The sequence below is a fragment of the Novosphingobium sp. BL-52-GroH genome, assembly GCF_044813085.1.
Classification (GTDB): Bacteria; Pseudomonadota; Alphaproteobacteria; order Sphingomonadales; family Sphingomonadaceae; genus Novosphingobium.
This window is the reverse complement of record NZ_CP171150.1, coordinates 399517-457187: the sequence shown is the minus strand read 5'-3', so window position 1 is coordinate 457187 and position 57671 is coordinate 399517. Positions and strand designations below refer to the sequence as shown.

Sequence of the window (57671 nt, the reverse complement as noted above, 5' to 3'; positions counted from 1 at the left end):
GGCGATCCGGTATCTGCCGATGCGGTCGTTGTCGATCGCATAGAGGTAGGTGCCGTCCGATGCCGCCCCCTGATGCGCTTCGGCGGCGTTCAGGCGCAGCGAAACCGGGGAGGGCGGCGGCGAGGGGGCGTCGCTGGCACCAGCGACCGGCGCGGCGGCGAGCAGCAGCAGGGCGGCGATCATCACAGCTTCATCGACGCGCCGAGGTAGAACGTGCGGCCATAGCGCTCGATCTGCGAGACCCAGTCGCGCACTCCGCCCTGGTACTGGCGGGTCGGCTCGTCGGTCAGATTCTGGGCCTCCACGAAAACGCGGAAGTTGCGTGTCAGGTCCACGCCGATCTTGGCATCGAGGCGGCGCAGGTCGTCGTTGAAGTTGTCGGTGAGGCGCGTGTCGCCCGCCGCGATCAGCGCGCGGCCGGTGTGGTGGTAGGCGACCGACGCCTCGACCGGGCCCTTTTGATAGAACAGCTGCGCGCCCCACAGCAGCTTCGACTGCTCGGGGAAGCCGATGCTGCCGCCGTTCGGCAGGCGCAGGCTGGCGTCGATCAGCGTGAGGTTGAGGTTGACGCCGAGGCCCGAGAGCAGGCCGGGCAGGAAGGTGAGCTGCTGCTGGTAGCTCGCCTCGAGCCCGGTGATGTCGCCCTTCTCGGCGTTCTGGGTCTGGCTGAAGTTGATGCGGTCGTAGTCCACCCCGCCGAAGCTGCCGCCGTTGATGGTATAGCTCTGCGTGAAGATCGGGTTGCGGATGAACTTGGCGAAGGCGCCCACGCTGAGAACGCCGCCGGGGGCGAAATACCACTCCGCCGTCATGTCCAGCGCATCGGCGACGTAGGGCTTGAGCGCAGGGTTGCCGGTGCTGACGTTCAGCTCACCGTCGCCCTCGGACGAGACCTCGCCGCCTGGCGAGAGGTCGGAATACTGCGGGCGTCCGACGCTGCGCGAATAGGCGACGCGGAACACGGTGTCGTCGCTCGGCGTGACGCGCACGATGAGGCTAGGGAGCCAGTCGGTGTAGCTGCGGTCCGCGCTGGCGGGGGTGACGGTGTCGCCTTCCAGGAGATAGCCGGTGATGCCCAGTTCGGTGCGCTCGACGCGCAGGCCGCCGGTGACCGCGATGGAACCGAAGTCGAGGTTTACCATGCCGTATCCGGCGAAGACGTTCTCATCGAGCGAGAAGTCTCCCAGCGTGTCGTTGGCCAGCGAGGTCGCGGTGTCGAGCACGAACTGCGGCCCGCCCAGCTTGCCCTCGGTATAGGCGCGGATCAGGTCTTCGTCGATCGCGGGGCTGAGGAAATACTCGTGTCCGTTCCCGAGATCGACGTTCACGCTATCGCCGGAAAGGCCGGCGAGGGTGAACCTGTTGGCGGCGGTGCCCCGGCCGTAGACCATGTTCGAGCTGTCGAAACGCTTGTCGGTCCAGCGCGCGTTGGCGCCCAGCTTCACGAAGCTGTTCTCGCCGATCGAGGGCAGCTTGCCGGTGAGGTCGGCGCGGGCTTGCCAGGTCTTCTCGAGGCCGTATTCGGCCTGCGCGGAATATTGGCGGAAGCCCATGCCGGAGGGGGCGAGGTAGCCGCCGGGCGGCACCGCGCTGAACAGCTTGTCGGTGAAGTCGACCTCCACCGCTCCGGGATTGCCGCGGAACTGCCACAGCTCGTTCGGCTCGATCACCTCGTTGCGAGTATGCGCGGCGCCGAAGTCGAGCTTCCAGTTGTCGGCGAACTCGGTGCTCCCACCCGCCATGAACGAGAGGACCGACTTCTCCTTGTACTCGGTGCGCAGGTCCGAGCGCTGCTCGCTGGTGGAGGCGAGGCCGGTCTGGCCGTTCGCGTCCCACGCGATGTTCGAAAAGTCGAGGCGCAGGCGTTGGCGGTATTCGTCCTCGGTGAACTTCGAATAGACGCCGCGCACGTAAAGCTCGGTGCCGCCGCTGCGCCAGTCGAGCGAGCCGGCCGCGCCGATGCGCTCGCGCTTCAGGCGGTAGTCGGTATACTTGATGTTAATCGGCACGGCCCCGCGCACGGCACTCTCATCGGGCGCCCAGTCGTCTGGGTAGATGCCGTAGCTGGTGTAGGTGCGGTCGGAATAGCTGGCGCCAAGCAGGATGCCGAACTGCTCGTCGGCCCCGAAGCGTCCGCCCACCGTGATGTCGCCCTTGACCGGCTGGCTGCCCTTGCGCAGTTCCTGGTAGCCGACCTGCGCATTGGCCTGGACCACGAACGGCCGGTCGAAGTCGAACGCGGTCTGGGTGACGAGGTTGACGGTGGCGCCGATGCCCTGGCCGGTGAGGTCGGCGGTCTTGACCTTGGCGACCTCGACCCGGTTGAGCAGCTGGCCCGAAAGGATGTCGAGCGGCAGGGCGCGGGTGTTGCCGTCGGGGTTGCCGATCTCGAAGCCGTTCAGCGTATAGCCGTTGAGCGAGGAGGGCACGCCGCGCACCGCGACGTAGCGGCCTTCGCCCTGGTCGTACTGGACGCCGACACCGGGCAGGCGTTCGACCGCCTCGGCCACGTTCTTGTCGGGCAGCTGGCCGATGTCGTCCGATGCCGTCACGTCGACGAGGCCGAGCGAGGCTCGCTTCGCATCGATCGAGCGCTGCTGCTGCGCACGCTGGCCGGAGACGACGATCTCGCCGTTGTCCTCGACCGGCGCATCTGCGGTGGACTGGGCCTGGGCGGAGCCCGCGATGGCGAGCGCGACAAGGCTAATCGAACAGTAGAGCACGCGTGTCATGAAAAAGCCCCCTCATTTCCTGGAGGGGCGATTAGGTCGGCTGTGCTACGCTAATGTGTCATTCCGGCGGCTATTTTCAGGGAGACCGCCGCCGCAATCTCCCGGCAAGGTTCGCTCATCGAGCCACTCAGCACCACTATACGGGCGAAGGTCGGCCTCTGCCGGAAAAACAGTCCTTCTGGACTGTGCGAACGCATCGGCGAATGGCATCTGTGGACACCCCTTCGGATGCAAGCAGTAAATGGGGTACCGGCACGTAGTCGATGCTGCCATCTGTCCGGCCTCGATGTTCAGCGTTTTCGCTGCGGGCCAGTATGGGAGTTCGCGGACTGGATCCATTTCAGCTAAGCGCGCTTGGTTAGCGCTCTGCCATTCACTGGTTCTTCCAGCCCCGTCTCGCCGACCGTTGTGCCATACCCTCCTTCGACCGCCTACGTCCCCGACGCCTCTGTCCCCGGCGCGTTTGGGTATCAGTGAAGGTGCGATCACCGTGCTTGGATAGCCCATCGATGTAATCTGCCTGTATAGCCCGTAGCCAGTCGGTCCCGCCTCTTAGCAGAAATGCAATTGCTGATGCCGGCTTGCGAGGCGCTGCACCATTCGCCGCATCGCTTCGGGGGTAGCAGCCAGCTCACCCAGATAGCGCACCTCGCCTCCGCGCTCCCCATCCACCACAGCGACGGCATTCCGTGCTTTTGCGACATCGATACCGACGAAGACTTCTGTAGAATGTTCCACGGCTCGTCCTCCTGTGATGAGGATCAACTCGGCCCGTCCGAGGAACCCTCGGATGCGCAGTGTAGGGCGAGCCGCTCAAGGCGCGCAGACGGACATACGGTCTTACCCGGCTGGTCCAGCGCCGCCTCGACTGCACGCCGCTCGATGTGATCAACTGGCGCATGGCACTCGAAGCGCGCCGATTGCTGCGATACACCCATGCCAGCGTAACGCAGGTTTCGGAGCAGCTCGGCTTCTCCGATCCGTCGCATTTCACGCGCTTTTACTTCCGGATTACCGGCAATAGACCGGCCAGCGAACGGCTGTAGCTTGCCGTCCCGCCGGCCAAAGTCAGACGATCCCGGCGCCCAGCCCTACGACCTTGCGTTCTTGCGCTTTGCGCACGCGCCACTGGCTCGTGCGGTAGACGTCCAGCACGTCGATCGCCCCGCCCGCTTCCAGGCGTGCTTGTGCAAGGATCGGCGTCACATCGACCGTGTAAGCCCGGCGTAGCGCCTGGAATGCCATCATCGTATCGTTGCAATCCTGCGCGGCGTGCAGCGCGTCGCGGTCCACCAACGTCGCCTTGGCATAGCACTGGGCAATGGCTTCCGCCGAAGACAGCATCGATTCGATCGGGTCGGTCACATTGTGCGACTGGTCGATCATGTAGCTGGGGTTGAAACCGTCTCGCGGATGCAGTTCGGCCTCGACCAGTTCGTTGAACACCAGGAACAGCTGATGCGGGTTGACGGATCCGGAATCCAAGTCGTCGTCGCCGTACTTGCTGTCGTTGAAGTGGAAACCACCAAGCTTGCCGAAGCGGTGGAGCCGGGCGACGATCTGCTCGATATTCACGTTGGGCGCGTGGTGGCCGAGATCGACGAGGCACTTAGCCTTGGGCCCCAGCTCGCGCGCGGCGAGGATAGACGAGCCCCAGTCCGAGATGACGGTGGAATAGAACGCGGGCTCGAACATCTTGTGCTCAAGCAGCATCCGCCAATCATCCGGAAGGGCGGCGTAGACCTGCGCGGCCGCTTCCAGATAGCGGTCGAGGCTGCGGGCCAAGTCTTGCTGGCCCGGAAAGTTGGTGCCATCGCCGACCCACACGGTGAGGTCGGTCGAACCGAGCATACGGCCGATCTCGATGCACTCGATGTTGTGTTCGACCGCCTGTTGGCGCGTGGCTTCAAGCGTCGAGGACAGCGAGCCGGTGTTGTAGCTGTGCGCTTGCCCATGCTGATCCTGAAACGTGTTGGAGTTTACCGCATCGAAGCCGAGTCCCAGTTCGGCTGCCTGCTCGCGAAGCGCGGGATAATCGCTGACCTTGTCCCATGGAAAATGCGGCGAAACGCGCGGGGTCAGCCGCGAGAGCTGGTTGATGACGGCACAATCCTCCAGCTTTTCGTGAATGTTCGTAGGCTCGCCGGGAATCGGGAATTTGGCGAAGCGGGTGCCGCCTCGGCCCGCACCCCATGTCGGAACAGCGACCGAGAACCCGGCAACCTTGTCCTTGATCGCATCGATGTCGATCCCGGTGCGTGACAGCTTGCGGCCGAGCGCCTCGAAGTCTTCCGCCAAAGCAGCCTCGCGGGCGGCATTATGCTCGGCGATCAGGTCGGCGGAAATCGGCAGTTTGTTCATCGTCATCCACTCCTCGCTCGCCCTATCGGGTGAATGCCTGCGCGTTGCCCGCATCGACATTGATCATGTTGCCGGTCGATTTTGCCGACATGTCCGAGCCCAACCAATAAACGGCCTCGGCGATGTCCTCTGGCAGCACATCGCGCTTGAGCATCGATCGGTTGCGATAGTGCTCCTCGAGCTCCGCACCGGCATCAATGCCGTGCGTTCCAGCGCGTTCTTTGCGCCAGTCCCCGTCCCAGATCTTGCTTCCTTTGATGACTGCATCGGGGTTGACGGTGTTGACGCGGATCCCGGTGGGGGCGCCTTCGAGCGCGAGGCACCGGGCAAGGTGGTTCGCAGCCGCCTTGGCGCTGGCATAGGCCGACGCGCCCGCCGCCGCCGCGACCGCATTCTTCGAGCCGATGAAGACCACTGAAGAACCGCCTTGCTCCTTCATCCGGCTGAGCAGAGGCCAGGCGTGCTTGGCGGTGAGGAAATATCCCTGTGCCAGCACGTCGTAGTTGCGGTTCCACAGCTCGAGCGTGGTGTCCTCGATCACGGCCGAGCTGGCGATCCCGGCATTGGCCACCAGAATGTCGAGACCGCCGAATTCCCGAGCGCATTCGGCAAAGGCGGTTGCGACTTGTGCCTCGTCGGTAACATCGCAGACGGTGCAGCGCACCACATCCTTCCCGAACTGCGCGCCGAACCCGGCGCGGACTTCCTCGAGCGCAGCGGCGTCGCGGTCCGCCAGCATGACGCAGGCGCCTTCGCGCAGCAAACGCGCGGCGCTCGCCGCGCCGATACCGCCTGCGCCGCCCGTCACAAGCGCGATCTTTCCGACCAGCTGCTTGGGCGCCGGCATCCCCTGGAGCTTGGCTTCCTCGAGCAGCCAGTACTCGATGTCGAAGGCTTCCTGTTCGTCGAGCGCAATGTAATCGCCAATCGCTTCGGCGCCGCGCATCACGTTGATCGCGTTGCCGTAAAATTCTCCGGCAAGCCGCGCGGTGGTCTTGTCGGTGGCGAAGGTTATCCGACCCACTCCGGGCACCAGCACGACGACCGGGTTGGAATCGCGCATGGCCGGCGAATTGCCTCGCTTGCAGCGTTGGTAGTAGGCGCCGTACATCGCACGGTATTCAGCGATCTTTTCCGCGAGGTAGTCGTCGTCGCGCAGTCGTGCCGGATCAAGCGTCAAAGGTGCGATCTTGGTTCGCAGAAAATGATCGGGACACGAAGTGCCGAGCCTGGCGAGCCGCTCGAAATCGGCAGAGCCGATAAACTCCAGCGCCTCGGCGTCGTCTGAATAATGGCCCAGCTTGGTCCGCGCGCCGGTCATGAAGCCACGCAGGCGGGGCATCAGGTCGGCGGCAATGGTCGCGCGGTCCGGATTGGGCGCCATAACCTGCCCGCCGAACGCAGGTTTGCCGGCCAGCCTGGCATTGAGGTATTTGGCCGCGGCGGCAATCAGTTCGATTGTATGTTCGTAGCAAGTCTTGGAGCTATCCGCCCAGCAGATGATTCCATGGCCGGCCAGCATGACGCCCTCGACGCCGGGATTGGCCGCGACGTAATCGCGCAGCAGCACGCCCAGCGTGTAGCCCGGACGCTTCCATCCCAGCCAGCCAATCTTGCCACCCCAGATTTCCTGCGTCGCCGCTTCGCCACCCGAGGAAGCGGCGAGCGCGATGATCGCGTCGGGGTGGACATGGTCAACATGGGCGTAGGGCAGCAAGGAGTGCAGCGGCGTGTCTATCGAGGCAGCGCGGCCGTTGAGGTTAAAGGTGCAATGCGGCAGGTAGCCGACCATCTTGTCGTCATCGTCGGGGCCGGCGTAGTACTGCTGCAGCCCGAGCAGCTTGTCCTGATATAGCGTGGCGAAGCCGTCGAGCTTCATCGATCCGATATCGCCTCCCGAACCCTTGACCCACATCACTTCGACGCTTTCCCCGGTCAGCGGATCGGTCTCGGTGAGCTTGGCGGAGGTGTTGCCGCCCCCGAAATTGGTCACGGTCAAGTCGCTGCCGAGCAGGTTGGACCGGTAAAGCAGCAGCTCGGCTGGCGAAAGCGTTGCAGCGACCGAGTCGTCCCACCGGCTCGACGGCACGGCAAAAGGCAGGGCCGCGGCAGAAAATGGCGATCGCGCGTACATGGTATCCCTCTTGGCCGAACATGCGGTTTGAACCGCTCGCGCAGGCTAATAACAATTTTAGTGGAAACGATCAATATTGATTGATAGTGATCGTTTGAGAGGGCGCGGAGACGGGAGAGTCACGCTTGAAAACGGGCGCAGCCATAGTGATCGATCTGGGCAAGACCCTGAGCAAGGTAACGCTCTGGGACAAGGCCGGCCGTCTGCTAAACCGACAGGTTCGGCGTAATGCGCCCGTCGTGATCGGCGCGGCACGACATCTCGACGCCGAAGGAATTGCCGCCTGGCTCGTCCGTGCGCTGGCGGCCTATGCCGGCCACCCTGTTCGTACCATCGTCCCGGTCGGACACGGTGCTGGCGTAGCGATCCTGCGGGGCGGCAAGCTGGCAGCGATGCCGCTCGATTACGAATTGCCGATCCCCACAGCCGTCATGGCGCGCTACCGGGCGCAGCGCGATCCGTTCGCGGTGACGGGTTCGCCCGCATTGCCGGGCGGACTCAACATCGGCAGCCAGATGTGGTGGCTTGAGCAAGGTAACCCGGCCGCATTTGACAGTGCAACCCTGTTGCCTTGGGCGCAGTACTGGGCGTGGTTCCTGACCGGCAATGCGGTCAGCGAAGTGACTAGCATGGGCTGTCATTCGGACCTGTGGGTGCCTGCCACCGGCTCTTTTTCGCCGATGGCTGAACGGCTGGGCTGGGCCGACCGCTTTGCGCCCATCGCCCGCTCCGGTGATGTCGTGGGCACCCTGCGGCCGGCAATCGCCAGGCAGACCGGCCTGCCTGCCAGCGTCGAGGTGCTCGCCGGGCTGCATGATTCCAACGCCGCGCTCCACGCCGCGCGCGGGTTCGCCGAAATTGCCGACAACGAGGCGACTGTGCTGTCCACCGGCACATGGTTCATCGCGATGCGCCGGCCGGCTTCGGATGCCTGCGCGCTCGTCCTGCCGGAGGACCGCGACTGCCTAGTCAACGTCGACCTCGAAGGCCGCGCGGTGCCGTCGGCCCGATTCATGGGCGGGCGCGAAATCGAGAGCGTGATCGAACTCGACACCCGCCGGATCGACATCAAGCCCGACCAGCCCGCGCTCGTCGCCGCCGTCCCGAGGCTGCTGGCAGGGGGCACGATGATGCTGCCGACCCTCGCCCCCGGGTGCGGACCATTTCCACATGGCGCCAACGTGTGGCGCGCCGAGCCGGCTGATTGGTATGCCCGCCGCGCCGCGATGTGTCTTTATGCCGCGCTGGTCGCCGACACCTCGCTTGACCTCATCGGCGCGTGCGAGACGCTGCTGGTCGAGGGGCGCTTTGGCGAGGCCGAAGTATTCGTCCGCGCACTCGCCGCGCTGCGACCCGGCACACGCGTCATGACCGCCGATGCGCACAATGATGTTTCGTTCGGCGCGCTGCGACTGATCGATCCCACGCTCAGGCCCGCCGGTGATCTGCGAACGATCGAACCACTGGACGGCGACCTGCAGGCATACCGCGACCGCTGGCGCACCGAGATAGCGTCGCAGGAGACTGCCTCATGATCATCGCCAACATCGCGGATTTCCGCGAGGCCGCGCGCCGCCGCCTGCCGCGTTTCCTATTCGAATACATGGACGGCGGCTCCTATGCCGAGGTCACCTTGCGGCGTAATGTCGAGGACCTGGCCAATATTGCCCTGCGTCAGCGGGTATTGCGCGATGTGTCGGGCATCGACCTGTCGGTGGAACTGTTCGGCCAGCGCCAGAGCCTGCCGGTCGCGCTCGCTCCGATCGGGCTGGCCGGGCTTAATGCCCGCCGCGGCGAAGTGCAGGCGGTACGCGCGGCAAACAAGGCCCGTATCCCATTCACCCTGTCGACCGTTTCGGCCTGTCCGCTAGGCGAAGTCGCGGCGGCGGTAAGCAGTCCGTTCTGGTTCCAGCTGTACATGATCCGTGACCGCGGGTTCATGAAGGACCTGCTGGCTCAGGCGACCGCCGCTGGCTGCTCGGCTTTGGTTTTTACAGTCGACATGCCAGTGCCGGGCACCCGCTACCGCGACTATCGGACCGGCCTTGCCGGGGCGCCCGGGCTCAAGGGCGCGGCGTGGCGCGCGACGCAAGCCTTGTCCAGACCGGTCTGGGCATGGGACGTCGGGCTGATGGGCCGCCCCCACCATCTCGGCAATGTCGCGCCGGTGCTGCAGGGCAAAACCGGGATCGAGGACTTCTTCGCGTGGATGCGAAGCAATTTTGATCCGGCGATCTCGTGGCACGACCTTGAATTCATCCGCGCGGAGTGGAGCGGGCCGCTGATAATCAAGGGCATCCTCGACCCTGAGGACGCAAAGGAAGCCGCGGCGTCAGGAGCGAACGGGATAGTAGTCTCGAACCACGGCGGCCGCCAACTCGACGGGGTTCTGTCAACCGCGCGCGCCCTTTCCCCGATTGCCGATGCGGTCGGCGACCGGCTGACCGTGCTGGCCGACGGTGGCGTGCGTTCAGGGCTCGACGTAGTGCGCCTGCTCGCGCTGGGCGCGAAGGGCGTGCTGCTGGGACGGGCATGGTCTTATGCACTGGCCGCCGGCGGCGAGGCCGGAATAACGAAAATGCTGGGGCTGATCGAGGCCGAAATGCGCGTCGCGATGGCGCTGACCGGCACGACACGGATCGATCAGATCGACAGGACGATTTTGGTGGGAGAGTACTGAAATGACCACAGCTACCGGTGAAGAGGACCATTGGCGGGACACGATCCTCGCCGGTCTCGCCAACTACATCGATTCAGGCTCGATCGTCGCTGGGTCGGTGGCGCTGGCGCTGTGGAAGAATATCTACGGTCTTTCCGACAGCTTCATCGGCCTGATTGCTGCCTTCAGTGCCAATGCCATTTCCGCCGGAATCGGAGCGTTCATCGGCGGCTGGCTGTGTGACCGTCTGGGCCGGAAGAAGATCTACCAGTACGACATGCTGTTCTACGCGTTCGGCATGCTGTTCCTGATCTTCGCCAGCGCGGCGTGGATGATCATCGCTGGGTTCCTGCTGGTCGGCCTGGCGGTCGGCGCCGACATTCCGGCGAGTTGGTCGCTGATCGCCGAACAGGCCCCCGATACCAGGCGCGGCGCCCATTCCGGCGTAGCGCAGGTGCTGTGGTACCTCGGTCCGGTCATCGTGCTGGGCGCGGCCTATTTCCTCAAGCCATTTGGCATCGACGGCATTCGCTGGCTGTTCATCCACCTTGCCATCCTCGCCCTCGGCCTCACATTCCTGCGCAGCCGGATGAGGGAATCGCAGCGCTGGGAGGAAAGCCAGGCTGCGCGCGCCGACCGGCCCGCCGGGATCGACTGGCACGAACTGTTCAGCGCCAACTACCTCAAGTCAATGCTCTATCTGATCTGCATGTACGGCCTGTGGAACCTGTGGGCCGGTTATAACGGCTTTTTTACGCCGTACCTGATCCAGCAGAACCACCTGCCGGTCTGGGCCGAGACCGTGGTCCCCGCCAGTTACTTTGCCATCGGCATCGTTTCGATCCTGACCATCTTCATGACCCTGTCCGACCGAGTCAACCAGCGCACCATGTTCGGCATTTCGGCGATCCTCCACATCGGCGGGATGATGATGCTGGCGGTGCTCCCGTTCACCCTGCCGGTCGTCATTGTCCACATCCTGATCATGGGGATCGCCGGCGGTTTCGGCGCTCAAAGCTTTTTCCAGCTGTGGAGCGCGGAGTTGTTCCCCACCTCGATCCGCTCCACCGCGCAAGGCGTCACCTTTGCCGTCGTGCGGATCGGTCTGGGCGTCTGGAGCCTGGCCGTGCCCACATTGGCCTCGGCTGACTTCAAGACGCTGGCTTGGATTCTGACCGGGTTCCTGGTCGCTTCAGGGCTGATCGGGTACGTCTGGGCGCCGCGCAATGAGGGCAAATCGCTTGAACAACTGCAGGTGGAGCGGCAAGCAGCGGCATGATCCGATTGTCGAAAGGGGTTTGCCACGATGCATGCAGCTGAACGCGAACGGCTGATCATCAATGCGATGCGGCCTTCCGGGTTCGTATCCTACCGCGAACTCGAGGCGCTGCTGGAAGCTTCCCCCGCAACGATCCGGCGCGATCTTTCCCGCCTTGAGGAGGAAGGGCAGATCGTCCGCGTCCACGGCGGCGCAAAGCTGGTCGGCGACGAGAACGACGCCAAGGGATCACCACTACGCTTGGCGGGCACTCCGTTCGAACAATCGATCACGCAGAACCTGGCGGCCAAGCAGGCCATCGGCAAGGCCGCGGCGGCGCTATGCCAGCCCGGCGAAGGCATCATGATCGACGGGGGCACAACCACACTGCAGATGTGCGCGCATCTGGCCGAACTCAACCTGCAGGTGCTCACGAATTCGCTGCACATCGTCAATGCGCTGCTCCCGCAACCCGGTACGCGCATCCTGGTTCCCTCCGGCGCGGTATTTCGTGAACAGAACATCATCCTGGCCGCCGCCGGCGAGGAATCGATGCCACGCTTTCACGCGCCTAAATTGTTCATGGGCGCGGCCGCGGTCGGGCCGCTGGGCGTAATGCAGCAGGACGTTGTCCTCGTCGCCGCGGAACGCCGCCTGATGGACCGCGCTGAACAGGTCATCCTGCTGGCGGATTCCACCAAGTTCCAGTCATCATCGGGCACGATCGTCTGCGGCCTTGGTGAGGTGGATATCGTGATCACGGATCAAGCCATCACCGCCGATGCTGCTGCGGTGGTCAAATCTGCGGGCGTTCACCTTATCATTGCAAAATAAACAGGCGCCATCACGCAGAGTCATTTCACCCACTTCCGAACCGCCAGTGCCCTTGTCGGCAAAGTCGATCCCGCCCGAAGCGTGAATGCCCGACATGTTCGGCGCCACGGTCGAGATGTTGATCACGCCCGCCGATGCGCCTTGGCCGAACAGCGTGCCCTGCGTGCCGCGGAGCACTTCAACCTGACCCAGATCGAACAGGACCGGGAAGGTGAGGTTGCCCTGCGGCACCTGATCGATGACGAAGGCCAGCGACGGCGAAACCGTTGCGTTACCAATGCCGGTGCCAAAGCCGCGCAGGCGGGCGCCGCCGTTGACTTCCCCGCCGTTGGTCTGGCTGATTTCAAGCTCAGGCGTCACGCGCTGCAGATCGGTGATCGTGCGGACCTGATCCCGGTTGAGCTGGGCGGAAGTAGCCACCGCAACGGCAGAGGCACTTCGATCAGGCTTTCTTCACGCTTGCGCGCGGTCATGATGATTTCGTTCGAACGGTCGTTGGCAGCACCAGACTCGTCGGCCTGCTGATGTAAATATGCAGTCCGTCCGCCTAAGCACTTAAAATATAAGTGCTTTCAGAAAGGCTCATTCAACCGGCCCAGCGCGCCTTCCAGCAGTTCGGCAAACCGTTGGGGCGAGCCGTGGTTAAGCTGCAACTGCCCCAGTGACACGCTGGTTTCGATAACGTCGCGGCATCGCTCGAAGCGCCGTTCTTCGTAAGCGGCCAGTCCGGCGGCCACGCTATCGGCCCGGGCCAGCTCCTCGGCCAGCACGATGCCGCTTTCCACCGCCATGCCAGCGCCTGAAGCCAGATGCGGGGTCGTCGCGTGGACGGCATCGCCCACAAGGACGATGCGCCCGTTCGACCACGGTCGCGGCTGCAACGCGGCTGCCAGCGGCCGGTAATTGATCCAGTCTTCCGGCGTCATGTTGTCGCGGATCCAGCCAGCGTGTCCGCCGAAATCAGCGAGCTGCGCCTTGAGCGTCACGAATAGTTCTTCGTCCGTGAAATGCTGTTCCCGCGACTGGTGCGGCGTCAGCATCCACATGTAGATCGCGTCCGGCCCGCAAATGGTGATGCCGCACGGATTGTCGTGGCCGAGGTAGAACTCGCCCATTTCCAGCGTCGGCGGCCTGCGGATCGAAATCCGCCAGCAACCCTGCCCAGTGGGCACCGCCGGCGCCATGTGCGGGAACGCCAGTTCCCGCAAGCCGGAAAACACGCTGTCCGCGCCAACGACCAGATCATACGATCCGGTCGAGCCATCCGAATACGTCACGTTGACCTTCGGACCAGCCTGCTCCAACGCAGTCACCGTCAGGCCCAGCCGCACCGGAATGCCCAGCTCCCGGACCCGGCTCTGCATAATGCGGTGGAGCACCGGGCGCATGATCCCGCCGGTCGCCGGCAAGCCTTCCTCGATCACCGGCTCGTCCAGATCACGAATGTGAGTTCCGTCGAACCGCAGCAACCGCGCCTTATTGGTAATCGCCCCGCTAGATTTGATTGCGTCCAGCATGCCCAGTCGCCGATAGGCGCGCAGTGTCGGCCCCGTAATCGTGATCCCCGCGCCGTAGACGCGCCAGTCCGGATCAATGTCGACCAGTTGGACGACCAGACCCCGTTCGCACAGGCTGATGGCCGTTGCCATCCCGCCGATCCCGCCCCCGACGACAAGCGCCGTTTCCATGCTCGTTATGTTTTCCGCAGTCATGGCGCTGCATCTAAGCAGGGCGAAGCGAGAGGCAAATTCGAAAGACGGATAAGCAGCCATCCACGGAATGGGTGCGACCTGCGCCGGCGCCGCCGTTATTGGATCGACCACAACCAAGCCGGACAAAGCAGGGGAACCAATCGATGCGCGTTGTCATAACCGGTGCGGGCGGGTTCGTCGGGCGCCTGATCTTGGCCCGCTTGCTGGCCCGCGGCGATAGCGTCGCGGCGCTCGATACCGCGCCCGGCAGCATCCCCCGCCGGGGCTGACGTGTTCGCCGGAGACTTTGCAGATCCGGCGATCCGCGCGGCTGCGCTGGCCGGCGCGCGCAACCCGTGCCTGCGGTCGTCTATGCCAGTTCGATCGCGGTGTTCGGCGATCCGCTACCGGCCATGGTTGACGATGCCTCCCCACTCTCGCCCAAGCTCATCTACGGCGGTCACAAGGCGATGATGGAAGATGCGGTCGCGCTGAATTCCAACCGCGGCCTGATCCACGGGGTAACGCTGCGCCTGCCCGGCATCCTCGCCCGGCCCAAAGGGCCCTCGGGCATGAAGTCGGCGTTCATGTCGAACCTGTTTCATGCGCTGAAAGCCGGTGATCCGTTCACCTGCCCGGTTTCGGCCCACGGCACGACCTGGGCGGAATCGGTGTCGCGCTGCGCTGACAACTTCTTGCTGGACTTGGCCATCGACAGTGCCCTGCTGCCGCCAACCCGTGCAGTCACCCTGCCCGCCCAGCTGATCACGATGGGGGATCTGGCGGCCGAAGTGGCCCGCCAGTGCGGCGTCGATCCCGCGTTGGCAACCTACCGTCCGGATGCGGAATTGGAAGCTGCGTTCGCAGCTCAACCACCCGTGTTAACCCTCGCGGCGGAGCATGCGGGATTTGCACATGATGGCAATCTTGCTACACTCGTCGCCAAGGCCTTCGCAACTCTCGACGAAGGCTGACGGGAGATGTCGATGCGGTTCCAGAAACTGGACATGAATCTGCTGGTCGCACTGGATGCGCTGCTGACCGAACGCAGCGTGTCCCTGGCGGCAGACCGGCTATGCCTGTCCCAATCCGCCACTTCCAGCGCGCTGGGCCGGTTGCGCGATTACTTCGGTGACGAGCTGATGATGGTCCGCGGGCGCCAGATGGTGCTGACCGCGCGGGCCGAGGGCCTGATCGAACCTGTCCGTTCCGTGCTGGAGCAAGTCCGCACGACGATCGCGGTTGAGCCGCAATTCAACCCGGCATCGAGCGAGCGGCAGATCCGGCTGATGGCCTCGGATTATTCGACCGAAGTGCTGATGTCCAAGGTCCTGCACGAGTTCGAGACCGACGCCCCCGGCATCCGATTCGAAATCCAGCCGATGAACGACATGCCGATGGATTCGCTTGAGCGAAACCAGATCGACTTGCTGCTCACCATCAACTTCGCTGTATCGCCAGATCATCCCAGCCAGATCCTGTTCGAGGACGATCACGTGGTGGTCGGTTGGGACGGCAATCCGGCAATGCAGCAGGAGATGACCCGCAATCTTTACTTCGAACTTGGCCACGTCACGTCGCGCTTCGGCAAGCAGCGCATTCCTGCCTTCGAAGACGCGTTCATGCGCCTCCAGAAGCAGTCGCGCCGGGTAGAGGTGGTTGCCCCTTCCTTCATGTCGGTACCGGGCCTGATTATCGGCACCCGGCGGATCGCCACGATGCACCGGCGGCTAGCAACCCGGCTGGCACGCATCCTGCCGATCGCCATTCGCGAACTGCCGTTCGACGTCCCGCCAATTCGCGAAGTGCTGCAATGGCACATCGCGAACAACAACGACGCCGGTCTGCGCTGGGTGATCGAACGTATTGCGGCCCTAGCGCACGAAAAGGAACCGGCGGACACCAGCAAGGTCGTCGCGCTCGACCCGATGATCCGGCAAGCCGTACAAAGTGAACTGTCCGGCAATTACCGCAACCGCTCGCGCGATCTGGGCTAGCTTCGCGGCCGCAAATCCATGCGGCCCGGCCATGAAATTCCCCGGATCAATAGCTGGCATGCGATAACATGCGTTTTCGCAAAGCTCCCGTTGCTGCGATAGATCACGCAGTATCTGGGGAGAATTCATGAGCATTCTTGGCGTCGAAAGCGTGATCTTCGGGGTCACCGACCTGGCTGAGCACACGCGGTTCTGGACCGATTTCGGCCTGCCGCTTGAACAGGCCGGGGCTGACGAAGCCGTGTTCCGGCTGGCGTCTGGCAGCCGCGTGGTGCTGCTCCGGCATGGCGATGCGCGCCTTCCCTCCCCTGATCCGTTCCCCGGTGATGGGCTGAAGGAAACCGTCTGGGGGGTCGACACCGCGTCCAATCTTGAGCGGATGGCCGCCAGCCTGGGCGGCGAGGTTGCCGTTACCCGCGATGCCGACGGCACCGTGCGCTGCACCTGCCCCGACGGCCAGCCAATCGCCCTGCGCGTCTGGGCCAAGCAACCGTTCGTCAGCGAGGCCAGCCCGGTGAACACGCCCGGCGCCCATCCGCGCTTCAATCAACACCGGATCTGGCGCAGCAAGGCTATCGCCAAGACCATCAACCACGTCGTATTTTTCTCACCCGACTATGTCGGCAGCTTCGAATTCTACGAACGGCACCTTGGCTTTCGTTACACCGATCACTCGAAGGGCACCGGGATTTTCGCCCGCGCGGGAGGTGCTTACGAGCATCACTCGATCTTCTGGGTTAACTGCGATTTGCCGATCGCGCCCGATCACTTCAAGTTCATGCACATTGCGTTCGGCATGGACGATATCGACGAGGTCATGCTCGGCGCGAACATCATGGAAGCCAAGGGCTGGAAGAACGCGAGCATGAACAGCTCCGGCGGCATTTCCCGCCACCGGATCTCCAGCGCGATCTACTACTACTGCGACATGCCGGGGAAAGCGGGTGAGGCTGAATATCACGCCGATACCGACTATGTGGACGATAACTGGATCCCGCGCGCGTGGGATTTCCGCTTCGGTTCGCTGCTGTGGTCGAACAACGCCCCGTCAATCTTCCGCGGCAACGATATTCCGTGGGAGATGACCTTCGATGCGGATCGCGCCAGCTTTGCGCCTTTCCGCAAGCGCCAGCCGGGCAAGCTGGCCGTCGGTGGCAAGCTGGCGGAAATTACCGGAGCAGACGAGCACGCGATCTAACCAACGGCAGCCCGCCCCGCCTGCGTCATTTCCCGAACAAGCGCAATAGCGTTATTGACACGCCGATGCCGGGCGGCGGCGTCGGAAGGGGCGGGTCTCACACGCATGAACAACAAGGGACCAGATTCGATGCAGCTGAAGCGCGCAAACGGGCGCTGATCTTGCATGCGCGGCAGCAGATCACCCAGTTCGGCTTTCACAACGCAAGTCTGAATGAAGTGATCCGGCTGGCTGGTGGCTCCAAGGCTACGGTGACCAAGTACTTCGGCAACCGCGACGGCCTGTTCGCGGCTGCGCTGGCGCAAAGCGTGCACGATGGCATGGCCGAGCTTGACCTTGAATTGCCGTTAAACGCCGGCTCACTGCTGGCCGGCGTCCGCATCCTCACGCGCGTCCTGCTATCGTTTCACCTGTCGCCGCAGGCCATCGCGACCTATCGCGGCATTATCGCCAGCAGCGGTTCGGGCAACAGCCGGGCCAGCCTGTTTTATCACAGCGGCCATCTCGTCGTGGTTCCCGAAGTGGCCCGGTATCTTGAACGCTGGCGCGGCCGCGGCATTGGCCCCGCCGTCGATCTTGCCGCCGAAGGAGGGCGCCTCACGCACCTGATCCGCAGCGATCTCTACGAACGGGCACTGCTAGGGCTCCAGCCGCTTCCCGTGCCGCAAGCTGAACTAGAACGATTTGCAGATGCCGCCGCGCACTTGTTCGTCAGCAGCATTGCTCAACGAGACAATTGATCCGCCCACCGGATTTGGGTACCAGTGGTACATCAACCAGCGCACATCGCGCTGATACAGACCAGCCAGCGATATGGGAGCGGCGGATGACCTATCTGATGAATGCATGGTATGCGGCCGCGTGGGATTCCGAAGTGGTCGAAGGCACCGTTTTCTCACGCCGCATTCTGGGCCGGCCACTGGTGATCTTCCGCAAGGAAGACGGCCAACTTGGCGTCCTCGACGGGGTCTGCCCGCATCGCTTCGCTCCGCTCGCCCGCGGTCGCGTTATCGGCGATGCCATCCAGTGCGGCTATCACGGGCTGACTTTCGACGGCACGGGCACCTGCATCAAAAGCCCGTTCGGCTCGCCTCCCAAGACCATGTCGGTCAGGGCCTATCCGGTTGAAGAACGCTACAGCATGATCTGGGTCTGGCCGGGCGATCCTGAACTGGCGGATCCCGCGCTGGTGCCAGATTTCAGCTTCCAGGATCCGGACAGGTTTTACGTTGGCCAAGGATATCTCAACGTCAAGGCTGGCTATGAACTTGAAATCGAGAACATTCTCGATCTCAGCCACATCGAATTTCTCCATGCCGATACACTGGGCAGCGGCAAAGTCTCAACGGGAAAATACGAAGCCAAGCAGGCCGGCGAGGTTGTCTGGTCGAACCGTGACGTAATCGGCGAAGTGATGACCGATCAGCTGAGCATCAACATGGGGTTCGAGCCCGGGACCGCAGTCGATCGCTGGATTCACGTCAAGTGGACTGCACCGGCCAATATGGCGCTTTACTCGGGCGCGGTACGGACTGGCCGACCCAAGGAAGAAGGCAATGAGTTTGTCGGCGCTCACATTTTCACGCCAGAGACCGAGCACAGCTCGCATTACTGGTATTCGTCGAACATTCCCAAGGACCTGGGACCCGAAGGCCGCGAAATCGCCAACCGCAAGGTCAATTACCTCAAGCTGCCCTTTGAAACCGAGGACAAGCTTATGCTCGAGGACCAGCAGGCCAACATCGGCAACCGAACGCTCGGTGCGCTCAAGCTGGGCTGGCTGCCAGGCGACGCAGCCGGCGCGCTGGCCCGCAAGATCCTCAAGCAGAAAATCGAGGCGGAGCGCGCAACACTTTCTGTACCAGCCTGACCATCGGCGAGGATAGTTATGTCCAAGGTCATGAAATTCCGCTGATCAGTTGACTATTCCTCCCAGCGGATTAGCATAATCGAACCCGAAAACTCACGAATTCAAGTGAGCGCAAGGGGAGACCGCGTTCGACTTCGACGATCACAATCGCGAGGCATGAGCCTAAGCCACGATCCCGCACCGCAACCGGCCCCGCCCCCACGGCACGGGTTGGCTGGGCGGGCAACCAACCCCGAAAGAGAGAGACCCATGCGATCCATCATCCTGTCCTGTATGCTTCTGGCCACTGCGCCGATAGCCGCCGCGACCGCAATCGCCGCTGCAGCGGAATCCCCGGTTCCAGCCGGTCGCTATGTCATGGACCGCGACCACAAGAAGATCACCTGGGGCGTCGACCATTTAGGCTTTTCAACCTTCACCGGCCGGTTCACCCGGTTCGACGGCACCTTGACGCTTGATCCGGCCAAGCCCGCCAACAGCAGCGTCAACGTGACCATCGACATGTCCAGCCTGGCGTCCGACAACGACAAGCTTGATGGCGAACTGAAGGGTGCATCGTGGTTCGATGCCGCGCAGTTTCCTACCGCGACCTTTGCTTCGACCAAGGTCACGATGGTTGATGCCAAGCACGCCAAGGTAACCGGCAATCTCACGCTGCATGGCGTGACCAAGCCAGTCACACTTGACGTCACCCTGCACGGTGCCGGGATGCATCCGATGATGAAAGTTTCGACCGTCGGTTTCGACGCTACCGGCACGATCAAGCGCTCGGATTTCGGCGTTGCGACGTTCCTGCCGATGATCGGCGACGACATCGCGCTGACTATCAGCGCGGAATTTCAGCTCGCCAAGTAAAGGAATGACCGCCGGCTCCGGCCGGCGGTCAACTCCCCGGGGTTACTTCATGCGGCGCGCGGTCACTGCGATCGTCAGCGTGATCGGTCGGCCCACCCACGATCCCGACGGATCAGAACGGGCGCCCAGCCCAGCGGCGATGCGGTCCACCTTGGTCGTGCCGTTCATCACCGCCATATTGCCCGTGATGCGCAGCGTGAACGGCAGCTTGACCGGAATTGCCTTGCCCTTGATGGTCAGCTCGCCGTCCGCGACATAGCGTCCTGGCCCCGCAGCGGTGATCCGCTTGGTCACGAAGGTAGCGCGCGGGAATCGAGCGGTGTCGAACCATTCGCCGCCGGTGAGCGTCGTGTCCTTGAAGGGGTCGCCAGTCGCCGCACTTGCGGTTGAAATCGTGACGCTCGCGCTCGAATGCGCCAGGTCAGCCGGATCGAACCGGATCGCCGCCTGCCACTGGCTGAAGCGGCCGGTGAAGCCCTTTCCGGTGTAGGTGCCACCAAAGCCGATATTGCTGGACGCAGCCACCGGCGCCCACACCGGCGGCGCGGCCAGCGCGGGAACACTCAAAAACGGCAACACGGCGGCAAGCGCGGGAATAAACTTCACTCTGAGCTCTCCATCTGGGCCGCGCGCGGGGAAATCAACGGTAGCATCCCCGCGAGCACAAAATCGCGGTCAACGAAATGGTGTTTGAGGGCAGCCGCGATATGCAGGCCAAGCAACCCGACCGTTGATACTGCAAGTATCGAATGCGCGGTCATCGAGGTTTCCGCAGCCCATGCTCGAAACGCCTCGGACGCCTCCGCCAGACCCGGCAGATGTGGCCATTCGAACAGGCCGAACCACAGAGTCGGCACCTCGAACGGCGCGTTGATCAGGGTGTTCCAGCCGGTCGAAACATAGAGCCAGCCAGTCAGCGGCATCGCAATCATGATCAGGTAGAACAGCACGTGCGTGACCCGCGCCGCAGCGCGCTCCCACCCCGGCATGCCCGTCGGAAGTGCCGGCGGGCGGTGTGTCAAACGCCACAGCAGCCGAAGAACCGACAGCACCAAGATGGTCAGCCCCACCGACTTGTGCAGTTGGTACGCTTTGAACGATTGTTCCACATAAGCCGGATCGGTCACGTGGCTCGTCATCCACCAGCCCAGCGGAATCATCGCGATGATGGCCGCGGCAATCAGCCAATGCAGCAATATCGCGACGGAGCGATATCGGGGGGTGGGTGTCGTGCTCACGACTGCTCGATCCTTGTGCGCATCACGCGGTGACCAGCGTAACAGCCTTCACGTCAGCAATATGGCAAACGGCATCGCCGCAACTGTTAGCCATTTTGTCCGCGATGAGGTCTGGCAGCGCTTGCTGCGTTCCGATCCGGAACTTGAGCGTCCGCGTTTCAGTCAGACGACCGCATTCACGCATGGCCCGAAGCGCCTGATTGAGGTTCAGGTTAACCGCAATGGTCGAATGAACCATGTTCGGACACAGTATCGAGCCGACGTGATGCGCGCTGGAGGGTGTCAGCTCGCGGGTATCCGATGGCGGGTCGAGGAACACGTGCAGCACAGCACCTGAAGCATGATGCGCAAAATCCAGTTCGACATTCGCCACGAGCGAGGCCGGCGCCGCCTGATAGCTGCATGTCTGGGTCAGCCCGGACGGTACGGCGACCGTGCAGGTTGCAGCCTGGATCGTGCTGATGGCGGGATTGCGAACTTCAGCTGCGAAACGCTGCGGCGCAATCTTTGACTCTGGCGCCAAAGCGACCAGTTCCTCGGCCGTGCCAGGCTGATAGTCATAGTCGAATTCGCCGGGCCATATGTAATCTGCACAGGTGGTCTTTTTTGATGGGGCCCCCTTCTCGTCAATAAAGAACAGGAATTTCTCCTTGGCCCAGGTCTTGTAGTTCGACTGGCCCTCGCTGGATTCCGTCTTGTATCCTTCGGGCAGGATCGGGCCACCGATAGCAGCCTGCTTGCGGACCCACACGTCCCACAATCTGTCGAGGTTGGTGTGATGGAGATAGAAGATCGGGTCGGTCGGGGACATGTTCCCTTGCAGAAAGCCGCCGGGACCAGACCCCATCGGCGCGCCCAGGGGGCCATCTTCGGGCCGTGCTTCCCGCATCAGACCACCCACCACGCCGTGGATGAAATCGTGAGGCTGAGTCTCAAGCAATCCCTTGCTGACCCCGCGATGATGGTTCGATCCCTTGGCGCTGCCAAAAGATTCGAAATCATTTGGGCCAAGCGCCGCCAGCACCGTCTGCCGTGAGGTGGCCTTGCGCACGATCGCGTCAAAGTCAGGCTTTGCACGGGTAAGTCCGCGGGTATGGTTGCGATCGAAAAACCATTTGGATGCTGGCGATTCACCAAGATCGAACCAGAAATCGGCAGGGAACCTATAACCGCGCTGCAGCAGATGCCCGTATTGCGTGTCATGGTCAAAAAGACCGTCCGGCTTTTTCGAGGCCTTCCAGCACGGAAGTCCTGCAACTGTCTTTTCGAATTTGTGCTTGAATTCTTCAAAGCTGCCCAGAAAGGCGGGATGGCTGGGATCAAGAACGTCGTCGAAGAGAGCGTCGGGAATTCGCGGCGTCACGCTCCAGTCCCAGTAGGGAAAGGCAAAATACGGATCGCCGCTCAGGTCACGGACGATGCGTTCGACCATGCCGACAAAACCACGATGCCACGGCAGCAGCCACCAGTTGCCATGTGGACAGTCCATGGCATGGATCATCACGACCCGGTACCAGTTGCGCGGATCAGAAGGCGGCAGCGCGAGCATCGCCCGGATGCCCTTCTTGTAGCTCTCAAGGACACGGGCAGGCGTCGCCGGGTCGTCAACCCGCAAGCGGTGCCAGCGTGCGGGTTTGGTCGGAGGGAGCTGTGTGGGCGAAGCGACCGCCGCAGGTGCGGTTGGCGTGGCGGAAATTGCGCTGCTGACCATTCCGATTGCGACTGCACCAGTCGCTGCACCGAAAAGCGCCTTGCGCCGGGACATCGGCAGCACTTGATCAAGCTCAGTCACTTCCTGACTTCCTTCCCCTGGTTGTTTTTGAGGACCCGAACGCCGTCCAGCAGCACGTGATGTTGGTCGCTCGACATTTCGAGAACCGCTGATGACACAGCTTCTCTCACGCGCGACCGAACCCGCCGCTCAAACACCAAAAATTCCGCTATTCGGAATGTTATTTCATTGAATAATTTATTGGCATGGACTGCGCTTCATCGCAAGCTGAAAGTTGCTCCGAAACCCCGCAATCCCGCTGTTCCTGGCAAATCCGGCAAGCGATCGCGTCGCGCAGAGAATGCGGCGCTCTGCGCTGCGTGTCCACGACCAGCTTCAGCGGAGTGCAGCGACTGCATCGTCCTTAGGGCGATGCCGCTTGACCGCTTCGTGATTGGTCGAATCGTGGCCCATGTAAACGCCGCGGTCCCATGATCGCTTCAGCGGGTCGGCCACCGTCAACTCCATTTCGCCGATCCCGTGAATTTTAATCCGCACGGTCTCGCCATCCTGCAGGAAACCTAATCCCTCATGATTGGTACCGGTAAACAGGACATCGCCGGAATTGAGCGTCATGATCCGGCTGGCAAACTCGACGATCTCGGGCACCCGGTGCTCCATATCGTCGGTGTTGAAATTATGCCGCAATTCGCCATTGTTCCAGAACTGCACGTGAAGGTCGTTCGGCTCGGGGATCTCATCGACAGTCACGATGCACGGGCCCAGCGGCGCAAACGTGTCGAACGACTTGCCCAGCCAGCTCCCTTTCTTCCAGGTGATGCGGCCTTCACCGCGGGCGGTCACGTCGATCCCGCAGGTGTAGCCGAACACCGCATCACGCCAATTTTCCTGTGAGACCTTCTTCGCCGGCCCCTTGATCACCACGACCAGTTCAGCCTCGTGCATGAACGCCCAAGGCTCGTCAAAATCGGGCAGCTCGATGGTGTCGCCCGGTCCGACCACCGCATCCGGGTTTTTCATGAACATGTTGAGCGGGCGAGCTTCGCGCTGCGCGTGCTCCCAGTAGTTCGCGATGCAGTTCAGAATCTTGCCTGGCCGGGGCAACGGCGGCAACAGCCGCACCTTGTCCAGTGGCAGCGCCTTGCCAGTTTGCGCCAACGCTTCAAGCGCCGGGCGCAGATCGTCGAAACCATCGATCACTGCGGTCATGATCGCTTGATCGCTCGCGCCGGCCGGCTGCAGATCGCCGAAAGGGATGACCCCGGCTTCGGTCAACAGTCCGGCCTGGGCCCGGCCATCGCGCTCGGCGAATAGTGCGAGTTTCATTGCTCTTCCCGTCCTTGTTCCGCGGCGCTCTTATCCAGAAACCGGACTTCCGGCCGCGTTTATCCGTTGAGTGGAGATTTTCTCCGGTGTTTGCCGGCTGGGCGGTCGCGAGTCAATATCACGCCCGGGTTTTGGCGCAGCTCCCTGGATTTTCAAACGAAACGCGGTGTATTTGCAGCCACATCTCCGCTTCGACGGCGAAGAGCTTCGCCGAACAGGCGATAAATTGGCGCCGATCCTGCCCTTCCACTGCATCACCGTTGGTTGACCCGAAATTATGTTCCGCTATACGGAAGATCGGGCCGCGCCATCAGCGGCCATCTGGTGAGGACATACAGATGAAGCCGGACGGACAATCCGATACGCTGAAGCGCGGGCCGCTCAGCGGGGTTCGGGTGATTGATTTTACCACTTTCCTGTCCGGACCCTATTGCACGCAGATTCTTGGCGATCTCGGTGCCGAGGTGATCAAGATCGAACCGTTCGACGGTGACAGCAGCCGGTCGATCCCGCCGCATTTCGTCGGCGATGACAGCGCCTATTACTTGTCGACCAATCGCAACAAGCGCAGCATCGCCCTGAACCTGAAGATCCCGGCCGCTGTCGAAGTCGCGCGGTCACTGATTGCGACGGCCGATGTGGTGGTGGAAAATTTCCGTCCCGGCATCTGCAAGAAGCTGGGGCTGGACGGGCATGGCATGCGCGCGCAGCAGCCTTCGCTCATCTGGGCAGCCATCAGCGGTTTCGGCCAGGAAGGCCCCTGGCGCAATAATCCCGCCTACGACATGATCGTCCAGGCGCTCTCCGGCGTGATGAGCCTCACGGGTGAGGTGGACCGGCCCTCGGTGCGGCTCGGCATCCCGGCCGGCGATATCATCGCCGGGATGTACGCCGCGATTGCGATCAATGCGGCACTGGCTGATCGGGCGCGCACCGGAACCGGCGCAATGATCGATATTTCGATGCTCGATGGCCAGCTGTCCATGCTATCCTATCAGGGCCAGTATCACCTGGTCTCTGGCACCCTGCCCGGCCCGCAGGCTGCCCAGCACGATTCCATCCCGACCTACCGCTCGTTCACCGCGGGCGACCACCGCGAACTGGTGGTGACGGCCAATACCCAGCGCATGTGGGTGGAGCTGTGCAATGTGCTGGGCCTGCCGGACCTGCCGGATCGTCCCGAGTTCAAGACCGGCGGTGACCGGCTGACCAACAAGGACGCGCTGTGGATGTTGCTGGAACCCGCGTTCCTTGCCCGCGATGCCGCCGCCTGGGCCGCAGCCCTGTCAGAGCGTGGCGTACCGGCGGCGTTGATCAAGGACGTATCCGAAGCAATCGCAGACGCGCGTGATTACGGCCGCAACATGATCGTGCCGCTTACTCACGCTGATGGCCGCGCGATCGAGATGGTCAGCACCCCGATCAAGATCGAAGGCGTCACTCCGCCGCTCGCCTTTCCGCCGACGCTGTCGGAAGATGCGGATACTTATCTGACCGAAAGCCTGGGCATGGATGCAGCAGCAATCGCAGAACTGCGCCGTACCGGGGCTTTGCTGACGGTGCCGGGACAGGCAAACTGATCTTCCGAGGAGACGCCACGATGTACCTGCGGACTTCGCACATGTCGCCGTTCGGACGGAAAATCCGGATGGCCCTGCACCATGTCGGCCTTGGCGAGGTGCCGGTCCACAATACCAATTTCCTCGATCCGGCCGATCCCTTGCGGACGGAAAACCCGCTCGGCAAAATGCCGGTGCTCACCCTCGACGATGGCCGCCATGTCTACGACAGCCGGGTCATCATCCAGTACCTGGATCTGTTGGTCCCGGGCAAATTACTGCCGGCCGATCCTGATCGACGCATTGCCGTCCTCAAGCGCGAGGCACTCTGCGACGGAATTTGCGATGCCGGCGTGCTGATCGTGATGGAAGGCCGGATGCGGCCGGCGGATAAAAGCCACCAGCCGTGGATCGATCATCAGCGCGCCAAGCTGGTGCGTGGCTTTGCCGCCATTGCCGCCGATCTGCCCTATCCCGAAACGATCGATGCGGGCACCATCGCGCTCGCAGCCATGCTCGCGTGGGTCGAAATTCGCAAACCCGCTGATTGGACGGATGGCCATCCAGAATTCCGCGAATGGCTAGATCGTTTCGCCGCGGCGATGCCGGCTTTCGCGCTGACTGCCCCGCACGTCTAGATAAATCAAGGTATTGCCATGTCACGCCTCAATGCCACGCACGATTCCGCCCGCACCAGCTGGGTCGCCTCCGCCAAAACCCCCGGTACGGACTTCCCGGTACAGAACCTGCCGCACGGGGTGTTCAGCACCGCCGGGCTAAGACCGCGCGGCGGCGTTGCCATAGGTGACATGATCCTGGATGTGGCTGCCGCGCTTGATACTGGCCTCTTCCCCGCCGCTGTCGCCGACATCGCGCGCGCGGCGGCCGAGCCCACGCTCAATCGGCTGGCGGACATGGGCCGCGATGCCGCCACCCGGCTGCGCCTCGCCCTGTTCGAAATCCTGGCCGAGGACGGCGCTCATGCCGCTGCCGCAAAGGCCCAAGCCGGCGCGATTCTCGTACCGATGGCCGGCGCAACCCTGCACTTGCCCGTCGCGATTGGCTCATTCACCGATTTTATGACATCGGTCCATCACGTCACAGCCGCCCGCCGGTCGCGCCCCGCCCGCCCGCTTAATGACAATTTCCTGCACTTGCCGGTTGCCTACAACAGCCGCGCCACCTCGATCACCATTGACGGCATACCGTTCGAACGGCCCTACGGCCAGCGGCGCGAAGCCGATGGAACGGTGGTCTACGCCCCCACAGCTCAACTGGATTTCGAAGTCGAGTTCGGCGCCATCGTCGGCCGGGGGAACTCGCTGGGATCGCGTGTGGCACTGGATGAGGCTGACGATCACATCTTTGGCTATGTCCTCGTCAACGATTGGTCGGCCCGCGACACGCAGATCTGGGAACAGCGCCTCGGGCCGTTCCTCGGCAAGGCCTTCCGGACGACGATCTCGCCGTGGATCGTCACCGCCGATGCGCTGGAACCGTTCCGCTGCCCGGCCCCGCCACGCGAAGCGGATCAGCCCCAGCCCCTGCCCTATCTCGATAGCGACACCCATCAAAAATCAGGCGGTCTCGATATCTCGCTGGACGCATTTCTGACGACCTCAGCCATGCGGGCGGCAGGCGCCCAACCGGCGCAGATTGTCGCCAGCCGCCTGCTCGACTGCGCGTGGACCATCCCGCAAATGCTCACCCACCACACCTCGGGCGGGTGCAATCTTCAGCCCGGCGATTTGTTGTCGAGCGGCACAGTTTCGGGCCCCAGCGACGAATCGGCCGCGTGCATGTTTGAAATCACCGCCGGCACGCTACCCATCGATCTGCCGAACGGTGAACAGCGCAACTGGCTGGAGGACGGCGACGAATTCGTCATCACCGGCCGAGCCGAGCACGACGGTTATGTCAGCATCGGCTTCGGCCGGTGCGGCGCGGAAATACTGCCAGCCGCCTGATTCCCGTTCAGCGCAGGGGAACCAGCTTCCCGGCATTGCCCAGGATCGTCTCGATCTGATCCGCGGGCAGGTCGCTGCCGCGGATATGGTCGAACGTCTGGCAGTAACTCTCATGGTGCAACAACACCGGAAAGTCGCTGCCGGTCACTATCTGGCTTGCGCCAAATGCCTCGACCGCAGCGATCAGTGCCGCTCGTGAGCCCCAGCCCACGGTGTCGTAATAAAACCGGCGGGCCGTGACGCTGGGCTTCTCGGCGAGGTCCTGCTGGGGCATCTGCCCGTCCAGCCTATTCAGCAGCATCGGCAGTATCCCGCCAAAATGCGGCACGATGAAGCGGATATTGGGAAATCGTTCCGGGATCCGCGCTGCCATCAGATGCAGCACCACCATGCTGTCTTCCAGCGAGGCGCCAGCGCAAACCGTCAGGCCCCATTCGTTGACGTGGGGCGAATCGATGCCCGTCTGGCACGGGTGCAGAAACACAACCGCGCCGCGGCGATCGAGTTCGGCATAGACCGGGTCGAACTTCGCATCGGCGACGCTACCGCCAAGGCAAAAGCAGCCGATGACGATGCCGCGCCCGCCCAGCTCATCCAGGCCGCGACGCAGTTCGTCCAGGGACTCGGCGATGTGCGGCAGCGGCAGCGAAATCCACAGATCCAGCCGCTCGGGATACTCCGCATGCAGGGCCGCATAGGCATCGTTGATCTGGCGGCACGCCGCCACGCCTTCGGTCACATCGTCTGAATAGGGCGCGTTGGTGGGCGACAGGATCTGCATCGCTACCCCCGCCTCGTCCATCATGGCAAACCGTTCGGCCATCGTCACGCGCTCGGGTTGGCCAGTGAAGCGGTCCTTGTATGATCCGCCAAGCGTCTTTGATCGGACCAGATAGTCCGCGGGAGTATGGTGCGCGTGAACGTCTACTATCATGGCCTCTCCTGCCTCAACTTGCAATTATTAACTTCACCATGAATTACGCGTTTGGCGTCCGCAAGGAAACTCGTTTATCGCCGTTACGCCCGTCAAATTGCGTGGCGGCGCGCTTTTCATTTCCGCCGTTTCAGGCCATGTCGCAAAGTCTGAACAGAAAGCCCAGCCTTGCCGACCACCGCAAAAGTACCCCGCCGCAAGCCCGCGAAACCCGGCACCGTTGCCGCCCCGAGCAGCCGACTGGCTGGTCGCCCGGCCGCCGGCGGGGGCGATGCCGTTGGTGCGGCAACCTTGGTTGATGCGGTGTGCGATCTGCTCCGCACCGTCTCGCCGGACAGAATCACCCGCGCCGCGGTCGCGCGCCATGCCGGTGTCAATCCGGCGCTGATCAACTATCATTTCAAGGACCAGTCTAGCTTGCTGCGGGCCGCAGCCCGCGGCCTGCTGGCGCGCTTCCAGGATGAAGTCGCCCGCCCCCTCGCCCGGATCGAAAGCGCCGAGGAACGCCTTCGCGCGCGGATCGAAGGGTTCCTTCGATTTCAGATCGCCTACCCGTTCTTTCACCGCCTGGTTACCGAGGAAGTGCTCAGCGCCCAGACACCCGAGGCTGGCGAATTGCTTGCGGAAATGTCGCGGCGGGGCGTGGCCGATTACCGCGCCATCCTGCTTGCGGGCGAAGATGCAGGCACCATGCGCCATGTCGATCCGGTGCTGCTCTACCTCACCATCGTCGGCATGGTCGAACAGGCCGCCATCGGCCGGCCGATCTTGATGGCCGCGGGACACCCGCTGGCGACAGCCGATGAATATGCGAAGCGCTTCGCCGATTTCATCAGCGATCTGCTGCTAGGCGGGCTACGCTCGGACGGAACTCAGCGCAGCGGGGAATAGGGTCGCGGCAACCACAGGTCACCTTCCTGATATGCGAACAGCGGATCGATCCGCGCGCCCAGCGCCTGAAACCGCGCGTCGCTACCCATCCGTTCCCGCCGCCGGTGGCGTTCGCCATCGCTGCTGTAGGCAAACAGCAGCAGGACGCGGTTGGCCGGCCCGGTATCGGCCGTGAAATAGCACACCGGCCGCTCGGCAAACTCGTTGATCAGGTCGCAGCCTTCAGTGGCCAGCAAGTCCAGCACTTGCGGCAACATGCCGGGATGCGCCGTATAGCTCCGCAGATCGAACACCATGCCGTCCGGAACAGCGCCGGCCAGCCAGGTGCGGTCGGTCAACTGCTCGAAGTCATTCAACGCTGAAAACGCCGTCGCGCGCAGGATCGTGTTGCTTTGCTCGACAATCGCCTGGCTCGCCCCGCGAACGAACGACAGCCACTCCGGATCGCCGCGCAGCCCGCGGCGGCATTCGTCCCGGTGGTCCGCATCGCGGTAGGCGAACAACTGCAGCGTCCGGTTCTGCAGCCCGCTGCGCGCGGTCAGCACCCCGACAGTAGTCCCCAGATGGCGGGACGTGATGGGATAGCCAACCTCGTCATAACTTCGCAGGAACGCACCGAATTGCGACGGGACATAGCGATAGACGCGCATGTCGATGATCATCCCGAGTCCCCTCAATGCTCCGTCCGAAACCGGGTTAAAGCGGCGCCGCCACCGTTTCCAGCATCTTCACGCGCAAGCTTGCGTGATCGGCAGCGGGATCGCGCGTCATCTCCCAATTGCCTACCTGGATCGAAGCCTCCCAGATGAACTTGCACCGCTCGTACCGCCGTTCCATGAACTGGTTCAGCATGTCCTCCACGGGCAGATCCGTCATGGCGAGTTCGGCGAACACCACGGCATCCTCAACCGCCTGCGCCGCGCCCTGCCCCATGTGCGGCGTAGTGGCGTGGGCGGAATCGCCCATAAGCAACACGCGGCCGCGGTACCACGGTGCCGGCATCAGCAAAGCTTCGAGCGGCCGATAGACCACCTGCGAGCTGTCGGTAATATACTTGTCGCGCGCTTCGCCAACATAGCCGCCGAACCCGGCCAACCGTTCACGGAACAACTCTGCCAGGCGCTCGGGCGGCATCTGCGGATTGCCCTTCTCCTCGCGGACCATAAGGATGTACATCGTGTCCGGGGTCAGCGGGACGAAGCCGGCCTTGCCGCCATCGCCGGAATAAAGCGCCGCCACATCAAGGCCTTCAGGCCGCGGCACGTTATAGCGCCACACGCCCTGTCCGGTGAACTCGGGCTTGTACTGTGGGCCGAACACGCTGGCGCGGACTTTGGAATAAACCCCGTCGCAGCCCAGCACCACGTCGTAGTCGCGCTCCGTACCATCGGTAAATGTTACGTGTACATGATCGCCGCGCTGGTCGATCTCGGTAAACGTCACGCCCAGCCGGATGTCGGTCGTGGTTTCATGCACCGCTTCGGTCAGCACCTTATGCAATGCCGGACGGCCCATGCCCAGATCGGACGGATATTCATCGCCGGCGATCCGCGGCCCCTGCACGTGCTTCAGGCACTTGCCGTCGGCGTCGCACATCTCGACTCCGCGATAGGGGAAGCCGGCGGCGACAAGTTTGTTGGCGAGGCCCAGTTCCTTCATCGCGCGGATCAGGTTGGCCTGCACGATAATGCCAACATGATAGACGGTGAACTTCGTGTTGATCTCAACCAAGTCGACAGCAATGCCGCGCCGGCTGAGCGCGATTGCCGCGGAAAGGCCGCCGATGCCGCCGCCAACGACCAGAACCTTTTTCAGCGCCATGACGTTCTCTTCCCGCTATTTATACGTGTTCCAGCGGCGGCAATTTCGTCGGGATCACCCCGGTGGCCGACCACATCGCCGAATTTTCGCGGCTGAATTCCAGCTCGCGCGGCACCCAGTTCTCGTCGACATGATCGACGTCGCAGGTGAATTCCAACTGGCCGCCCAGCGGGCTCTTGAAATACCAGAAGTAGTTGGAGCCCAGCTTGTGCCGTCCCGGCCCCCAGTGCGTTTCCCAACCCTTTTCGGACATCCGCATTCCGCCCAGCATCACCTCGTGAAAATCCGTCACATAGAACGCCACGTGGTTCAGGCCGGACTTCTCCTTCTGCACGGTGAAGACGCTGTGGTGTTCGCGCGCAATGCTGGTGCGCAGGAACGCGCCGGTGTTGCGGAAGGAATCCGATACGATGAAGCCCAGCCGCTCGACATAAAACGCCCGCGCCTTGGGCTCATCAGCACAGTCGAACACCACATGGGCAATCCCGCGGGGCCGCACGCGCTGGGCAAATTCCACCCGTTCGTTGACCGGACGCTGAAAATGCCCCGGCACGTTCGCGGCTGGCAACGGCTCCGCCTGCGACTGCTTGGTGGCCAGCCGGAACGCGATGGCCACGCCATTGTCGTCGCGCGTCTGTAGCAATCCATCAACCAGCGCAGTGTCGCGGTCCTTGCCCAGTTCAGCGGCGATCAGATCAAGCGTTTCGCTGTCCTGCACGCCCCAGATCACCTGGCGCAGCGTTGGCCCGGGAATGTCAATGGCCGGCAGGCTGGGATCGTCAAGCCGCTTGATCTGCACGGAAGAACCATCAAGCGCGGTCAGCACCGGCGCAGATGCCGCCGAACTCGGCACAAGATCGAGCCCGAAATCCTGGCAGCAACGGACGCATTCCGCGATATCCTCGACCCCGAAGACGAGCGCTTCCACACCTACGATTCGCATCTGATCTCTCCTTGCCGCCCAGTTTATTCACGCATGCGTTAATTTGCAAGCGCGAGGTTCCCTAAAGGGCGAAAGATCTCAGGCGATAATAAGCCGCTAGGTACGCGGCAGCGGCGGTGTAACCCCGGCCGGCAGGGGTACCGCATGGGCCACCAGCGTCATCGCGACATTGCTGTAATGGCCGACCAGCACCGTCAATTCCACCAACTGGCGCGTGCCGATCAGTTTGCGCAGCCGCGCATGCACGTCGTCCGAAACGGAACGCTTTTGCAGCAGTTCGCGGACATAGGCATAGGTCGCTGCCTCGTCGGCTTCGGCAAATTGCGGACGCTTGCCGTCACGGATAGCATCGATTGCCTGCCGTGAGATCCCGGCTGAAACCGCCTTGCCTTCGTGCGCCCACCACTCGAACTGCGAACTCCAGTCGCGCGCCACGATTAGGATAGCCAGTTCCCACAGCCGCTTGGGCAAGGCGCTCGCCTCCAGTGCGATCAGCAGCCGTGACCATGCCAGCGCAACTTCGGGCGTATCGATCAAGGCAATGCGCGGGCCGATGGGCGCGCCGAAAAAGGCCATCGCCTGATCGAAGACAGCCACCTGCTCGGCGGTCATGTCAGCCCGGTCCGGCAGCGGCAGCCGGGAATGTGTCGCGTTGGTATGGCTCATGGTCAAATTACCCGGGACAAATGAGAGTCAGTCTGGCGCCGCAGTGGCATCGAATGCCGGAACGGCAGCTCGGAACGCGTCAAGCCATGCGACCAGACCGGGATACGTTTCGCGCCACTCAACCGGCTTGCGCCAATCAAGATAGCCCAGCATGCACGCCAGGCTGATGGCACCGATGTCTATGGGCGCGATGTCCGGAAGCGCCCGCTCGAACGCCGCCAGCCCGCGCTCCACCTTGCCGCGTTGATGGTCCAGCCACTTCTGGCTCAGATGCTCAACCGGATGGAACATCCGCTCCGATCCCATCAGGACCGCCGCGTCGGCAATGCCGTCCGCCAGGGCCTGTTGGCGCAAGGCCGCGATCCGTGCCGCCGGGACAACCGGGATCAGGCGGGTCGCACCGAACAGATCGATATATTCAAGGATCACCGGGCTATCGAATACCGTTTCGCCATTGGCCAGGAGCAGGCACGGCATCTTGCCAACGGGATTGTCCCTGCGGATCGGGTCGGCCGCATCGAGGGGCGAAGCAGCCACTTCCTCCACCTGGCCATCCAGCCCGGCCAGTCGCAGTGCAATCCGCACCTTGCGGCCAAATGGCGAAGTTGGCGTCGCCCGCAGCAGGACCGGCGGTGCCAGATCGGTGATGAGTGCCCCCGAACCGGGCTCAGACATCGGGCGCGCCGAGGCTGCGCGAGAGAGCCCGCGCCGCGTCGGTTACCAGCTTGCCGAATTCGGCCACCCGGTTGATCGGAATGCGCTCCTTGGGCGAAGTCATGCAGATTGAGCCAATCACGCCGTTCAGGCCGAACACGGGTGCGGCCACCCCGCGCGCGCCCGCCAGCTTTTCGCCCTCGCTGACACTGAAGCCAGCCTGACGGCAGCGTTCCAATTCTTCCAGCAGCTGCTCCAGCGTCGGCGGTGCCATCCCGCTTTGCGCTTGGTCCACTTCCTGCGCCAGAGCGCGCTCGATGATCGGCTCGGGCAGATAGGCGAGGATCGCCTTGCCCGACGCTCCCCACACCAGCGACAGCGGGACGTGCATCTGGATTCGGTACTGGAGGGGATGGCCCCCTTCCGCCCGTACCTCGAACGACATCGCAGTCGTCCCAGGCTGATAGATGCCGAACAGCACGGTTTCCCCGGTCTGGTCCGACAGCTTCGCGATCTCGCGCTTGGCGACATCGTTCATCATCGTGAGCGAGGTCACCTGCGCCGAAATGCGGTGGAGTTCGGGCCCGACCATATAGCGGTGCGCCCGCGCATCCCATTCGACGACCCCTTCGGACCGCAGCAGGTGCAGCAACCGGTGGATCGTGGGAATCGGCAGCGAGAGCTTCTGGGCCAGTTCGCCCACGCCCACGTTGTCACGCGCCGCGGCGATCGCCGCGATCAACCGGATAATCCGGTGCACGGTACCTGTGCCCGCCGCGGCGGAGCGGCTTCTCACAGCCGGACTGTCGGCCCGTTTGGCTGCTGATTGCTTGACCAATTCCATCACCCTCAATTGGCGCGTTCAAAGATGTGAATCGCGCAGGCCCCGTGATCCAGACCGGCAATCCCGCCGCCCGTCACGTGGGTCAGGGCCGTTCGTACCCCTTCAATCTGGCGCGCGCCAGCTTGATCCGTCAACTGCCAAAACGCCTCCACCGCTTGCGCCACGCCGCTGGCGCCCACCGGATGACCCTTGGCGATGAGCCCGCCGCTGGGGTTCACAACCACCGATCCACCAAATGTCGACGCTCCGGAATGCAGGAAAGGCACTGCCTCGCCCACCGGGCACAGGCCAAGGGCTTCGTAATAGACCAGTTCGGCGATGGTGAAGGCATCGTGCAATTCGACCATACCGATGTCTTCGGCGCCCATCCCCGCCTGCTCATAGGCATCGCGCGCCGAATGAAAGGTGATCTCCGGGCGCAGCATATCGCGGAATCCCGCGGTGACCTGACCGGAATGCAGCACCGAGGCGCGGATTCGCGCAGCCGGTGCGGGCGCCCGCCGGCGCACGGCATCCGAAACCAGCACCACAGCCGCCGCGCCGTCGCCGGTCGGGCAGCACTGGAACAAGGTCAGCGGCTCGGCGATTGGCCGCGAGGCCAGCACCTGCTCGACCGTGACTTCCTTCCTCATCTGCGCATAGGGGTTCAGCGCGCCGTGGCGTCGAGCCTTGACCGCAACGCTGGCCAGATCTTCCGGCTTGGTACCCCGCTCATGGATGTGGCGCTTGGCCCGCATCGCATAGAGCGCCGGCATCACCATGCCCTGCTGCACTTCGATATCCTCTGCCACCAGCGGCAGGGTGCCGCCGCCAAACTGAGTCAGCTTGTCCACGCCGATCACCAGTACGATTTCGTGCTCGCCCGTCTCGATGGAGCGGAAGCCGGACTGGATGGCAGTGGCACCGCCCGAACAGGCGTTGTCGACGTTGATGACCGGGATGCCGCCGATGCCGACTTCACGGGCGATCCGCTGGCCAGTCAGCATGCCGCCAAACGCATGGCCGCAATAAATCGCCTGAACTTCCTTTAACGCCACGCCGGCGGTCCGGCACGCTTCCAGCAACGCGGGAACCGCCAGCCCGCTGTACGAGCTTTCCTGGTACTTCCCCATCGGGATCATCGCCGCGCCGGCAATATATGCCTCGGTCATGCCAGCTTCTCCTGTCCACGCGGAACGAAGGCAAAGCCCTCGTCCGTTGTTGTCAGCGTTACCGCCATGTCCGGCACCAGATCCTCGCCCAGCACCGACGCCAGCAGGCGCACGCCTTCGGCCAGATCGACGTAGCCAATAGTATAAGGCACCGCCCGGCTCGACGAGACGTGCACCGTGGTGAACGTATAGAGCGAGCCGTTCGGGCCCAGCAGACGCTCGGCCACGTCGCGGCTGCCGCAGTTCAGGCAAACCTCGCGGCGCGGAAAACACGCCGTCCCGCACGCTGCGCAGACGCTGCCGATCAGGCGCGTTCCCGCGCCTTCGTCACGCAAGTGCGATTGGTCCGCGATGATATCCCGCAGCGGCGCCACTTCCGGGCCGGGCTCGGCCCCGAGGCCTGGTTGGGGAGGAGTCATGCGGTAAACTATCCTTTCACGCAAAGCCGAACCCGTCTTCACCGAAATCTTGTTTCGCCCAGCGGATTCGGCTCCCATTATACAAACCCGCTCATTCCTTCAAGGAAGGCGGTGCAACATTGATCACCATGTCCGGCAATAGCTGTTTCAGCTCGTCGGTAAATTCGCCGTCGATCAGGATGAACAGCATCCTGCAGTCTTGCTCCGAACGATTTTCCCACGCGTGATCGGTCCCGCGCTGGATCAGCACATCGCCGGCCCGCATCAGCGTTTCGCTATCGTCCAGCACCGCGTAAATCTCGCCGGACAGGCAAACCGCGTAATCGATTGTCCGGGTACGGTGCATATGCGACGAGCGGCCATCGGCCCGCTGCGCCATATGGCGATGATTGCCCGGATGGACATCGATGATCCGCATGATCGTGCCCTCCGATGGAGGCGGCAACTGCAGCCGACGATCGTTGGGTTCCTTGGGCTCAACCGCCGAAATCGGCGTCGGCGAGCCAGCGGTGTTCCACAACTCGAAATAGGTGACACGCGGATTGCTCGCGCTGTTGAACTGCGGCGATGGGCCATCTTCCAGGAAGATCGATTTCCCCGCACTGTCGTGGCCGGTAACAATTCGGCGTACTGTCTTGGTCAATATTCCAACTCCTTACGTAGTGCCCAGCGCAGCCGCTTCCGGCTCGGCTTCGGGCGGCGCCTTGGCGGGCGCGGTGTCGGCGTTTGCCGCGGTAAAGCGGTAGGCTGGCAGCAGCGCGAGCGAGGCCGCGCTGATCAGCAGGAAGCCCTCGAATATGAACAGCATCAGGTCATAGGAACCGGTTCGGTCATAGGCGATGCCCATCAGCAGCGGCCCGGTGCCCGACGCCGCGTTGGCCCCGGCATAGATCAACCCATACAGCGCCCCGAAAGAGCGCAGCCCGAAGATCCGGGTGACCAGATAGGCAATCACCGACAGTTCCGCGCCCTGCCCGACCCCCAGGCACACCGCGCCGAGCAGCACCAGCTTGCTCGCTGCGGCGAAGTGGATGATGACCACGCCGGTTAGCCCGGTCAGGAAAAACAGCACGGAAACCTTGGGCGTATTGATCCGGTCGAGCAGGAACCCCGCCGAAATCTGCCCGATGATCGCCCCAACCGCGACCAGAGAAAGCGCGCCGGCCGCCAGCCCGCGATCGACCCCGCGATCAAGCAGTAGCGGGAACATGTGGACCAGCACGCCGTAAAACGCATTGCAGGCCAGGAACAGCGTCAGGGCCAATTGCCAAAACGGGGCCGAGCGCAGCGCTTGGGCTCGTTCGATGCCTTTCAGCACCGGCGCGGCCGCCTCGCCGGCAGCCGGCTGCGCCGCGCTGGCCGGCTTGCCCCGCTCACGCAGAAACAATGCCGACAGCGTAAAGCAGATTACGACGATGCCGCTAGCCACCATGTAGTAACCGGCGCGCCAGCCATAATGAGTGATCACGTAGTTGTAGATTGGCGGCATGATGGCATACCCCAGCCCCGATCCCACGGCCGCAACCAGCGCCATCACCCGCCCGCGGTACTTGCTGAACCACTGCGAGATGATCTTGTTGTAGCCCACTGGCCCTTGCGCGCCGGCTGCCAGCCCGATCAACAGGTACGCAGCAAAGAAATGCCAGGTCTTGGTGCTGAAGATCGCAATGCCCAGGAACGACAGCCCGAACAGCAAAGTGGACGGCAGCATCACGTTGCGCACGCCGAACTGGTCCATCGCCCGGCCGAAGAACGGTGCCGAGACGGCCGCGGCCCATGCCGCGATCATCGGCACCGCCGAAAACATCGTGCGGCTCCAGCCCATCTCGTTCGAGACCGAGGTCAGGAGCAGTCCGATTCCGGCCACCAGCATCGGTCCGGGCCCGAAGAACACGCCCGACACGCACGCGATTACGACCGGGATGGACCGCTTGTTCAATTCTGCCGCTTGTTCCATCATCCCGTCCCCTAGACAGCGCTTATCGCATAGCGAATGCTTTATTTCAGCTGGCGATAACTGATCCGTTGGGGCGGCGCAACGCACTTTGTAGACACGCCCGCCGCACACGCTGTGCAGCGATGTGCTCTCACCCCTTTGCCATTTGGCGCCGATGTCGTCGCTCAACCGTCTGTTCAACCGCCCCAGGGTCGCTTGCACCTGATTTCACCTCGCGGGATCACACCCCGGATCAACACGCTACATCTTCCACCAGCCGCTGTCCGGATGCCACGGCAGCGGCAACAATCTCTCTTGTTGCGGAAGCCGACCTGTGGCAGGTTGACAAAGTCAGAATAGCATTCCGCTCAGCGGATGGTAATGGGAGCGGAGGGATTCGCCGCGCCACCAGCATCGGTGGTGATCGGCACCGGGTTTCGGCGCGAATGGTAAGGGAGCGATTTTCGCTGACTGCTCCGCCTCCCCGCGATGCTCTATAATGACGCTGAATTTGGGTCGTCCGACGCTGGGCAGCTTGCCCGGCGATTTATTGCATGAGGAGCGAACTGGAATGGAAAAGACGGACCCCCACGGGCACTCCGCCGACCCGCATGATGATTTTGGCGATTTCCATCGGGACTTGCCGTTGATGCTGCCCCGCCGCGCCTTGTTCGGCTTTGGCGCGGTCGCTGGTGCAACCGCGCTGTTCCCCGGCCTGGCATCGGCCGCCGGCAAGGTCGTGAACGCCTGCGTGGTCAGTCCTAGCGAAACGCAGGGCCCGTTTCCTGCCGACGGATCTGTCATGGCGATCGGCGACACCACGCCTACGCGGGCAGCGGAGATGGCCAAAACCGCGCCCAATATCCTCGTCCAGTCCGGCCTCGTCAGGACCGATCTGACGCGCAGCTTCGGCGATTTCAAGGGCACTGCCGAAGGCGTGCCGTTCCGCCTCAAGCTCAAGATCACCGATGCCTACGATTGTGTCGGCCTGAAGAACAAGTTCGTTTATCTGTGGCTGGCCGATGCGCACGGCACCTACTCTGTCTACAATCACCCGGACCAGAACTGGCTGCGCGGCGCCGGCATCACCGATCAGAACGGCGAGATCACCTTCGACATGGTTGTCCCCGGTTGCTACCCCGGCCGCTATCCGCACATTCACGTGCAGGTCTTCGAAAACCAGGACTGGGCGACGTCGGGCCGCAACGCTCTGCTGACGTCGCAGTTCATCGTCCCTGAGTGGGTTTGCCGGCAGGTTTACGGTTTGCCGCTGTACAAGGGCAGTCCGGAACACATGGCCAAAACATCGGTCAACTGGGATGGCGTGTTCCGCTACAGTTCGCCCGCCGAAGTGGCGATGCAGACACCTGTTGTCACTGGCGACCGCCGCGCCGGTTACGTCGGTGAGGTCCGGGTCGGCCTGTGGCGCGCGCCGGGAGATCGGTCGCGGGTCAAACCGATCCCGTACGATTACGGCGCAGGCCCTAACCAGCGCGGCCTGAGGAACGGCAAGCCGGTGAAGTGACCTGTACCCAGGGCGCGCCGCGATGGCCGCGCCCTGATCAGTTTTGGCCGCGGCTCGCTACTCCCCACGCCTGGCCGCATGAAGATTGAGGCAATTCCCATGAGCAGCCAAAAATCCGGCGAACAGCGGCGCACTGTCCTTGGCCTCGGGTTATGCGCTGCGGCAGCAGCCACCTTCCCCGCCGCGGCCGTTGCCGCGCCCCGGCGCCGCGCCGCGGTCCGGCCAGCAACGTCCCGCAGCGGATGGGTCAAGGCCAACGGCCAGTCGGTCCGCTACGAAACGACCGGCAGCGGTCCCGCCGTCATCCTGCTGCACGAAATCGGCATGGCCCTGCAGTCATGGGACCTCGTCCTGCCGCAACTGCCCGCCGGGCACCAATATATCCGCTACGATCTGCGCGGGTTCGGCCTGTCGCAGAAAATTGACGCCCCCGTTTCGTTTGACGATCTTGTCGCCGATCTGGCCGGCCTCCTCGATGCGCTGCGCCTTGCCGGGCCAGTGACCTTGGTCGGCTGCGCACTCGGTGGTGCGATCGCGCTGGCCTTTGCGGCGACGTATCCCACCCGCGTCGCCGGGATAGTCTCGCTCGCCCCCGCCGCCGGGCCGCGCGGCCGCGGTGCGGCCATGCTCGCCCAGGCCGATCTGGTTGAACGCACCAAGATGAGCGAGATGGGCCCGCGCATGGCGGAAAAGCAGTTTGCCGCCCCCGACGCCAACCCGGCCGGGCGGCAGATTTTCGAAGGGCTCCAGATCAGCAACGATCCGCGCAGCGCTGCGGCGCTGGTCCGCGCCATTGCCAGCGTCAATTTTGATCCGATTCCGGCCAAGGTTCGCGCGTCCACCCTGTTCGTCGCGGCCGGGCATGACAGTGATTCCCAGCAAACCATTGATCGCTTGGCCGCCGGAATGCGTTCGGTCCGCGTCACTTCGCTACCCTGCGGCCACTTCATGCCGGTCGAAATGCCAGATCAGGTCGCCGCACTGATCACCGCGTTCCTGCGCCGCAACCGCTGAGAGACGCCGCCATGCCCATCAATCCTGCCCGTCGCCGCTTCATCAAGTTTGGCGCGGTAGCGACAACTTTGTTGTCTGCCGCCGCGCCGGCCGCCACGCTGGCCCGCTCAGTGGCTGCAGCGAAGAACGGCGCCGGAACCGATGGATACGTCGATGTCGGCGTCATGCTGCGCTACCACCTGTCGCGCCGCGCCGGGCCGCCGATGGTTCTCCTGCACGAAATGGGCATGAACCACGAAGCCTGGGCCGATGTCGCCGCCGGGCTGGAACGCGATCACACCGTCCTGCGCTATGATTTGCGCGGGTTCGGCCGCTCGGAAAAATTCACCGGCAGCGTCACCTTCGACGATCATATCAACGATTTGACCGCGCTGCTTGCCGCAACCGGATTGACCGGGCCGGTCGTGCTCGTCGGTGCCGCGCTGGGCGGCGCGCTGGCGCTCAAATTCGCCGTTGCCCACCCGGGCAAGGTCCGTGCCGTTGTGGCGCTCAGCCCGGCGTTGGGGGCGGTTTCAGGCAAGCCTGCCACGGCCAATCCCTCGGCTGACGCGATGGTCAGGGACGGCCCGCGGGCATGGGTCATGCCGCGCATGGCCGATCCCGAATTTGACAAGATGAAGATCAATCCCCGCCGGTTCGCCGATTTTGTCGGCTGGAACCTGGCCAACGATCCACATTCGTGGGCTGCCACGATGCGCATGGTCAGCGCGGCGACGTTTGCCGATGTTTACGGCCAGGTCCGCTGCCCGGTGCTAATGGTCGGCGCGGGCGGCTTTCAGGGCCGGCCGGTTGCCTCGATTCAGGCGGCAGCCGCGCAAATCCCGCGCGGTGAATTTCTGCTGCTCAACGCCGGGCATTTCATGGCCTACGATTCGCCCGAACTGGTGGTGCCGGCGATTCGCAAATACATGTCCCGCGTCTAGCAGAACCGCCGGCCCGCAAACGTCAGGCCCGTCGCCGTGCCCAAAACGCCAATAGCTCGCGGTTGAATACCCGCGGCTGCTCCCAGTGCGCGGAATGCCCCGCTTCTGCAATTACCGTAAGTTCACCGCGCCGGGTTGCCCCGGCCAGAATGCGGCCCAGCGGCGGTGGGGCATAAAGATCGGCATCGCCGTAAACGTAATGCACCGGCATGGTCAGTCGGTCCAGGTCCGCCAGCCGCGGGCCGGGAGGGCCCGGCGGCGCAATCGGGACCGGCGCGGCGCCGTCACTCTTGGTCGTCACCGCCTCCGCACCGCTATGGTTGGCCGCTTCGATGTCCAGCCACAGCTTCACCCCCGCCGGATTGGCGGCACGGTAGGACGGCGAAAGCTCCTTCAATTCCGGCGGCAGCTTGCCAAAGCTTGGCGGCAGGAGCGCGCGGGTCATCGTGACCAGCTCGGGATCGCTCAAGGCGCCCAGGCTGCAACTGATTGTCAGGCTCCGCAGCCGGTCTGGGTGCTTCAGGGCATAGCGCAGGGCATAGATGCCACCCGCCGCCGTCCCGACCAGATGCAACCGGCGCAGCCCCAGCCCGTCGATGAACCGTTCAAGGTCTTCCTCCGCGCTCTGCGGCTGGCCAACCGGCGCGGGCGATGAGCCGGCCGCACCTCGCCGCGAAAACGAAATGACCCGGTATCCGGCCCGCGCCAGCGCCGGCACCTGATAGGCCCAGCTCCGGTCGGATCCGGTAGCGGCGTGCAGCAGCAAAACCACCGGTTTGTCGCCGCCCGTATCCCAGTACGTCAGCGTGCCGCCGTCCGGCAGCCTGAACGAAGATCGCGGCGCGGTAATCGCCGGCGGCGGCCCTTCAGTCGGAATTCCGTCCGGCAGTATAAACCTTTCACGCAAAGCGCGGGCAGGTACGGTTCGCGCCAGCACCGGCGCGGCAGCCCCCGCCAACCCTAGGGCCATCGTCATCCGGCGTGACCAAGTCATGCAAATCTCCCGTTCCGGCAGCCATTTACCCGGCTACCGCAATTACCTGGCCTTGGTGCAACACCCTGCCCGGCACCGCAAGATGCGTTTGCCCTTCAGTCCAACGAAATTGCATTTCGCTTGCCGTAAAGGCCTCAGCCGGATGACAGCGCGGCCAGCAGCAACCGGGCGGCCGGGCCGTGAAAACGGTTAGCGCGCATCCCGACAACCAATTGCAGCGTTGGCGGCCCCGGCGCTCCATCCCAGCTCAACGCCTCCAGCCTGACAAGTCGGCCCTGTACCAGATCGGCGGCGACTAGATGCTCCGGCATGCTGCCCCACCCCAATCCTGCCAACAGCAGGTCGCGCTTTACAGCATAGTCGGTGACGTACCAGCGGTTGACCGCAACCACGCCCTGGTCCGCGCCCGCGTCCTGCGCTGCCCGGCGGGTGACGACGATCTGCAAATGGTCTGCCAGCGTTTCCGGTGCGATCGGGGCCGTGGCGGCAGCCAGCGGGTGATCGCGCGCCGTCACGGCGATCAGTTTCACCCGCGTACACGGCGCCCGCGTGAACCAGGCCGGCAGATCGGGGCGATTGAGCATCACCGCCAAATCGACAGTCCCTGCATCAATGCTGCGAAGCGCGGTCACCGCAGCATCGGTCGTGATGCGCAACTGCACCGATGGGTACTGCGTCCGCAATTCGGCCAAGGCCGCAACCAGCGCCATCGGCGGCATCGAGTCGGGCAGGATCAGCCGCACTTCGGATTCCACCCCCGCCGTCATCGCGCGGGCGTGGGCGCGATACCGGTCAAGGTCGGTAAGGATGCGGCGCGCATGCGGCAACAACGCCTGCCCCGCATCGGTCAACCGCGGGCGATACTGCGATCGGTCGAACAACGCGGTGCCGCTCTGCTCTTCCAGCTTCTGCACGGCGTAGGTGATGGCTGACTGCGCCCGCCCCATCCGCCGCGCCGCCGCCGCAAAGCTACCTTCGTCCACCACGGCGGCGAAAGTGGCAAACTGGTCAAGCGTCAGGGCATCCATCATGTTCAGATTATACGAACATCATCCCCAAAACTATCCTGCTTTTTTCGGCAGTGTTTCGCCCCAAGATTACCGCTGTCAACAATGGAGGAATAACCATGTCCAACACTACGCCAGCCCCCCGCGGGCTCAATATAGGTCTTTGGATCGTGCAGGTTCTAGTCGCTGCGCCGTTCATCCTGTTCGGTTCGATGAAGCTGTTCAAGCAGATCGAAACGCTCAGCGCTTCGATGGCGTGGACAGGCACTTTCCCGGAAGCCGTGGTGCGCCTGATCGGCATCATCGATATCGCTGGCGGTCTTGGCCTGCTGCTCCCCGGCATTACCGGCATCAAGCCCGATCTGACCCGCATTGCTGCAATCGGCTCGCTGGTGCTGCAGGTCTGCGCGGCCCTCTTCCACCTGTCGCGCGGTGAAGGCGGTATGCTGCCGATCAACGGCTTCTTCATCGTTCTGCTCATCTTCATTCTCTGGGGCCGCGCCCGCGCCCCGCTCGAGGCACGCTAAGGAACTGATCCAATGACCGTGACGCAACCTGCCATTTTCATCTCGCACGGCGGTGGGCCGTGCTTCTCCATGGAAGTACCCGGCGATCCATTCCGGGGCTTGCGGACTTATCTGGAAGGGCTGATCGACAGCCTGCCGCAACGCCCGCGCGCGATTCTGATGATCTCCGCGCACTGGGATGAGGATGTCGTCACGGTCGGATCGACCGCCACGCCCGACATGATCTACGATTACTACGGCTTTCCCCCCCACACCTATCACATCCGCCACGATGCGGCCGGTGACCCCTCATTGGCGGCCGAAGTGATTGAGCGTCTGCGCGGCGCCGGGATCATGGTTGCGGAAAATGCGCAACGCGGCTTCGATCACGGGACGTTCGTGCCGATGATGATAATCGATCCGCCCGCCGGCATTCCGATCGTGACGTTGTCCCTGCGCCGCGATCTTGATCCCGCCGCCCATATCGCCGTGGGCAAGGCGCTCGCCCCGCTCCGCGCTGAAAACGTGCTCATCCTTGGCAGCGGCAACAGCTTCCACAACCTCAGCACGTTCATGAACGGGCAGGACGCGCAATCATCCGCGTTCGATAGCTGGCTCACCGAAGCCATGCTGGATCCGGCCACCCGCGAAACCGCGCTGGCTGAGTGGGACCAGGCCCCCGGCGCCCGCGCCTCGCATCCGGAACCCGATCATCTGCTGCCGCTGATGGTCATCGCCGGGGCGGCTTCCGGCGAACCGGCCACTGTCGATTTCCACGGCAAACTGCTCGGCAAGACGATCAGCGGCTATCGCCTCGGCTAACCGTTCAGCCTGATAGCTGCACAAAAAATCCCGCGCTCCGACGTTCGGAGCGCGGGATTTTTGCCGTCAACGCTCAGGCGGCGTTGAGGATGGCGCCGTGCGGGTCGAGCACGAACTTCTCCGCCGCACCCTTGTCGAAGGTATCGTACCCGCTGGCAGCGTCTTCCAGCGAGATTACCTTGGCGTTGACGATATCGGCAATCGGCAACCGGTCGTGCAGGATCGCCATCATCAACTGGCGGTTGTACTTCAGCACCGGGGTCTGCCCGGTATGGAACGATTGCGCCTTGGCCCAGCCCAGCCCGAAGCGCAGCGACAGGCTGCCCTTCTTCGCCGCCGGGTCGACCGCGCCGGGATCTTCGGTCACGTACAGCCCGGGAATGCCGATCGAACCGGCCGCGCGGGTGATCTCCATCATCTGGTTGAGCACAATGGCCGGCTGCTCGCTGCCAGCATGGCCCATCGCCTCAAAGCCGACTGCGTCGATTGCAGCGTCCACTTCGTTGCTGCCGGTGATCTGGGCAATCATGTCGCCCAGCCGGTCGCTGGCCGACAGGTCGACCGGTTCGAACCCGACGTTCTTGGCGTGCGCCAGCCGTTCCTGATTGAAATCACCGATCATCACGACCGCCGCACCAAGGATACGGGCCGAGGCTGCCGCAGCCAGGCCAACGGGGCCAGCGCCGGCAACGTACACCACCGAACCCACGCCAACGCCGGCCCGGACCGCGCCATGAAAGCCAGTGGGCAGAATATCGGAAAGCATGGTCAGGTCGCGAATCTTCGCCATCGCCCGGTCGCGGTCGGGCAGCTTCAGCAGGTTGAAGTCGGCATAAGGCACGGTCACATACTTGGCCTGTCCCCCGATCCAGCCACCCATGTCGACATAGCCGTAAGCACCGCCAGCCCGCGCCGGATTTACCGTCAGGCACACGCCGGTGTCCTGCGATTTGCAGGTGCGGCAACGTCCGCAGGCCACGTTGAACGGAACCGAGACGATATCGCCGATTTCCAGCATCTCGACGTCGATGCCCTTTTCGATCACTTCACCGGTGATCTCGTGGCCTAGCACCAGCCCGGCCGGAGCGGTGGTCCGCCCGCGCACCATGTGCTGGTCCGAACCGCAGATGTTGGTCGAAAGCACCTTCAGGATAACGCCATGCTCGATCCGGCGCCCGTCGGGGGCTGCCAGCTTTGCATCGGCAATATTCTGCACTTCGACCTTGCCGGGCCCCAGATACACCACGCCTCTGTTGCTGCTCATCACGCTCTCCCATTGTCTTGCTTGAACTGCCCGTTGTCAGGCTAGCCGTGTCCATTGCCGGACTTGCGGCAGCGCACGCGGCCCTGCGCCGCACGTCCAGTTGAGCAGCGCTGCCATCACGATGCAAGAGGACCAACAAAAAAATGCGCTGCATAGTCCGCACAGCGGAATTATTGCGGTTGAGATCCGCTTTCATTTGCTCGAAATGGCTGAAATCCATGGTTCTCGGGAATTGCAATTTCGAGATTTGATTTCTGAATAGTGATCTCCCGACCAAATCGATTGGACAACCGCATGAGGGCTGACAAACATCGCGAAACCACTTGATCGCCAGCCGCTTCAGTCACGAAAGCGGCGGTTGCCAAAGCGCCACAGGATGCATGCAGTGCGCCGACCGAACCTTGTTCGCGGACGGCTCCACGCAGCAATGGGAGACGGATTTGCTGAATTGGTCCCGCCGAAACGTTCTCGCGGCCGGCGCCGCTTCCGCGCTCGCCGCCAACGCGGTCGCCGCGTCGACCGTCCAGGCTGCCGCCGGAAAGGCGGCCACTGGCAAGGGTCCGTTCCCTGCCTCGTTCCTATGGGGCGCCGCCACCGCCGGCCATCAGGTCGAAGGGCAGAACGTGAATTCCGACATCTGGCTGCTTGAACACGTCAAGCCGTCGCTCTTTCAGGAATCGTCGGGCGATGGCTGCGCCAGCCTGCAACGGTGGGAAGAAGATCTCGATATTGTCCGCTCGCTCGGCCTCAACACCTATCGCTTCTCGCTCGAATGGGCGCGGATCGAACCGGCCGAGGGTGAGTTTTCTGCCGTCATGCTCGATCATTACAAGCGAGTCATAGCTGGCTGCCGCGATCGCGGGCTTGTCCCACTGGTCACCTTCAACCACTTCACCGCTCCGCGCTGGTTCGCCGCGCAGGGCGGCTGGGAAGTTGCCACAGCCCCTGCCAAATTCACCCGCTTCTGCGACAAGGCCGCCCGTTACCTCGCGGCGGACATCGGCTACGCCACCACGTTGAACGAGCCCAACCTGCTGCGCATGCTTGACTGGCTGCCGCTGCCGTTTCCGCCGAGCATGAAGGAAATGCAGGCGGCAATGCTCAAGGAAGCCGCGCGCCAGTGCGGCTCCGATCGTTTCTCGGCCGCCAACTGCGGCAATGCCGACGCCATGCTGGCCCCGATGATCGCGGGCCACAAGGCCGCGGTCGCGGCGATCAAGTCTGCCAACCCTTCGCTCCCGGTCGGGGTGTCGCTGGCCATCTCGGACGATCAGCCGATCGGCAAGAACAGCCGCCGCGATGCCAAGCGGCGTGAAGTCTATGGCGAATGGCTGCAGGCGGCCAGGGAAACCTGCGATTTCATCGGTGTCCAGACCTACAGCCGCTCCCTGATTGACAGTTCCAAGGCCCTGCCCCCACCCAAGGGCGCGACGGTTTCGCAAATGGGTGAAGAGTACTACCCCGCTGCGATTGAGGGCACGATCCGCTATGCCCATGCTGCCACTGGACTGCCGGTGATGGTGACGGAAAACGGCGTCGCCACAACCGACGATGCGATGCGTGCAGCCTTCATTCCCGAAGCCATTGCCGCCGTTGGCCGCGCCATGGCCGGCGGGGTGCCGGTTCTCGGCTACGTCCACTGGTCGCTGCTCGACAATTTCGAATGGCTGTTCGGCTACACGCCGAAATTTGGGTTGGTCGCGGTCGATCGCACCACGATGAAGCGGACGATAAAGCCCAGCGCGCGGATCTACGGGGCCATTGCCGCCGCCGGCGGCCTGACCCAAGCACAGTTGAAGGGATAAGATCATGGCGCTCAGCCTCCGCGCCTCCGCGACTTTCGTCGGCTTGGCCCTCATAACCGGCACCGCTGCCTTCGGGCAGGCCGGTCCGCCGGTCCTGACCCCAGCGCCGCGGCAGAAGGCCATTCGCGACGATCTGATCAGCAAGGCGGCCACCGATCCGCACGGGGTCTCGGTCGGCCACATTCGTAAGGGCCCCACCTCGATCGTCCAGATGGTCGTCCGCGTCCGCACCGGCGAGGCCGAGGAGCACCAGCTCTGGGCCGACGAGATTACCGTGCGCGAAGGGGAAGTCGATCTGATCACCGGCGGCACCATGGTCGGGCGTTACGCCATGCCGGGACGGCCTGGCGAATTCCGCGGCACCGAACTGGTCGGCGACACCACCACCACCCGCCTGCGACCGGGCGATTTCGTCGAGATTCCGGCTGGCACCTACCACTGGATGAAAGTCGTCGGCTCGTCGCCAACGGCCAGCTTCGTCATCAAGATCAGAAAACCGGTGGAAAATTGATCGCGCCCTGCCCCCGTCCCCGCCCCCGCCTGTCTCAGCATGCGCTGCCCGCCGATTGGCGGATATCGGAGTATAGCCGTTGTCCAATTCCATTACCGGGGACCGTCGCTCGGTTCTGAAATTTGCCGCCAGCGCCGCGGCGGCGGTTTCATTGCCTTCGTTCGTTTCGCCAACCCTGGCCAGACCGCTACGCCCGGGACCGTCCGGCAGCCCTGCTGCGATTGATTTCGCGCGGCGCGAAATTGCCGCCGCGGCCGCGCGCCGCCAGCTGCCCGCGCCCCCGGTACGCTTTGTAGTTGCCCCGGGGATGGCGCCCGAATCCTACCGCATCAGCCGAGCCGCCAACGGCTTGCTGGTCACTGCCAGCGATCCTGCCGGCGCGATGTATGGCGGTCTCGACATTTCCGAACACCTCGCCATCGCCACAAACCCGGCCGCGTTTTCGCTCGCCGATGACCGGCTGCACCAGCCGCATGTCGCCGAGCGCGGGATCAAGTTCAACATTCCGCTCGATCTGCGCACGCCCAGCCTGTCCGATGGCGGCACCAACGCGCAGGCGAACATCCCCGAAGTGTGGGACCTCCAATTCTGGGCCGCCTATTTCGATCACATGGCCCGCTACCGTTACAACGTGCTGTCGCTGTGGAATTCCCACCCGTTCCCCTCGATGATCCGCGTGCCCGAATACCCCGACGTGGCGCTGGATGATGTGTGGCGCACGCGTCAGCCGATGGGCCCCGTTGCCCTCAACGGCATGGGAAAGAACAACGTTCCCTCAGCGTTCCTCGCCAACCACGAGGTTGTCAAGCGGATCACCATCGATCAGAAGATCGCATTCTGGCGCACGGTCATGCAGATGGCGCACGATCGCGGCATCGATATTTACATCTTCGCGTGGAACGTCTTCACCTACGGCGCCGAAGGCAAGCACGGCATCGACAACAACATGTCGAACCCCGCAACGATCGCCTACATGCGCGCCAGCGTGCGCGAATTGATCCGGACCTACCCCTTGCTGCGCGGCATCGGCATCACCGCCGGCGAAAACATGGTCCCCAACAACCCCGATTTCACGCCCGAGGCCTGGCTGTGGGCCACGTATGGCGAAGGCGTGCGCGATGCGATCCAGCGCGAACCCCACCGCGATTTCCGCCTGATCCACCGCTTCCACATGACCGCCAAGGGCGAGATCGAAAAGAACTGGAGCAAGTTTCCCGGCTATCCGGCCAGCTTCACCTTCAGCTACAAATACTCGGTCGCGCACATGTATTCGTCGCCCCGGCCGACGTTCATCAACGCTATCCTGCCGCACATGGCGGGTTCGAAAACTTGGCTGACGGTCCGTAACGACGATTTCTATTCGTTCCACTGGGGCGACCCCGATTTTGCCCGCGAATACGTCCTCAACATGCCCCCGCCCGAAACCCTCTCTGGGTTCTACATGGGGCCGGACGGCTACGTATGGGGGCGCGATTTTCTGGATCGCGATTTCGATGGCTCAAGGGGCCAGAAACGCCCGCTGGTGCTGGCCAAACAGTGGTACGGCTTCATGCTTTGGGGCCGGCTTTCTTACGATCCCGCGTTGACCAACACGCACTTCCAGCGCGTGCTGGGCGCCCGCTTTCCCGAAGTTGACGCCGGCGATCTGTTCACCGCCTCCACGGCGGCATCGCAGGTCATCCCCTTGATCACGCGGTTTTTCTGGCACGATATCGATATCGCCTGGCTGCCCGAGGCGAACGCCTACAACGACAAGGCACCGCGCAGTTTCGCCGATATCCAGAAGGCGATCCGCTGCGGCGAAGGCCCCGGCTGCGGCGATCTTGGCCGCAGCGCATTCTATACCGTGGCCGATGTGATGGCCGGCGCGGCCATGCCCGGCGAAGGCATCCTCAGCATCCGCCAGTGGCGCACCAACCTGCGCGGCCGCTTGCCAATGCGCGGCCAAACCCCGCTCGATATCGCCGCCGCGCTCGCGGACGATGCCCATACCGCGATCCACCTCGCCGGCAAGATGCGGGCCGCCGCCGCCGGCAATGCCGAATTGCGCTCGACCTTGGCCGACTACGAGGCAATGGGGCAGCTGGGGCTGTATTACAGCGAAAAGATCCTCGCCGCGGCCCACCTCGCGCTGTTCGACGACGGATCTTCCGAGCCCGAGCAGGAACGGCAGCTCGCACTTGCGCATCTCGACAGGGCGCTTGCCGCCTGGCGCGCCTATGCCGCCATTCGTGATGCCCAGTACGTGCCCGCCTTCTACAGCCGGATCGGCTGGATCGATCTCACCGCGCTGACCGAAGGCGCCGCCGCTGATCTTGCCATCGCGCGCGATTGGAAACCGGGTTCTCTCAGCGCGGAGCCCGACGGGCCGCCCGCCAAGAAATAGCCGCCTTCGCCGCCGCCGCACCAGATATTTTCCAGGAGTACTACATCAATGAACGCACTGCGCACCAGCAAGCGAACCCTGGCCGACGTCGCGGCGGTCGCTGCGCTCATGCTGGGAACGTCGGCCATGGCCGACCCGCTTGACGATGGGTTCCGCGATCCGCCGCAGTCGGCGCGCCCGCGCGTGTGGTGGCACTGGCTCAACGGCAACATCACCGCGGACGGCATCCAGAAGGACATCGAATGGATGTCACGCATGGGCATTGGCGGATTGCAGAATTTCGACGTGCATGTCGGCACGCCGCAAGTGGTGGACCAACGCATCGCATACATGACGCCGGAGTGGCAGACGGCCTTCCACCGTGCCGCCGCGCTCGCCGATCAGCACAAGCTCGAACTGACGATCGCCGCCTCACCCGGCTGGAGCGAAACCGGCGGACCGTGGGTCGATCCGCAGGACGCGATGAAAAAATACGCGTGGAGCGAGACTGACCTGATCGGGGGCAAGCGCTTCAAGGGCAAGCTCAATACCCCGCCGGCCATCACCGGGCCGTTCCAGAACTTGCCCAAGCAGGACGACGGATTGGGCATGATGCGCGGCTCGGGCAAGACTCCGCCCAACATCTACAGCGATACTGCCGTCGTCGCGTACCGCGTGCAGGACGAAGCGCCGCTGGCCTCATTCACAGCCCGCACCGCCGATGGCACCGCCATCGCGCCCGCCGCACTGGTCGACGCCGATATCACCTCGGTTGCCAAAGTGCCCTATGGCACCGCCGAACAGCCGGGCACGATCCTGCTGGATTATGCCAGGCCGCAAACCGTCCGCTCGGCCAGCATGCTGATCACCGGTGCCGGGCCAGGCCTGGTTCCCCGGCTCGAGGCCAGCGACAATGGCCAGACCTGGCGGCCCATTGCCGAGATCGAGGTCCGCCCCGTTCCCACCACCATCAGCTTCGCGCCGGTCACTGCGCGGTATTTCCGGCTGGTGCTGACGCGCACGAGTCTCTCCACGCCGGATAACCGCGAGGCTCTGCCCGGCGCCGTCACCATATCGTTCGATCCCAAGCCGCGCAGGACGGTCGATGTCGGCCTGCTCAGGCTGACCGCCGACACCCGGATCAACGAGTTCGAGGCCAAGGCCGGTTTTGCCATGGTCGATGATTACTACACGCTTGAGCGCAAGTCCGGGGGCGAGACCCCCGGCATCGACCCCGCTGCGGTAATCGATCTCACCGCGCGGCTCGGCCCCGACGGCCAGCTCGACTGGACCCCGCCCCCCGGCCGCTGGCGGGTGCTGCGCATGGGGTGGAGCTTGATCGGCCGGATCAACCATCCCGCAGTCGAGGAAGGGACCGGGCTCGAAATCGACAAGTACGATGCTGCTGCCGCGCGGCGCTACATGGAACACTACCTGGGCATGTACACTGTCGCGACCGGTGCCGATCTGATCGGCGCGCGCGGGCTACAGGCCGTGCTGACCGACAGTACCGAGGTCGGGCCCTCCAACTGGACGCCGCAGATTCTCGCCCAGTTCCGCCGCCTGCGCGGCTACGATCCGCTGCCGTGGCTGCCCACGCTGTCGGGCGTGATCGTCGGCTCGCAGCGCCAGAGCGACGCGTTCCTGTATGATTTCCGCCGTACCCTCAGCGAGCTGACGTCCAGCGAACACTACGGCACCGTTGCCAAGGTCGCGCACGAACACGGCCTCAAGGTCTACGGCGAGGCGCTGGAAGGCGGCCGGCCATCGCTCGGTGACGATATGGCCATGCGCCAGCACACCGATATCCCGATGGCGGCGGTCTGGTCGTTTAATCCGGCCCGCGGCCCGCGAACCGTGGTGCTGGCCGATATGAAGGGTGCGGCCTCGATCGCGCACCTCTACGGCCAGAATTTGGTCGCGGCGGAATCGCTGACGTCCTCGTTCCATCCCTGGGCTTACGGTCCGGGCGATCTCAAGCCGATGATCGATCTGGCGTTCGCGATGGGCGTGAACCGCCCGGTCATCCACACCTCGGTCCACCAGCCGCTTGACAGCAAGGTGCCCGGCTTCTCGCTCTCGTTCTTCGGCCAGTATTTCAACCGGCTCGATACCTGGGCACCAATGGCCAAGCCGTGGGTCGATTACCTCGCCCGCACGGCCTTCATGCTCCAGCAAGGCCGCGACAGTGCCGATATCGCCTATTTCTACGGCGAGGAAGCGCCGCTGACCGGCCTCTACAAGTCCAGCCCGATGTCCGATGTGCCGCGCGGCCACGCATACGACTTCATCAATGCGCCGGCCCTGCTCGACCTGCTCAAGGTGGACGACGGCGATCTGGTGACGGAAAGCGGTGCCCGCTACCGCCTGCTCTATCTTGGCGGCAGCAGCAGCAAGATGACCCTGCCCGCGCTCCAGCGCATCGCCGCGCTGGCTGACGCCGGGGCCACCATCGTCGGCGAAGCGCCTGTCGCCTCGCCGGGCCTGCAGGGTGACCCCGCCCGATATGCCGCGCTGGTCAGCCGGCTATGGCCCGCTGGCAGCGCCACCACGGCGGTCGGCAAGGGCCGCGTCGTCGCCACCCGCGACGCCGCCAGCGCGCTGAGCGCGCTCGGGATCCGGCCCGACTTCGCCTATGCCGGGCCGGATCAGAACGCCAATGTCCTGTTCGTGCATCGCAAGCTGCCAGGCGGCGATGCCTATTACCTGACGAACCGGGAAGATCGCGCGCTGAACCTGGAAGCACGCTTCCGCATCACGGGCCGTGTACCGGAAATCTGGCGCGCCGATACCGGCCAGACCGAGGCGGTTTCGTACCGGGTTGAAGATGGCGTCACCGTGGTCCCGCTGCCCATGTTGCCCCACGATGCCTTCTTTGTGGTGTTTCGCCAGCCAGCCACGGCCGCAGCTGGCACCGTCACCAAGCCAGCCCTGCAAACCGTTGGCACGCTCTCGGGCGGATGGGACGTTGCGTTTCAACCGGATCGCGGCGCGCCGGCCAGCATTCACCTGCCGACACTCACCCCACTGAACGAAAATGCCGATGCGGGCGTGCGCTATTTTTCGGGGACAGCCACCTACCGCACCACCTTTACCTCGCCAAAGGGCGTCCGCCGCGGTGCTCCGTTGTGGCTGGATCTGGGCAAAGTGGGCGTAGTCGCCGAAGTCAGTGTCAACGGCAAGCTGGTCGGCACCGCGTGGAAAGCACCGTACCGCCTCGACATCGGCAGCGCCGTCCGCCCGGGGAAGAACCAGCTTGAGGTGCGCGTGGCCAACCTCTGGGTCAACCGCCTGATCGGCGATGCCCAGCCCGGCGCGGCGAAGATCACCTTCACGACCTTGCCGACCTACCGGGCCGATGCTCCCTTGCCTGTTTCAGGGCTGGTTGGACCAGTCACACTGATCGCGCCGCCCGCAAAATAGCGCTCCCCCGGGATCGGCACCCACCTCCGATCCCGGCGATCGACTCGTGCCAACACATTAGTCATATAATACCATTTTTGTTGCAATGCCGCCTCGCCCTGTTAGTGCTTGCACGCTGGCAAACAGCCTCGATGCGGCTTTTTTTCGGCCATTCAGCCTCTCACCGTCGGCGGCTGGATCAAAAGGATTAAGCCTGTGAAGCGATCTTTCAAAATCAAGCTTTCAGGTTGGCTTGCAGCCAGCCTTGCGGTGCCCTTGTTCGCCATGTCCCCCGCCGCAGCCTCGGCTCGCCCGTTTGCTGCCCCGGCGCTCGATTGCGCGATGGCGAAGGTGCCCTTTTCCACCCATCTGCCGCTGTCCGATCTGCTGGCAAGCCCTGCCGCTCGCGCGGTGCTGGACCAAGAAGCGCCCAATCTCATCTCCGACGTCACCCGCAATTTCGGCGGCGGCGATTTTCCGCCTGGCTTTGGCAACATCCTTGATGTGGGCTGGCTGCTGCGCGGCAATCCCGATGAAGCGGCAATCACCAAGCGCCTCAACCGCAGGCTCGCCGTCCTCCCGGTCACCCGCGCCGTCAGCCTCGCGCGGTGCGCTCGCTATGACGTTACGCCCGCCAATCTTCCGGCTAAAATTGATCAGCCCGCGATCCTCGTGTTCGAAAAGGTCAACGGCTTCCTTGATCGTCCCTCGTTCGACGCCGCGCATACCGCGCTCACCGAGATCGCAAAGTCTCACGGCTGGACGCTGGTGTTCAGCGACAAGCCTGCCGTGTTCAATCCGCGCGATCTGAAGCGATTCCGCGCGGTCGTCTGGAACAACATCAGCGGCGATGCCCTCACCCTCACCCAGCGCGCGGCGTTCCGCCGGTGGATCGAACAGGGCGGCGGGTACGTTGGCATCCACGGTGCCGGCGGCGATCCGGTATGGTTCTGGGACTGGTATGCCGATACACTCGTCGGTGCCCGCTTCGCGGGGCACCCCAACACGCCGCATTACCAGAACGCCACCGTCCGCGTCGAACCCGGCAATCACCCCGCCGTGCGCGGCCTCCCGTCCAACTGGCAGATGTCGGAGGAATGGTATTCGTTCGAACGCAGCCCCCGCGCTGGCGGCGCGCGCGTCCTCGCCACTCTGGATGAAAGCACATACCAGCCGATCGGCATGAACGGCGCCTCCATCGCAATGGGCGATCACCCCATCTCGTGGACCCGCTGCATCGCTAACGGTCGCTCATTCTACACCGCCATAGGCCATATGCCGGAAGCGTACAGCGAACCGAACAGCCGCAAGCTGCTTGATCAGGGCATAGCGTGGGCGGCCGGCCTCACCTCGCACACCTGCCGCAACGGCGGCGAACTCATCAAGGATTGATCTGCCCCATGTTCGTGCATGTATTCCTGTTCAAATGGCTGCCCGGCGTTACCGAAGCGCAGATCGACCGCGCGATTGCGGAAATCTATGCGCTGAAGGACGCCATTCCCGGCATCGATTCGGTTGAGGTTGGCCGCAACGTCTCGCCCAATGCCCGGGGTTATGGGCTGGGTGGGGTGATGCGCTTTGCCGATGCCGCAACATACGCGAACTACGCCGATCACCCGGCCCACCAGGAACTGCTCAAGTTCCTGGTCCCGCTGATCGAGGCGGTCGAGGTTGATTTCCACGCTTGAATAACGCCGCGCCCAAGCGCGGGAATGCACTGGAGGGATGATTGATGCGGCGTTTGCGCATGGGCATGATCGGCGGCGGGCCGGGCTCTTTTATCGGCGGGGTCCACCGCCTTGCCGCGGAAATGGACCGCCGGATCGAACTCGTGGCCGGTGCCTTCAGCAGCGATCCGGCCCGCAGCCGCGCGGCGGGGGAATCGTACCGGATTGATCCGGCCCGCGCCTATGACTCATATCAGGAAATGTTCGCGGCAGAACGGTTGCGCGATGATCCGATCGATTTCGTCGCGGTCGTAACCCCCAACCACCTCCACTTGCCAGCCACCGCCGCTGCGCTGGCCGCCAGCTTCCCGGTCATGTCGGACAAACCGATGACCGCAACCTTGGACGAAGCGCGGGAACTCGCCGCTCTGGTGCAGGCAACTGGTGTCACCTACCGCCTTACCTACACCTACACCGGCTATCCGCTGGTGCGCGAAATGCGCCAGTTGATCGCCAGCGGAGCGCTCGGCGCGATCCGCAAGGTCGTGGTCGAATACGCGCAAGGCTGGCTGGCCGAACCGCTCGAACGCGCGGGCAACAAACAGGCCGAATGGCGCGCTGACCCGGCCCAGTCCGGCTTGGGCGGCTGCATCGGCGATATCGGGGTCCACGCCTTCAATCTCGCCGAATTCGTCACCGGCCAGCGCGTCACCCGCATTTGCGCCGATCTCAACAGCATGGTGACTGGTCGCCGCCTCGACGATGATTGCAACGTCCTGCTGCGTTTCGCCAACGGCGCGCCCGGCGTGCTCATCGCCTCCCAGATCTCCGTGGGTGAACGCAACGGCCTGCGCCTGCGGGTTTACGGTGAAACCGGCGCCGTCCACTGGCAGCAGGAAAACCCCAACACCCTCACCATCGACACCATCGATGGCCGAACCGAAGTCCGCCATGCCGCCAGCGGCCTGCTCGGCGCCGATGCGCTCGCCGTCACCCGGGTGCCCACCGGCCACCCCGAAGGTTACCTCGAAGCCTTCGCCAACCTCTATGCCGATTTCGCCGCGCTGCTGGCCGGCGAGACCACCGCCCCGCTCCTCCCCGATGCCGCCGAAGGCCTGCGCGCCATGGGCTTCATCTCGACTGCGGTCACCAGCAACGCCGCGGGCGGCGGATGGACCGACCTGGCGCTCTGATAAGGAACCTCGCGATGAAAACGATCAAGGGCCCCGCCATCTTTCTCGCCCAGTTCGCAGGCGATGCCGCGCCATTCAGCTCGCTTGATGCCATCGCCGGCTGGGCGGCCGGCCTCGGCTTCAAAGGCGTGCAGATCCCCACCTGGGACGGCCGCATGTTCGATCTCGCCAAGGCCGCAGGCAGCCAGGCCTATTGCGATGATATCCGCGCCGTGCTCGATCGCCACGGCCTCGTCCCGACCGAACTGTCCACCCACCTGCAAGGCCAGCTGGTCGCCGTCCATCCGGCCTACGACCTACCGTTCGATGGTTTCGCCGTCCCCGAAGTGCGCGGCAACCCGGCCGCGCGGCAGGCTTGGGCGGTGGAGCAGGTGACCCTCGCGGCCAAGGCTTCCGCAAATCTCGGTCTCGCGACAGCGGTCACGTTCTCCGGTGCGCTCGCCTGGCCCTACTTCTATCCTTGGCCGCAGCGGCCGGCCGGTCTGGTCGAGGAAGCCTTTACCGAACTTGCCCGCCGCTGGACCCCGATCCTCAACGCCTACGATGCTGCGGGGATCGATCTGGCCTACGAAATCCATCCCGGCGAAGATCTCCACGACGGCGCCACTTTCGAATGCTTCCTCGAAGCGGTGGGCGGTCATGCGCGCGCCAATATCCTCTATGATCCCAGCCACATGGTCCTGCAGCAGATGGATTATTTGGCCTTCATCGATCTCTATCATGAGCGGATCAAGGCGTTCCACGTCAAGGATGCCGAGTTCCGGCCCAGCGGCCGCTCGGGCGTTTACGGCGGCTATCAGGGCTGGATCGATCGACCCGGCCGGTTCCGCTCGCTGGGCGATGGGCAGATCGATTTCAAAGCGATCTTCGCGAAGCTTGCCGCCTATGATTTCGCCGGTTGGGCCGTGCTCGAATGGGAGTGCGCGCTGAAGCACCCCGAGGACGGTGCGCGCGAAGGCGCGCCCTTCATTCGCGATCACATCATCCGCGTCACCGAAACCAG

At 63.7% G+C, this 57671-nt stretch carries 52 protein-coding genes and 2 pseudogenes (2 of these 54 only partly in view); 29 read left to right on the top strand and 25 right to left on the bottom strand.

The annotated features are described in order from the left end of the window. The 3 genes and pseudogenes from ACFFDA_RS09820 to ACFFDA_RS09810 form a co-directional block, all read right to left on the bottom strand. Window positions 1-183: the 5' portion of a hypothetical protein gene (locus tag ACFFDA_RS09820; RefSeq protein WP_404478506.1), read on the bottom strand. It extends 618 nt beyond the left edge of the window; the window shows 183 of its 801 coding nt (coding positions 1-183); the start codon lies at window positions 181-183; its stop codon lies off the left edge, out of view. Beyond that, entirely contained in the window at window positions 183-2732 is a 2550-nt protein-coding gene (locus ACFFDA_RS09815; protein WP_404478505.1) for a TonB-dependent receptor, read from the bottom strand. Before ACFFDA_RS09815 ends, ACFFDA_RS09820 begins: the two co-directional genes overlap by 1 nt. A 447-nt stretch (window positions 2733-3179) precedes the next feature. Beyond that, window positions 3180-3470: pseudogene (locus ACFFDA_RS09810) on the bottom strand (IS110 family transposase); the annotation flags it as partial. 110 nt (window positions 3471-3580) lie between these two features. Here ACFFDA_RS09810 and ACFFDA_RS09805 point away from each other — a divergent pair. Beyond that, complete coding sequence (locus ACFFDA_RS09805) at window positions 3581-3778, top strand: helix-turn-helix domain-containing protein (protein WP_404478779.1); 198 nt, start codon at window positions 3581-3583, stop codon at window positions 3776-3778. Window positions 3779-3800: 22 nt separating this feature from the next. On the opposite strand, the gene rhaI is transcribed toward ACFFDA_RS09805, so the two are convergent. Together rhaI and ACFFDA_RS09795 are read right to left on the bottom strand one after the other, a co-directional pair. Next, window positions 3801-5093 carry an L-rhamnose catabolism isomerase gene (gene rhaI, locus ACFFDA_RS09800; RefSeq protein ID WP_404478503.1) on the bottom strand — a complete coding sequence of 431 codons (1293 nt, stop codon included), beginning with the start codon at window positions 5091-5093 and terminating at the stop codon, window positions 3801-3803. A gap of 22 nt (window positions 5094-5115) precedes the next feature. Further along, complete coding sequence (locus tag ACFFDA_RS09795; protein WP_404478502.1) at window positions 5116-7227, bottom strand: bifunctional rhamnulose-1-phosphate aldolase/short-chain dehydrogenase; 2112 nt, start codon at window positions 7225-7227, stop codon at window positions 5116-5118. Window positions 7228-7352: 125 nt separating this feature from the next. On the opposite strand from ACFFDA_RS09795, the gene ACFFDA_RS09790 reads away from it, so the two are divergent. From ACFFDA_RS09790 to ACFFDA_RS09775, 4 genes are read left to right on the top strand one after another with little or no spacing between them, the layout of a single operon-like run. Next, on the top strand, window positions 7353-8762 hold the full coding sequence (locus ACFFDA_RS09790) for an FGGY-family carbohydrate kinase (RefSeq protein ID WP_404478501.1): 1410 nt from the start codon (window positions 7353-7355) through the stop codon (window positions 8760-8762). Then, a complete protein-coding gene (gene lldD, locus ACFFDA_RS09785) occupies window positions 8759-9907 on the top strand; it encodes an FMN-dependent L-lactate dehydrogenase LldD (protein WP_404478500.1) in 1149 nt (382 codons plus the stop codon). The genes ACFFDA_RS09790 and lldD overlap by 4 nt, the downstream gene beginning before the upstream one ends. A 1-nt stretch (window position 9908) precedes the next feature. Then, the gene (locus ACFFDA_RS09780) at window positions 9909-11165 is read left to right on the top strand and encodes an MFS transporter (RefSeq protein ID WP_404478499.1); all 1257 of its coding nucleotides are present in this window, start codon (window positions 9909-9911) and stop codon (window positions 11163-11165) included. 27 nt (window positions 11166-11192) lie between these two features. Further along, on the top strand, window positions 11193-11978 hold the full coding sequence (locus ACFFDA_RS09775) for a DeoR/GlpR family DNA-binding transcription regulator (RefSeq protein ID WP_404478498.1): 786 nt from the start codon (window positions 11193-11195) through the stop codon (window positions 11976-11978). A gap of 135 nt (window positions 11979-12113) precedes the next feature. On the opposite strand, the pseudogene ACFFDA_RS09770 reads toward ACFFDA_RS09775, so the two are convergent. Both ACFFDA_RS09770 and ACFFDA_RS09765 read right to left on the bottom strand, forming a co-directional pair. Further along, a pseudogene (locus ACFFDA_RS09770) lies at window positions 12114-12407 on the bottom strand (TonB-dependent receptor plug domain-containing protein); the annotation flags it as partial. Between the two features lie 143 nt (window positions 12408-12550). After that, entirely contained in the window at window positions 12551-13666 is a 1116-nt protein-coding gene (locus tag ACFFDA_RS09765) for an FAD-dependent monooxygenase (protein WP_404478497.1), read from the bottom strand. Window positions 13667-13833: 167 nt separating this feature from the next. Here ACFFDA_RS09765 and ACFFDA_RS09760 point away from each other — a divergent pair, with 167 nt between their 5' ends. The 7 genes from ACFFDA_RS09760 (at window position 13834) to ACFFDA_RS09730 (ending at window position 19589) form a co-directional block, all read left to right on the top strand. After that, window positions 13834-13959, top strand: coding sequence for an NAD-dependent epimerase/dehydratase family protein (locus tag ACFFDA_RS09760; protein WP_404478496.1), 126 nt, complete (start codon window positions 13834-13836; stop codon window positions 13957-13959). Window positions 13960-14025: 66 nt separating this feature from the next. Beyond that, the gene (locus ACFFDA_RS09755; RefSeq protein ID WP_404478495.1) at window positions 14026-14643 is read left to right on the top strand and encodes a hypothetical protein; all 618 of its coding nucleotides are present in this window, start codon (window positions 14026-14028) and stop codon (window positions 14641-14643) included. A 12-nt stretch (window positions 14644-14655) separates the two neighbouring features. Next, window positions 14656-15666: a LysR family transcriptional regulator gene (locus tag ACFFDA_RS09750; RefSeq protein ID WP_404478494.1), complete on the top strand. Its 1011-nt coding sequence runs from the start codon at window positions 14656-14658 to the stop codon at window positions 15664-15666. A 127-nt stretch (window positions 15667-15793) separates the two neighbouring features. Further along, window positions 15794-16864 (top strand): VOC family protein, encoded by a 1071-nt coding sequence (locus ACFFDA_RS09745; protein ID WP_404478493.1) that lies wholly within the window; start codon window positions 15794-15796, stop codon window positions 16862-16864. Window positions 16865-16929: 65 nt separating this feature from the next. Next, window positions 16930-17604, top strand: a complete 675-nt coding sequence (locus ACFFDA_RS09740; protein WP_404478492.1) for a TetR/AcrR family transcriptional regulator — start codon at window positions 16930-16932, stop codon at window positions 17602-17604. Window positions 17605-17690: 86 nt separating this feature from the next. Beyond that, on the top strand, window positions 17691-18734 hold the full coding sequence (locus ACFFDA_RS09735; protein WP_404478491.1) for a Rieske 2Fe-2S domain-containing protein: 1044 nt from the start codon (window positions 17691-17693) through the stop codon (window positions 18732-18734). A gap of 249 nt (window positions 18735-18983) precedes the next feature. Next, entirely contained in the window at window positions 18984-19589 is a 606-nt protein-coding gene (locus tag ACFFDA_RS09730; protein ID WP_404478490.1) for a YceI family protein, read from the top strand. Between the two features lie 42 nt (window positions 19590-19631). Here ACFFDA_RS09730 and ACFFDA_RS09725 read toward each other — a convergent pair whose 3' ends face one another. The 4 genes from ACFFDA_RS09725 to ACFFDA_RS09710 all read right to left on the bottom strand — a co-directional run bounded on the left by ACFFDA_RS09725 (window position 19632) and on the right by ACFFDA_RS09710 (window position 23885). Further along, on the bottom strand, window positions 19632-20195 hold the full coding sequence (locus ACFFDA_RS09725; RefSeq protein WP_404478489.1) for a YceI family protein: 564 nt from the start codon (window positions 20193-20195) through the stop codon (window positions 19632-19634). Further along, the gene (locus ACFFDA_RS09720; protein WP_404478488.1) at window positions 20192-20827 is read right to left on the bottom strand and encodes a cytochrome b; all 636 of its coding nucleotides are present in this window, start codon (window positions 20825-20827) and stop codon (window positions 20192-20194) included. The genes ACFFDA_RS09725 and ACFFDA_RS09720 overlap by 4 nt, the downstream gene beginning before the upstream one ends. 22 nt (window positions 20828-20849) lie before the next feature. Then, on the bottom strand, window positions 20850-22619 hold the full coding sequence (locus ACFFDA_RS09715) for a tyrosinase family protein (protein WP_404478487.1): 1770 nt from the start codon (window positions 22617-22619) through the stop codon (window positions 20850-20852). Window positions 22620-22934: 315 nt separating this feature from the next. Next, window positions 22935-23885: a fumarylacetoacetate hydrolase family protein gene (locus ACFFDA_RS09710; protein WP_404478486.1), complete on the bottom strand. Its 951-nt coding sequence runs from the start codon at window positions 23883-23885 to the stop codon at window positions 22935-22937. A 338-nt stretch (window positions 23886-24223) separates the two neighbouring features. Here ACFFDA_RS09710 and ACFFDA_RS09705 point away from each other — a divergent pair, with 338 nt between their 5' ends. From ACFFDA_RS09705 to fahA, 3 genes are read left to right on the top strand one after another with little or no spacing between them, the layout of a single operon-like run. After that, a complete protein-coding gene (locus tag ACFFDA_RS09705; RefSeq protein WP_404478485.1) occupies window positions 24224-25465 on the top strand; it encodes a CaiB/BaiF CoA transferase family protein in 1242 nt (413 codons plus the stop codon). 20 nt (window positions 25466-25485) lie between these two features. Continuing rightward, a complete protein-coding gene (locus ACFFDA_RS09700; protein WP_404478484.1) occupies window positions 25486-26082 on the top strand; it encodes a glutathione S-transferase family protein in 597 nt (198 codons plus the stop codon). A gap of 18 nt (window positions 26083-26100) precedes the next feature. Continuing rightward, window positions 26101-27411 (top strand): fumarylacetoacetase, encoded by a 1311-nt coding sequence (fahA, locus tag ACFFDA_RS09695; RefSeq protein WP_404478483.1) that lies wholly within the window; start codon window positions 26101-26103, stop codon window positions 27409-27411. A gap of 7 nt (window positions 27412-27418) precedes the next feature. Here the strand turns inward: fahA and ACFFDA_RS09690 are convergent, their stop codons facing one another. Further along, window positions 27419-28345: an amidohydrolase family protein gene (locus tag ACFFDA_RS09690; RefSeq protein ID WP_404478778.1), complete on the bottom strand. Its 927-nt coding sequence runs from the start codon at window positions 28343-28345 to the stop codon at window positions 27419-27421. A 168-nt stretch (window positions 28346-28513) separates the two neighbouring features. On the opposite strand from ACFFDA_RS09690, the gene ACFFDA_RS09685 reads away from it, so the two are divergent. After that, complete coding sequence (locus ACFFDA_RS09685; protein ID WP_404478482.1) at window positions 28514-29236, top strand: TetR/AcrR family transcriptional regulator; 723 nt, start codon at window positions 28514-28516, stop codon at window positions 29234-29236. On the opposite strand, the gene ACFFDA_RS09680 is transcribed toward ACFFDA_RS09685, so the two are convergent. The 10 genes from ACFFDA_RS09680 to ACFFDA_RS09635 form a co-directional block, all read right to left on the bottom strand. Continuing rightward, window positions 29218-29898 (bottom strand): NIPSNAP family protein, encoded by a 681-nt coding sequence (locus ACFFDA_RS09680; RefSeq protein WP_404478481.1) that lies wholly within the window; start codon window positions 29896-29898, stop codon window positions 29218-29220. The genes ACFFDA_RS09685 and ACFFDA_RS09680 overlap by 19 nt on opposite strands. Before the next feature lie 34 nt (window positions 29899-29932). Continuing rightward, window positions 29933-31057, bottom strand: coding sequence for an FAD-dependent oxidoreductase (locus ACFFDA_RS09675; protein WP_404478480.1), 1125 nt, complete (start codon window positions 31055-31057; stop codon window positions 29933-29935). A 19-nt stretch (window positions 31058-31076) separates the two neighbouring features. Next, the gene (locus ACFFDA_RS09670) at window positions 31077-32000 is read right to left on the bottom strand and encodes a VOC family protein (protein ID WP_404478479.1); all 924 of its coding nucleotides are present in this window, start codon (window positions 31998-32000) and stop codon (window positions 31077-31079) included. A 96-nt stretch (window positions 32001-32096) separates the two neighbouring features. After that, on the bottom strand, window positions 32097-32666 hold the full coding sequence (locus tag ACFFDA_RS09665; protein WP_404478478.1) for a carboxymuconolactone decarboxylase family protein: 570 nt from the start codon (window positions 32664-32666) through the stop codon (window positions 32097-32099). A 27-nt stretch (window positions 32667-32693) separates the two neighbouring features. Next, the gene (locus ACFFDA_RS09660; RefSeq protein ID WP_404478477.1) at window positions 32694-33341 is read right to left on the bottom strand and encodes a glutathione S-transferase family protein; all 648 of its coding nucleotides are present in this window, start codon (window positions 33339-33341) and stop codon (window positions 32694-32696) included. Next, a complete protein-coding gene (locus tag ACFFDA_RS09655; protein WP_404478476.1) occupies window positions 33334-34164 on the bottom strand; it encodes an IclR family transcriptional regulator in 831 nt (276 codons plus the stop codon). Before ACFFDA_RS09655 ends, ACFFDA_RS09660 begins: the two co-directional genes overlap by 8 nt. Window positions 34165-34169: 5 nt before the next feature. After that, window positions 34170-35315 (bottom strand): thiolase family protein, encoded by a 1146-nt coding sequence (locus tag ACFFDA_RS09650; protein WP_404478475.1) that lies wholly within the window; start codon window positions 35313-35315, stop codon window positions 34170-34172. Then, window positions 35312-35734 carry a Zn-ribbon domain-containing OB-fold protein gene (locus ACFFDA_RS09645; protein ID WP_404478474.1) on the bottom strand — a complete coding sequence of 141 codons (423 nt, stop codon included), beginning with the start codon at window positions 35732-35734 and terminating at the stop codon, window positions 35312-35314. The genes ACFFDA_RS09650 and ACFFDA_RS09645 overlap by 4 nt, the downstream gene beginning before the upstream one ends. Before the next feature lie 91 nt (window positions 35735-35825). Next, the gene (locus ACFFDA_RS09640) at window positions 35826-36377 is read right to left on the bottom strand and encodes a cupin domain-containing protein (RefSeq protein ID WP_404478473.1); all 552 of its coding nucleotides are present in this window, start codon (window positions 36375-36377) and stop codon (window positions 35826-35828) included. 12 nt (window positions 36378-36389) lie between these two features. After that, window positions 36390-37859, bottom strand: a complete 1470-nt coding sequence (locus ACFFDA_RS09635) for an MFS transporter (protein ID WP_404478472.1) — start codon at window positions 37857-37859, stop codon at window positions 36390-36392. A gap of 310 nt (window positions 37860-38169) precedes the next feature. Between ACFFDA_RS09635 and ACFFDA_RS09630 the strand changes: the two genes are divergently transcribed. The 3 genes from ACFFDA_RS09630 (at window position 38170) to ACFFDA_RS09620 (ending at window position 41132) form a co-directional block, all read left to right on the top strand. After that, window positions 38170-39195, top strand: a complete 1026-nt coding sequence (locus ACFFDA_RS09630; protein ID WP_404478471.1) for a hypothetical protein — start codon at window positions 38170-38172, stop codon at window positions 39193-39195. A gap of 99 nt (window positions 39196-39294) precedes the next feature. Then, the gene (locus ACFFDA_RS09625) at window positions 39295-40209 is read left to right on the top strand and encodes an alpha/beta fold hydrolase (RefSeq protein WP_404478470.1); all 915 of its coding nucleotides are present in this window, start codon (window positions 39295-39297) and stop codon (window positions 40207-40209) included. Window positions 40210-40220: 11 nt separating this feature from the next. Beyond that, window positions 40221-41132 carry an alpha/beta fold hydrolase gene (locus ACFFDA_RS09620; protein WP_404478469.1) on the top strand — a complete coding sequence of 304 codons (912 nt, stop codon included), beginning with the start codon at window positions 40221-40223 and terminating at the stop codon, window positions 41130-41132. A gap of 22 nt (window positions 41133-41154) precedes the next feature. Here the strand turns inward: ACFFDA_RS09620 and ACFFDA_RS09615 are convergent, their stop codons facing one another. Both ACFFDA_RS09615 and ACFFDA_RS09610 read right to left on the bottom strand, forming a co-directional pair. Continuing rightward, window positions 41155-42126 carry an alpha/beta fold hydrolase gene (locus ACFFDA_RS09615; protein WP_404478468.1) on the bottom strand — a complete coding sequence of 324 codons (972 nt, stop codon included), beginning with the start codon at window positions 42124-42126 and terminating at the stop codon, window positions 41155-41157. 134 nt (window positions 42127-42260) lie between these two features. Then, the gene (locus ACFFDA_RS09610; protein WP_404478467.1) at window positions 42261-43157 is read right to left on the bottom strand and encodes a LysR family transcriptional regulator; all 897 of its coding nucleotides are present in this window, start codon (window positions 43155-43157) and stop codon (window positions 42261-42263) included. Window positions 43158-43252: 95 nt separating this feature from the next. Here ACFFDA_RS09610 and ACFFDA_RS09605 point away from each other — a divergent pair, with 95 nt between their 5' ends. Both ACFFDA_RS09605 and ACFFDA_RS09600 read left to right on the top strand, forming a co-directional pair. Continuing rightward, on the top strand, window positions 43253-43660 hold the full coding sequence (locus ACFFDA_RS09605) for a DoxX family protein (protein WP_404478465.1): 408 nt from the start codon (window positions 43253-43255) through the stop codon (window positions 43658-43660). A 12-nt stretch (window positions 43661-43672) separates the two neighbouring features. Further along, entirely contained in the window at window positions 43673-44461 is a 789-nt protein-coding gene (locus ACFFDA_RS09600; RefSeq protein WP_404478464.1) for a DODA-type extradiol aromatic ring-opening family dioxygenase, read from the top strand. A 73-nt stretch (window positions 44462-44534) separates the two neighbouring features. Here ACFFDA_RS09600 and fdhA read toward each other — a convergent pair whose 3' ends face one another. Then, complete coding sequence (gene fdhA, locus ACFFDA_RS09595) at window positions 44535-45725, bottom strand: formaldehyde dehydrogenase, glutathione-independent (protein WP_404478463.1); 1191 nt, start codon at window positions 45723-45725, stop codon at window positions 44535-44537. Window positions 45726-46168: 443 nt separating this feature from the next. Here fdhA and ACFFDA_RS09590 point away from each other — a divergent pair, with 443 nt between their 5' ends. The 8 genes from ACFFDA_RS09590 to ACFFDA_RS09555 all read left to right on the top strand — a co-directional run. After that, window positions 46169-47530 (top strand): glycoside hydrolase family 1 protein, encoded by a 1362-nt coding sequence (locus tag ACFFDA_RS09590; protein WP_404478777.1) that lies wholly within the window; start codon window positions 46169-46171, stop codon window positions 47528-47530. Window positions 47531-47534: 4 nt separating this feature from the next. Continuing rightward, window positions 47535-48041 carry a cupin domain-containing protein gene (locus ACFFDA_RS09585; RefSeq protein ID WP_404478462.1) on the top strand — a complete coding sequence of 169 codons (507 nt, stop codon included), beginning with the start codon at window positions 47535-47537 and terminating at the stop codon, window positions 48039-48041. 307 nt (window positions 48042-48348) lie between these two features. Continuing rightward, window positions 48349-50427: a hypothetical protein gene (locus tag ACFFDA_RS09580; RefSeq protein ID WP_404478461.1), complete on the top strand. Its 2079-nt coding sequence runs from the start codon at window positions 48349-48351 to the stop codon at window positions 50425-50427. A gap of 48 nt (window positions 50428-50475) precedes the next feature. Continuing rightward, window positions 50476-53829, top strand: coding sequence for a glycosyl hydrolase (locus ACFFDA_RS09575; RefSeq protein WP_404478460.1), 3354 nt, complete (start codon window positions 50476-50478; stop codon window positions 53827-53829). 249 nt (window positions 53830-54078) lie between these two features. Beyond that, entirely contained in the window at window positions 54079-55200 is a 1122-nt protein-coding gene (locus tag ACFFDA_RS09570; RefSeq protein WP_404478459.1) for a ThuA domain-containing protein, read from the top strand. An 8-nt stretch (window positions 55201-55208) separates the two neighbouring features. After that, complete coding sequence (locus tag ACFFDA_RS09565) at window positions 55209-55496, top strand: Dabb family protein (protein WP_404478458.1); 288 nt, start codon at window positions 55209-55211, stop codon at window positions 55494-55496. 44 nt (window positions 55497-55540) lie between these two features. Next, window positions 55541-56668 (top strand): Gfo/Idh/MocA family protein, encoded by a 1128-nt coding sequence (locus ACFFDA_RS09560; RefSeq protein WP_404478457.1) that lies wholly within the window; start codon window positions 55541-55543, stop codon window positions 56666-56668. 14 nt (window positions 56669-56682) lie between these two features. Further along, window positions 56683-57671, top strand: partial view of a sugar phosphate isomerase/epimerase family protein gene (locus tag ACFFDA_RS09555; protein ID WP_404478456.1) — the 5' portion only. The gene runs 64 nt beyond the window's last position; 989 of the gene's 1053 nt are visible here — the first part of the coding sequence; its start codon is at window positions 56683-56685; its stop codon lies off the right edge, out of view.

Coding starts and splice junctions, on each gene's coding strand:
- ACFFDA_RS09815 (WP_404478505.1), bottom strand. CDS start 2,732: ATGACACGCGTGCTCTACTGTTCGATTAGCCTTGTCGCGCTCGCCATC.
- rhaI (WP_404478503.1), bottom strand. CDS start 5,093: ATGAACAAACTGCCGATTTCCGCCGACCTGATCGCCGAGCATAATGCC.
- ACFFDA_RS09795 (WP_404478502.1), bottom strand. CDS start 7,227: ATGTACGCGCGATCGCCATTTTCTGCCGCGGCCCTGCCTTTTGCCGTG.
- lldD (WP_404478500.1), top strand. CDS start 8,759: ATGATCATCGCCAACATCGCGGATTTCCGCGAGGCCGCGCGCCGCCGC.
- ACFFDA_RS09780 (WP_404478499.1), top strand. CDS start 9,909: ATGACCACAGCTACCGGTGAAGAGGACCATTGGCGGGACACGATCCTC.
- ACFFDA_RS09775 (WP_404478498.1), top strand. CDS start 11,193: ATGCATGCAGCTGAACGCGAACGGCTGATCATCAATGCGATGCGGCCT.
- ACFFDA_RS09765 (WP_404478497.1), bottom strand. CDS start 13,666: ATGGAAACGGCGCTTGTCGTCGGGGGCGGGATCGGCGGGATGGCAACG.
- ACFFDA_RS09760 (WP_404478496.1), top strand. CDS start 13,834: ATGCGCGTTGTCATAACCGGTGCGGGCGGGTTCGTCGGGCGCCTGATC.
- ACFFDA_RS09750 (WP_404478494.1), top strand. CDS start 14,656: ATGCGGTTCCAGAAACTGGACATGAATCTGCTGGTCGCACTGGATGCG.
- ACFFDA_RS09745 (WP_404478493.1), top strand. CDS start 15,794: ATGAGCATTCTTGGCGTCGAAAGCGTGATCTTCGGGGTCACCGACCTG.
- ACFFDA_RS09740 (WP_404478492.1), top strand. CDS start 16,930: ATGCCGGGCGGCGGCGTCGGAAGGGGCGGGTCTCACACGCATGAACAA.
- ACFFDA_RS09735 (WP_404478491.1), top strand. CDS start 17,691: ATGACCTATCTGATGAATGCATGGTATGCGGCCGCGTGGGATTCCGAA.
- ACFFDA_RS09730 (WP_404478490.1), top strand. CDS start 18,984: ATGCGATCCATCATCCTGTCCTGTATGCTTCTGGCCACTGCGCCGATA.
- ACFFDA_RS09710 (WP_404478486.1), bottom strand. CDS start 23,885: ATGAAACTCGCACTATTCGCCGAGCGCGATGGCCGGGCCCAGGCCGGA.
- ACFFDA_RS09705 (WP_404478485.1), top strand. CDS start 24,224: ATGAAGCCGGACGGACAATCCGATACGCTGAAGCGCGGGCCGCTCAGC.
- ACFFDA_RS09700 (WP_404478484.1), top strand. CDS start 25,486: ATGTACCTGCGGACTTCGCACATGTCGCCGTTCGGACGGAAAATCCGG.
- fahA (WP_404478483.1), top strand. CDS start 26,101: ATGTCACGCCTCAATGCCACGCACGATTCCGCCCGCACCAGCTGGGTC.
- ACFFDA_RS09690 (WP_404478778.1), bottom strand. CDS start 28,345: ATGATAGTAGACGTTCACGCGCACCATACTCCCGCGGACTATCTGGTC.
- ACFFDA_RS09680 (WP_404478481.1), bottom strand. CDS start 29,898: ATGATCATCGACATGCGCGTCTATCGCTATGTCCCGTCGCAATTCGGT.
- ACFFDA_RS09675 (WP_404478480.1), bottom strand. CDS start 31,057: ATGGCGCTGAAAAAGGTTCTGGTCGTTGGCGGCGGCATCGGCGGCCTT.
- ACFFDA_RS09670 (WP_404478479.1), bottom strand. CDS start 32,000: ATGCGAATCGTAGGTGTGGAAGCGCTCGTCTTCGGGGTCGAGGATATC.
- ACFFDA_RS09665 (WP_404478478.1), bottom strand. CDS start 32,666: ATGAGCCATACCAACGCGACACATTCCCGGCTGCCGCTGCCGGACCGG.
- ACFFDA_RS09660 (WP_404478477.1), bottom strand. CDS start 33,341: ATGTCTGAGCCCGGTTCGGGGGCACTCATCACCGATCTGGCACCGCCG.
- ACFFDA_RS09655 (WP_404478476.1), bottom strand. CDS start 34,164: ATGGAATTGGTCAAGCAATCAGCAGCCAAACGGGCCGACAGTCCGGCT.
- ACFFDA_RS09650 (WP_404478475.1), bottom strand. CDS start 35,315: ATGACCGAGGCATATATTGCCGGCGCGGCGATGATCCCGATGGGGAAG.
- ACFFDA_RS09645 (WP_404478474.1), bottom strand. CDS start 35,734: ATGACTCCTCCCCAACCAGGCCTCGGGGCCGAGCCCGGCCCGGAAGTG.
- ACFFDA_RS09630 (WP_404478471.1), top strand. CDS start 38,170: ATGACGCTGAATTTGGGTCGTCCGACGCTGGGCAGCTTGCCCGGCGAT.
- ACFFDA_RS09625 (WP_404478470.1), top strand. CDS start 39,295: ATGAGCAGCCAAAAATCCGGCGAACAGCGGCGCACTGTCCTTGGCCTC.
- ACFFDA_RS09620 (WP_404478469.1), top strand. CDS start 40,221: ATGCCCATCAATCCTGCCCGTCGCCGCTTCATCAAGTTTGGCGCGGTA.
- ACFFDA_RS09615 (WP_404478468.1), bottom strand. CDS start 42,126: ATGACTTGGTCACGCCGGATGACGATGGCCCTAGGGTTGGCGGGGGCT.
- ACFFDA_RS09610 (WP_404478467.1), bottom strand. CDS start 43,157: ATGATGGATGCCCTGACGCTTGACCAGTTTGCCACTTTCGCCGCCGTG.
- ACFFDA_RS09605 (WP_404478465.1), top strand. CDS start 43,253: ATGTCCAACACTACGCCAGCCCCCCGCGGGCTCAATATAGGTCTTTGG.
- ACFFDA_RS09600 (WP_404478464.1), top strand. CDS start 43,673: ATGACCGTGACGCAACCTGCCATTTTCATCTCGCACGGCGGTGGGCCG.
- fdhA (WP_404478463.1), bottom strand. CDS start 45,725: ATGAGCAGCAACAGAGGCGTGGTGTATCTGGGGCCCGGCAAGGTCGAA.
- ACFFDA_RS09585 (WP_404478462.1), top strand. CDS start 47,535: ATGGCGCTCAGCCTCCGCGCCTCCGCGACTTTCGTCGGCTTGGCCCTC.
- ACFFDA_RS09580 (WP_404478461.1), top strand. CDS start 48,349: ATGGCGCCCGAATCCTACCGCATCAGCCGAGCCGCCAACGGCTTGCTG.
- ACFFDA_RS09575 (WP_404478460.1), top strand. CDS start 50,476: ATGAACGCACTGCGCACCAGCAAGCGAACCCTGGCCGACGTCGCGGCG.
- ACFFDA_RS09565 (WP_404478458.1), top strand. CDS start 55,209: ATGTTCGTGCATGTATTCCTGTTCAAATGGCTGCCCGGCGTTACCGAA.
- ACFFDA_RS09560 (WP_404478457.1), top strand. CDS start 55,541: ATGCGGCGTTTGCGCATGGGCATGATCGGCGGCGGGCCGGGCTCTTTT.